General features: G+C 60.2%; 50 protein-coding genes, 1 tRNA gene and 1 pseudogene (2 of these 52 only partly in view). 31 read left to right on the top strand and 21 right to left on the bottom strand.

The features are described 5' to 3' along the window. The 3 genes and pseudogenes from QYQ93_RS23310 to QYQ93_RS28620 all read right to left on the bottom strand — a co-directional run. Positions 1-89 carry the 5' portion of a glycosyltransferase family 1 protein gene (locus QYQ93_RS23310; protein ID WP_338475562.1) on the bottom strand. Its footprint begins 1033 nt before the window's first position, so 89 of the gene's 1122 nt are visible here — the first part of the coding sequence; it begins with the start codon at positions 87-89; its stop codon lies off the left edge, out of view. Between the two features lie 479 nt (positions 90-568). After that, positions 569-1333 (bottom strand): methyl-accepting chemotaxis protein, encoded by a 765-nt coding sequence (locus tag QYQ93_RS28625; RefSeq protein WP_422394058.1) that lies wholly within the window; start codon positions 1331-1333, stop codon positions 569-571. A 93-nt stretch (positions 1334-1426) separates the two neighbouring features. Beyond that, positions 1427-2458, bottom strand: a pseudogene (locus QYQ93_RS28620) (HAMP domain-containing protein); the annotation flags it as partial. Between the two features lie 205 nt (positions 2459-2663). Here QYQ93_RS28620 and QYQ93_RS23300 point away from each other — a divergent pair. Further along, positions 2664-4142: a helicase HerA-like domain-containing protein gene (locus tag QYQ93_RS23300; RefSeq protein WP_217881918.1), complete on the top strand. Its 1479-nt coding sequence runs from the start codon at positions 2664-2666 to the stop codon at positions 4140-4142. Positions 4143-4146: 4 nt separating this feature from the next. Here the strand turns inward: QYQ93_RS23300 and QYQ93_RS23295 are convergent, their stop codons facing one another. Continuing rightward, positions 4147-4602, bottom strand: a complete 456-nt coding sequence (locus QYQ93_RS23295) for a DUF721 domain-containing protein (protein ID WP_043050018.1) — start codon at positions 4600-4602, stop codon at positions 4147-4149. Between the two features lie 305 nt (positions 4603-4907). On the opposite strand from QYQ93_RS23295, the gene secA reads away from it, so the two are divergent. The 3 genes from secA to QYQ93_RS23280 all read left to right on the top strand — a co-directional run bounded on the left by secA (position 4908) and on the right by QYQ93_RS23280 (position 10057). Next, the gene (secA, locus tag QYQ93_RS23290; RefSeq protein ID WP_043050017.1) at positions 4908-7643 is read left to right on the top strand and encodes a preprotein translocase subunit SecA; all 2736 of its coding nucleotides are present in this window, start codon (positions 4908-4910) and stop codon (positions 7641-7643) included. Positions 7644-7767: 124 nt separating this feature from the next. Continuing rightward, positions 7768-8985 (top strand): bifunctional glutamate N-acetyltransferase/amino-acid acetyltransferase ArgJ, encoded by a 1218-nt coding sequence (gene argJ, locus QYQ93_RS23285; protein ID WP_043050016.1) that lies wholly within the window; start codon positions 7768-7770, stop codon positions 8983-8985. 127 nt (positions 8986-9112) lie between these two features. Then, a complete protein-coding gene (locus QYQ93_RS23280) occupies positions 9113-10057 on the top strand; it encodes a Nudix family hydrolase (protein ID WP_338475560.1) in 945 nt (314 codons plus the stop codon). Positions 10058-10168: 111 nt separating this feature from the next. Here QYQ93_RS23280 and QYQ93_RS23275 read toward each other — a convergent pair whose 3' ends face one another. From QYQ93_RS23275 to QYQ93_RS23265, 3 genes are read right to left on the bottom strand one after another with little or no spacing between them, the layout of a single operon-like run. Then, on the bottom strand, positions 10169-10747 hold the full coding sequence (locus QYQ93_RS23275) for a cob(I)yrinic acid a,c-diamide adenosyltransferase (protein WP_043051426.1): 579 nt from the start codon (positions 10745-10747) through the stop codon (positions 10169-10171). A gap of 2 nt (positions 10748-10749) precedes the next feature. Continuing rightward, on the bottom strand, positions 10750-12786 hold the full coding sequence (locus tag QYQ93_RS23270) for a sensor histidine kinase (RefSeq protein WP_338475559.1): 2037 nt from the start codon (positions 12784-12786) through the stop codon (positions 10750-10752). A gap of 46 nt (positions 12787-12832) precedes the next feature. Beyond that, positions 12833-13750 (bottom strand): putative 2-dehydropantoate 2-reductase, encoded by a 918-nt coding sequence (locus QYQ93_RS23265; protein WP_338475558.1) that lies wholly within the window; start codon positions 13748-13750, stop codon positions 12833-12835. 122 nt (positions 13751-13872) lie between these two features. Between QYQ93_RS23265 and QYQ93_RS23260 the strand changes: the two genes are divergently transcribed. Both QYQ93_RS23260 and QYQ93_RS23255 read left to right on the top strand, forming a co-directional pair. Next, the gene (locus QYQ93_RS23260) at positions 13873-14358 is read left to right on the top strand and encodes a YajQ family cyclic di-GMP-binding protein (protein WP_003193880.1); all 486 of its coding nucleotides are present in this window, start codon (positions 13873-13875) and stop codon (positions 14356-14358) included. A gap of 137 nt (positions 14359-14495) precedes the next feature. After that, positions 14496-15338, top strand: a complete 843-nt coding sequence (locus tag QYQ93_RS23255) for a mechanosensitive ion channel family protein (RefSeq protein ID WP_338475557.1) — start codon at positions 14496-14498, stop codon at positions 15336-15338. A 181-nt stretch (positions 15339-15519) separates the two neighbouring features. Here QYQ93_RS23255 and QYQ93_RS23250 read toward each other — a convergent pair whose 3' ends face one another. Next, a complete protein-coding gene (locus QYQ93_RS23250; RefSeq protein WP_043051422.1) occupies positions 15520-16800 on the bottom strand; it encodes an OprD family porin in 1281 nt (426 codons plus the stop codon). Between the two features lie 744 nt (positions 16801-17544). On the opposite strand from QYQ93_RS23250, the gene QYQ93_RS23245 reads away from it, so the two are divergent. Then, positions 17545-17970 carry an HIT domain-containing protein gene (locus QYQ93_RS23245; protein WP_043051421.1) on the top strand — a complete coding sequence of 142 codons (426 nt, stop codon included), beginning with the start codon at positions 17545-17547 and terminating at the stop codon, positions 17968-17970. 3 nt (positions 17971-17973) lie between these two features. Continuing rightward, positions 17974-18180, top strand: a complete 207-nt coding sequence (locus QYQ93_RS23240) for a SlyX family protein (RefSeq protein WP_043051420.1) — start codon at positions 17974-17976, stop codon at positions 18178-18180. Between the two features lie 72 nt (positions 18181-18252). Here the strand turns inward: QYQ93_RS23240 and QYQ93_RS23235 are convergent, their stop codons facing one another. Continuing rightward, a complete protein-coding gene (locus QYQ93_RS23235; protein WP_005790922.1) occupies positions 18253-18855 on the bottom strand; it encodes a cold-shock protein in 603 nt (200 codons plus the stop codon). Positions 18856-19282: 427 nt separating this feature from the next. Here QYQ93_RS23235 and QYQ93_RS23230 point away from each other — a divergent pair, with 427 nt between their 5' ends. The 22 genes from QYQ93_RS23230 (at position 19283) to QYQ93_RS23125 (ending at position 38395) form a co-directional block, all read left to right on the top strand. Further along, the gene (locus tag QYQ93_RS23230; protein WP_003193874.1) at positions 19283-19756 is read left to right on the top strand and encodes a Dps family protein; all 474 of its coding nucleotides are present in this window, start codon (positions 19283-19285) and stop codon (positions 19754-19756) included. Between the two features lie 181 nt (positions 19757-19937). Then, the gene (locus QYQ93_RS23225; protein ID WP_043051419.1) at positions 19938-20288 is read left to right on the top strand and encodes a ribbon-helix-helix domain-containing protein; all 351 of its coding nucleotides are present in this window, start codon (positions 19938-19940) and stop codon (positions 20286-20288) included. 171 nt (positions 20289-20459) lie between these two features. Then, positions 20460-20681 carry an FmdB family zinc ribbon protein gene (locus tag QYQ93_RS23220; protein WP_003193872.1) on the top strand — a complete coding sequence of 74 codons (222 nt, stop codon included), beginning with the start codon at positions 20460-20462 and terminating at the stop codon, positions 20679-20681. 108 nt (positions 20682-20789) lie between these two features. Continuing rightward, a complete protein-coding gene (gene aspS, locus QYQ93_RS23215) occupies positions 20790-22565 on the top strand; it encodes an aspartate--tRNA ligase (RefSeq protein WP_043051418.1) in 1776 nt (591 codons plus the stop codon). Positions 22566-22700: 135 nt separating this feature from the next. Next, complete coding sequence (locus QYQ93_RS23210) at positions 22701-23447, top strand: YebC/PmpR family DNA-binding transcriptional regulator (protein WP_043051417.1); 747 nt, start codon at positions 22701-22703, stop codon at positions 23445-23447. Positions 23448-23618: 171 nt separating this feature from the next. Continuing rightward, positions 23619-24143 (top strand): crossover junction endodeoxyribonuclease RuvC, encoded by a 525-nt coding sequence (gene ruvC, locus QYQ93_RS23205; RefSeq protein ID WP_032862494.1) that lies wholly within the window; start codon positions 23619-23621, stop codon positions 24141-24143. A 68-nt stretch (positions 24144-24211) separates the two neighbouring features. Continuing rightward, the gene (ruvA, locus tag QYQ93_RS23200) at positions 24212-24823 is read left to right on the top strand and encodes a Holliday junction branch migration protein RuvA (RefSeq protein ID WP_003175802.1); all 612 of its coding nucleotides are present in this window, start codon (positions 24212-24214) and stop codon (positions 24821-24823) included. Next, positions 24824-25882: a Holliday junction branch migration DNA helicase RuvB gene (ruvB, locus tag QYQ93_RS23195; RefSeq protein WP_043051416.1), complete on the top strand. Its 1059-nt coding sequence runs from the start codon at positions 24824-24826 to the stop codon at positions 25880-25882. Positions 25883-26129: 247 nt separating this feature from the next. Then, positions 26130-26585 carry a tol-pal system-associated acyl-CoA thioesterase gene (ybgC, locus tag QYQ93_RS23190; RefSeq protein WP_043049114.1) on the top strand — a complete coding sequence of 152 codons (456 nt, stop codon included), beginning with the start codon at positions 26130-26132 and terminating at the stop codon, positions 26583-26585. A gap of 1 nt (position 26586) precedes the next feature. Beyond that, positions 26587-27282 (top strand): protein TolQ, encoded by a 696-nt coding sequence (tolQ, locus tag QYQ93_RS23185; protein WP_043049112.1) that lies wholly within the window; start codon positions 26587-26589, stop codon positions 27280-27282. Between the two features lie 23 nt (positions 27283-27305). Continuing rightward, positions 27306-27758, top strand: a complete 453-nt coding sequence (gene tolR / locus QYQ93_RS23180) for a protein TolR (protein WP_161793227.1) — start codon at positions 27306-27308, stop codon at positions 27756-27758. Further along, positions 27758-28831: a cell envelope integrity protein TolA gene (gene tolA / locus QYQ93_RS23175; RefSeq protein WP_005790902.1), complete on the top strand. Its 1074-nt coding sequence runs from the start codon at positions 27758-27760 to the stop codon at positions 28829-28831. The genes tolR and tolA overlap by 1 nt, the downstream gene beginning before the upstream one ends. Before the next feature lie 17 nt (positions 28832-28848). Continuing rightward, positions 28849-30129, top strand: a complete 1281-nt coding sequence (gene tolB, locus QYQ93_RS23170; RefSeq protein WP_032803700.1) for a Tol-Pal system beta propeller repeat protein TolB — start codon at positions 28849-28851, stop codon at positions 30127-30129. A gap of 55 nt (positions 30130-30184) precedes the next feature. Beyond that, a complete protein-coding gene (pal, locus tag QYQ93_RS23165; RefSeq protein WP_003193861.1) occupies positions 30185-30685 on the top strand; it encodes a peptidoglycan-associated lipoprotein Pal in 501 nt (166 codons plus the stop codon). Between the two features lie 6 nt (positions 30686-30691). Then, complete coding sequence (ybgF, locus tag QYQ93_RS23160; RefSeq protein ID WP_046069314.1) at positions 30692-31522, top strand: tol-pal system protein YbgF; 831 nt, start codon at positions 30692-30694, stop codon at positions 31520-31522. Between the two features lie 165 nt (positions 31523-31687). Beyond that, entirely contained in the window at positions 31688-32335 is a 648-nt protein-coding gene (gene queE / locus QYQ93_RS23155; RefSeq protein ID WP_043049108.1) for a 7-carboxy-7-deazaguanine synthase QueE, read from the top strand. Positions 32336-32458: 123 nt separating this feature from the next. Further along, positions 32459-32534: transfer RNA gene (locus QYQ93_RS23150), tRNA-Lys, on the top strand. 172 nt (positions 32535-32706) lie between these two features. After that, positions 32707-33033 (top strand): hypothetical protein, encoded by a 327-nt coding sequence (locus QYQ93_RS23145; protein ID WP_338475556.1) that lies wholly within the window; start codon positions 32707-32709, stop codon positions 33031-33033. A 178-nt stretch (positions 33034-33211) separates the two neighbouring features. After that, positions 33212-33946: a helix-turn-helix transcriptional regulator gene (locus QYQ93_RS23140; RefSeq protein WP_338475555.1), complete on the top strand. Its 735-nt coding sequence runs from the start codon at positions 33212-33214 to the stop codon at positions 33944-33946. Positions 33947-34228: 282 nt separating this feature from the next. Then, positions 34229-35710, top strand: a complete 1482-nt coding sequence (locus QYQ93_RS23135; protein ID WP_338475554.1) for a TolC family protein — start codon at positions 34229-34231, stop codon at positions 35708-35710. Further along, on the top strand, positions 35707-36858 hold the full coding sequence (locus QYQ93_RS23130; protein ID WP_338475553.1) for an HlyD family secretion protein: 1152 nt from the start codon (positions 35707-35709) through the stop codon (positions 36856-36858). Before QYQ93_RS23135 ends, QYQ93_RS23130 begins: the two co-directional genes overlap by 4 nt. Next, the gene (locus QYQ93_RS23125; RefSeq protein WP_338475552.1) at positions 36851-38395 is read left to right on the top strand and encodes an MDR family MFS transporter; all 1545 of its coding nucleotides are present in this window, start codon (positions 36851-36853) and stop codon (positions 38393-38395) included. Before QYQ93_RS23130 ends, QYQ93_RS23125 begins: the two co-directional genes overlap by 8 nt. Positions 38396-38532: 137 nt before the next feature. Here the strand turns inward: QYQ93_RS23125 and QYQ93_RS23120 are convergent, their stop codons facing one another. Then, the gene (locus QYQ93_RS23120; RefSeq protein WP_338475551.1) at positions 38533-43488 is read right to left on the bottom strand and encodes a hemagglutinin repeat-containing protein; all 4956 of its coding nucleotides are present in this window, start codon (positions 43486-43488) and stop codon (positions 38533-38535) included. Positions 43489-43625: 137 nt separating this feature from the next. Beyond that, positions 43626-45341, bottom strand: coding sequence for a ShlB/FhaC/HecB family hemolysin secretion/activation protein (locus tag QYQ93_RS23115; protein ID WP_338475550.1), 1716 nt, complete (start codon positions 45339-45341; stop codon positions 43626-43628). A gap of 492 nt (positions 45342-45833) precedes the next feature. Between QYQ93_RS23115 and nadA the strand changes: the two genes are divergently transcribed. Continuing rightward, complete coding sequence (nadA, locus tag QYQ93_RS23110; protein ID WP_338475549.1) at positions 45834-46892, top strand: quinolinate synthase NadA; 1059 nt, start codon at positions 45834-45836, stop codon at positions 46890-46892. 152 nt (positions 46893-47044) lie between these two features. Here the strand turns inward: nadA and QYQ93_RS23105 are convergent, their stop codons facing one another. The 10 genes from QYQ93_RS23105 to arcA form a co-directional block, all read right to left on the bottom strand. Beyond that, positions 47045-47533 carry an RDD family protein gene (locus tag QYQ93_RS23105; protein ID WP_043049095.1) on the bottom strand — a complete coding sequence of 163 codons (489 nt, stop codon included), beginning with the start codon at positions 47531-47533 and terminating at the stop codon, positions 47045-47047. Between the two features lie 95 nt (positions 47534-47628). After that, positions 47629-47841, bottom strand: a complete 213-nt coding sequence (locus tag QYQ93_RS23100) for a cold-shock protein (RefSeq protein WP_043049094.1) — start codon at positions 47839-47841, stop codon at positions 47629-47631. 392 nt (positions 47842-48233) lie between these two features. After that, on the bottom strand, positions 48234-49358 hold the full coding sequence (gcvT, locus tag QYQ93_RS23095) for a glycine cleavage system aminomethyltransferase GcvT (protein WP_338475548.1): 1125 nt from the start codon (positions 49356-49358) through the stop codon (positions 48234-48236). Between the two features lie 176 nt (positions 49359-49534). Beyond that, the gene (gene gcvP / locus QYQ93_RS23090; RefSeq protein ID WP_338475547.1) at positions 49535-52372 is read right to left on the bottom strand and encodes an aminomethyl-transferring glycine dehydrogenase; all 2838 of its coding nucleotides are present in this window, start codon (positions 52370-52372) and stop codon (positions 49535-49537) included. A gap of 10 nt (positions 52373-52382) precedes the next feature. After that, complete coding sequence (gene gcvH / locus QYQ93_RS23085) at positions 52383-52766, bottom strand: glycine cleavage system protein GcvH (RefSeq protein ID WP_043049089.1); 384 nt, start codon at positions 52764-52766, stop codon at positions 52383-52385. Positions 52767-53193: 427 nt separating this feature from the next. Then, positions 53194-54702 carry a sigma-54-dependent transcriptional regulator gene (locus QYQ93_RS23080; RefSeq protein WP_338475546.1) on the bottom strand — a complete coding sequence of 503 codons (1509 nt, stop codon included), beginning with the start codon at positions 54700-54702 and terminating at the stop codon, positions 53194-53196. Positions 54703-54911: 209 nt separating this feature from the next. Beyond that, positions 54912-55274, bottom strand: a complete 363-nt coding sequence (locus QYQ93_RS23075; RefSeq protein ID WP_043049087.1) for a DUF5064 family protein — start codon at positions 55272-55274, stop codon at positions 54912-54914. An 18-nt stretch (positions 55275-55292) separates the two neighbouring features. Beyond that, on the bottom strand, positions 55293-56222 hold the full coding sequence (gene arcC, locus QYQ93_RS23070; protein ID WP_043049085.1) for a carbamate kinase: 930 nt from the start codon (positions 56220-56222) through the stop codon (positions 55293-55295). 153 nt (positions 56223-56375) lie between these two features. Further along, positions 56376-57386 (bottom strand): ornithine carbamoyltransferase, encoded by a 1011-nt coding sequence (locus QYQ93_RS23065; protein ID WP_338475545.1) that lies wholly within the window; start codon positions 57384-57386, stop codon positions 56376-56378. A 12-nt stretch (positions 57387-57398) separates the two neighbouring features. Then, a protein-coding gene (gene arcA, locus QYQ93_RS23060; RefSeq protein WP_043049082.1) for an arginine deiminase crosses the window boundary here: on the bottom strand, positions 57399-57671 show its 3' portion. The gene runs 984 nt beyond the window's last position; 273 of the gene's 1257 nt are visible here — the last part of the coding sequence; the start codon falls outside the window, past its right edge — the gene reads right to left on this strand; it ends in the stop codon at positions 57399-57401.

Below are 57671 nucleotides of genomic sequence, written 5' to 3'. Positions count from 1 at the left end.
CGCCGGTGCTTGGCGTCGAGATAAGTGCGTACGCCGCCACTCGCCGGGGCGTAGAACATGGTTATGTCAGCGATATGCACGATAAACATCCCTCCGATCCATTGCTCTCATTAACGTGGACCTGAGACGCGCAGAGATGTTCGATTGGGATTGGTGCCGTGAGGTATGTTCAAGCTTGAAAATGCTGGCAAATGTGGGACGGGGGGGGGGCGACGATTCGACTACACAACTTCGGGTACGCCGCTGGACCCTGTGGGAGGGGGCTTGCTCCCGATGGCGGCCTGACAGGCGACCAGAACGGTGGGTCAGGCCGGGTACTTATCCGGTATTAGGAAACGGCTGCTTAAGGTGGCGGCTATCGCAGGAATAGATATGTACTCCGACAGGCCCAATCGGGAGCAAGCCCCCTCCCACAGGGTCCAGCGGCGTCCCCGGAATTGATACCTATGCCCCGGTGAGGGCCGGTCAGTCAGCAGATCTGTGGTTGAACCGCTCCCATCGAGGGCAAGTCGAATCGTCGCACCGCTTCCCACATTTTGACTGAGTACCGCCAGCCCCCCTCTGTCTATCAGATACGGAAGCTGCCCACCAATTGCTTCAAGCGTGAAGCTTGCCGTTCCAGGTCCGAGCAGGCGCGCAGCGTCGATTGCAGGTTTTCCACGCCTTCCTGGTTGAGGGTGTTGATCTCGGTGATGTCCATATTGATCGACTCCACTACCGAGGTCTGTTCTTCGGTGGCAGTGGCGACCGACTGGTTCATGCCGTCGATCTCGCCAATACGCTGGGTCACGCTGTTCAAGCGCTCGCCGGCCAGGTTGGCGATTTCCACGCTGTCCAGGCTGTGGCGTTGGCTTTCACTCATGGTGCTTACCGAATCCCGCGCGCCGACTTGCAGCTCCTCGATCATCTTCTGCACCTGTTGCGCCGACTCCTGGGTGCGGTGGGCCAGGTTGCGCACTTCATCGGCCACTACCGCAAAGCCGCGTCCGGCTTCTCCAGCGCGTGCCGCTTCGATGGCCGCGTTGAGCGCCAGCAGGTTGGTTTGCTGGGAAATGCTGGTGATCACTTCAAGAATCTGACCGATATTCACGGTCTTGCTATTAAGTGCTTCTATATTGCTGCTCGAGGCGCTGATCATGCTCGACAGCTGCGTCATCGCCTTGATATTGCGTTCAACCACCTGCTGGCCGTCTTCGGCCAAGTGCCGTGCATCGCTGGCCTGGTTGGAAGCTTGGGCGGCGTTGCGAGCGATCTCCTGGGCAGCGGCTCCCAGTTGATTGATGGCGGCGGCGACGCTGTTGGTGCGGTTGGCCTGTTCGTCGGAGTTGATCATCGACGAGTTGGAGGCGCTGACCACGCGCAGCGCCACTTCATTGACCTGCTCGGTGGCTGACGAGACTTCGCGAATCGAGGTGTGGATGCGCTCGACGAAACGGTTGAAGGCAGTGCCCAAGGTGCCGAACTCGTCGTTGTTCTGGATGACCAGGCGGCGGGTCAGGTCGCCCTCGCCGTCGGCGATGTCCTGCATGGCGCGGGTCATCAGGTGCAGCGGTTGCAACAAGACACGGATCAACATGCCCAGCAGGGCGATGATGATCACCACCGCAATGATCGTGGCGATCACGGCCGAGGTGCGAAATTCACTGAGCATGGCGAACGACTTGGCTTTATCCACCGACACACCCAGGTACCAGTTCACCGATGGCAGGCCTTTGATCGGGGTGAAGGTCACGATGTTGGTTTTGCCGTTGGCTTGTACTTCGCTGAAATCGCCGCTGATCTTCGGCGTGTCCTTTGGGTACACGTCAGCCAGGGTCTTCATCACCAGGGATTTGTCCGGGTGCACCAGCACTTTGCCGTCGGCGCTGACCAGGAAGGCATAGCCCATGCCGCCGAAGTCCAGCGCGCCAATGTTATCCACCAGGGTTTGCAGGCTGAGGTCGCCGCCTACCACGCCGATGCTCTGGCCGGCCTTGGCGCTGGGAGTGGCAACCGAGATGATCAGTTGACCGGTGGCCGCGTCGATATAGGGTTCGGTCAGGGTCGAGCCATTGCTGGTCTGGGCGCCCTTGTACCAGGGGCGAACACGCGGATCGAAGCCGTCGGGCATCTTTGTATCAGGGCGGATGGTGAAAGTGCCCTGGCTGTCGCCGACGTAGGTTGCCATGAATGAAGAGGTCAACGCTTTCTGTTCCAGCAGGCTGGCGACCACGGACGGTTCAGGGTTGATAGCAATATTTTGTGCTGCATTTTCCACCAGGGCGATACGCCCGGTGAGCCAGGTCTGGATATTGCCGGCGGTGACATCGCCCATTTCATGCAGGTAGTTATTGAGGTCGTCGCGAATCGCGTTGCGTTGCAGGTAGTCGTTGTAGAGGGTGAACAACGCGAAGGCGGCGATGACGATAAGGGAGGCTGCAAGCAGGATTTTGTGGCTGAAGCGCAGATTTTTATTCATGGCTTGTAGGGTCCGCTAAGGTCTTAATATCCGAGGCGCGTCCTGGACGGGAGGCGCAAAATGGCAGCGTCAAAAAAGGTGTGGTATTTCTGGTGATAGCTCCGTTGGTCCATATCGGAATTATCTGACCATTTTTTAGTCTTTGTCGGGCTTACATTTGTCTATATCGACCTCGCAGCACTAAAGATTAACCATAGGTGACGAAATGCCTGACTCCACTCAACTGCTTATCGGTGCCGGCCCAGACGGCCAGCCCATCGCCCAGTCCATGCGCCTGGCCAACCGTCATGGGTTGATCGCCGGCGCCACGGGCACCGGCAAGACCGTCACCTTGCAGCGCCTGGCCGAAGCCTTCAGTGATGCGGGTGTGGCGGTGTTCGCCGCCGACATCAAGGGCGACCTGTGCGGCCTGGGCGCCGCCGCCAACCCCCAGGGCAAGGTCGCCGAGCGGATTGCCGGCATGCCGTTCCTGAATTACACGGCCCAGGCGTACCCGGTCACCCTTTGGGATATCCATGGCCAGTCCGGCCACCCACTGCGCACCACCATCAGCGAAATGGGCCCGTTATTGCTCGGCAGTCTGCTGGAACTCACCGACAGCCAGCAATCGGCGCTCTACGCGGCATTCAAGGTGGCGGACCGCGAAGGCCTGTTGCTGCTGGACCTCAAGGACCTCAAGGCGCTCCTTAACCACCTGCGCTATCACCCGGAACTGCTTGGCGAAGACGCGGCATTGATGACCACGGGCTCCAGCCAGGCGTTGCTGCGGCGGCTTGCGGTGCTGGAACAGCAAGGCGCCGAAGCCTTGTTTGGCGAGCCAGCGCTGCAATTGGAGGATATTTTGCAGCCAGCCAGCGATGGCCGTGGGCGCATCCACCTGTTGGACGCCAGCCGCCTGGTGCATGAAGCGCCCAAGGTGTACGCGACCTTCCTGTTGTGGCTGCTGGCGGAGTTGTTCGAACAGTTGCCGGAGCGCGGCGATGCCGACAAACCCTTGCTGGCGCTGTTTTTCGACGAGGCCCATTTGTTGTTCGCCGACACGCCCAGAGCCCTGCAGGAGCGTCTGGAGCAAGTGGTGCGCTTGATCCGTTCCAAAGGTGTCGGCGTGTACTTCGTCACCCAATCGCCAGGCGACCTGCCCGATACGGTGCTGGCGCAACTGGGCTTACGTGTCCAGCACGGCTTGCGCGCCTTTACCGCAAAAGAACAGAAATCCCTGCGGGCGGTGGCGGATGGTTTTCGGCCCAACCCGGCGTTCGATAGTTTGTCGGTGCTGACAGAGTTGGGCACTGGTGAGGCGTTGGTGGGCACTTTGCAGGAAAAAGGCACGCCAGAAGTCGTCCAGCGCGTGCTGGTTGCCCCCCCGCAATCGCGGATCGGGCCGCTCAGCGAAGCCGAACGTGCGGCCTTGGTCGCCAGTTCGCCGCTGCTGGGTCGCTATGACAAGCCGGTTGATCGTGAGTCGGCCTATGAGGTGCTGATGGCGCGCAAGGAACTTGGGCCTACTGGCGAGACTGCACCGACCGCCGAAGAACCGAGCTTTACCGACAAGGCCGGCGCATTCCTCGGCACCACCGCAGGCAAGGCGTTGAAGTCAGCGATGCAGCAGGCCGCCAACCAGATGGGGCGCCAGTTGGTGCGTGGCTTGCTGGGCTCGCTGCTGGGCGGCAGCAAGCGCAAATAGCGATTCAGGGCTTGGGCCGGGCGTGGGCGGCAAGCCTCTCCAGGGCGGCGCGCAGGCCCGGGTCGCTGATCCCGTCGGCCGTTGCCTGCAGGGTTTCGGCCGCATTTACCGACAGGTCCAACGTGTGTCCCACCGTGCGCTGCGGCACGGCGGGCGGCTGTACCTTGAATTGAATGCGCGTCAAACCGGCAAATTCATCGAATACCATTAATTGCCGCTGCAAGCGTTTTTGCTGGTAGCGCAAACGGGTCGCCCAATGGCCGTCGGTCACAATTAGCAGCAGGTTGCCTTCTCGCCAGGACGCCACGTGGCAGTGTTCACGGGCGGCTGGTTGCAGTTGGCTTTCAAGCAGGCGTTGTAAATGGCCCAAGCGTCGCGCCTGGCCGAAGATGGCTTTCAACGGCTTGGCTTCGCGGAGCAACACGCCGGGAGCGCGGGCTGTAAGAGGGCGAAATGCCATGTCTGGACACCTTAAGTAACAGAGCGCTCATCTTAACAGAAAGCACCGATACGGCCCCAAGCCATGCTTCTGCAGGGCTTTTCCCATGAAATCAATAGGTAACTTCTTCACTTCATGGGTTGAAGTTCCAGCAAAAGCCCTTATTTTAAACAAGCCCTCTCACAGGCCCATGCCAGCATCGGGGAACAACGCCACTTTCCTCACCCACGTTTCAGGGTAGAATGCGCGTTCGCATGCGGCCGTGAGGGCTGCTCGGGCCACTGACGGTGCGCCCTCCATCCCTATGTGTGGAAGAACCTGCCGATATGTTTGCGCCTTTGTTAAAGAAACTTTTTGGAAGCAAGAATGAGCGCGAAGTCAAACGCATGCTCAAGACGGTGCAGCTGGTCAATGCCTTCGAAGAGCAGATGGTTGCCCTGTCGGACGAGCAATTGCGCGCCAAGACCGAAGAGTTCAAGGCCCGCATAGCCAAAGGTGAAACCCTCGACAAGCTGCTCCCCGAAGCCTTCGCGGTCGCCCGTGAAGCCGGTAAGCGTGTGATGGGCATGCGCCACTTCGACGTGCAGTTGATTGGCGGCATGACCTTGCATGAAGGCATGATTGCCGAAATGCGTACCGGTGAAGGCAAGACCCTGGTAGCCACCCTGGGTGTGTACCTCAACGCACTGTCCGGCAAGGGCGTGCACGTCGTGACGGTGAACGACTACCTGGCTCGCCGGGACGCCAACTGGATGCGCCCGCTGTATGAGTTCCTCGGCCTGACCGTCGGCGTGGTAACGCCGTTCCAGCCGCCGGAAGAAAAGCGCGCCGCCTATGCCGCCGACATCACCTACGGCACCAACAACGAATTCGGTTTCGACTACCTGCGCGACAACATGGCGTTCAGCATGGAAGAAAAATTCCAGCGCGAACTCAACTTTGCCGTGATCGACGAAGTCGACTCCATCCTCATCGACGAAGCCCGTACCCCGCTGATCATCTCCGGCCAGGCCGAAGACAGCTCGCGCCTGTACACCGAGATCAACAAGTTGATCCCGCGCCTGGAGCAGCACATCGAGGAAGTCGAAGGCGTGGTGACCAAAGAAGGCCACTTCACCATCGACGAGAAGACCCGCCAGGTCGAACTCAACGAAGCCGGTCACCAGTTCGTCGAAGAGATGCTGACCCAGATCGGCGAGCTGGCCGAAGGTGAAAGCCTGTACTCGGCGCACAACCTGGGCCTGTTGACCCACGTGTATGCCGGCCTGCGCGCCCACAAGCTGTTCCATCGCAACGTCGAATACATCGTCCAGGACGGCCAGGTCGTGCTGGTCGACGAGCACACCGGCCGTACCATGCCGGGCCGTCGCCTGTCCGAAGGCCTGCACCAGGCCATCGAGGCCAAGGAACACCTCAACATCCAGGCTGAAAGCCAGACGTTGGCGTCCACTACTTTCCAGAACTACTTCCGTCTGTACAACAAACTGTCCGGCATGACCGGTACGGCCGACACCGAAGCGTTCGAATTCCATCAAATCTACGGTCTGTCGGTGGTGGTCATCCCGCCGAACAAGCCGCTGGCCCGTAAAGACTACAACGACCTGGTGTTCCTGACCGCCGAAGAGAAATACGCGGCGATCATCAATGACATCAAGGATGGCATGGCCAAAGGCCGTCCGATCCTGGTGGGTACCGCCACCATCGAGACGTCCGAGCACGTGTCCAACCTGCTGAACAAGGAAGGCATCGAGCACAAGGTCCTCAACGCCAAGTTCCACGAGAAAGAAGCCGAGATCATCGCCCAGGCCGGTCGCCCAGGCGCGCTGACCATCGCCACCAACATGGCCGGTCGTGGTACCGACATCCTGTTGGGCGGTAACTGGGAAGTGGAAGTGGCCTCCCTCGATAACCCGACCCCCGAGCAGATCGCCCAGATCAAGGCTGACTGGCAGAAACGCCACCAGGCTGTGCTCGAATCCGGTGGCTTGCAGGTGATCGCGTCCGAGCGCCACGAATCGCGTCGTATCGACAACCAGCTGCGTGGCCGTGCCGGTCGCCAGGGTGACGCCGGTTCCAGCCGTTTCTACCTGTCGCTGGAAGACAGCCTGATGCGCATCTTCGCCTCGGACCGCGTGAAGAACTTCATGAAGGCCCTGGGCATGCAGTCCGGTGAAGCGATCGAGCACCGCATGGTGACCAACGCCATCGAGAAGGCCCAGCGCAAGGTCGAAGGCCGCAACTTCGACATTCGTAAGCAATTGCTCGAGTTCGATGACGTCAACAACGAACAGCGTAAAGTGATCTATCACATGCGTAACACGTTGCTGGCCGCCGACAATATTGGCGAGACCATCGCCGATTTCCGTCAGGACGTGCTCAACGCCACCGTCAGCGCCCACATCCCGCCACAGTCCCTGCCTGAGCAGTGGGATGTCGCCGGTTTGGAAGCGGCGTTGAAGAGCGATTTCGGGGTTGATCTGCCGGTCCAGCAATGGCTGGACGAAGACGATCACCTGTACGAAGAAACCCTGCGCGAAAAACTGATGGCCGAGCTGCTGGCCGCGTACAACGAAAAAGAAGAGCAGGCGAGTGCCGAAGCACTGCGCACCTTCGAGAAGCAAATCGTACTGCGCGTGCTGGACGACCTGTGGAAAGACCATCTGTCTACCATGGACCACCTGCGTCACGGCATCCACCTGCGTGGCTATGCCCAGAAGAACCCGAAGCAGGAGTACAAGCGCGAGTCGTTCACCTTGTTCTCCGAGCTGCTGGATTCGATCAAGCGCGATTCGATCCGCGTGCTGTCCCACGTTCAGGTGCGTCGCGAAGACCCGATCGAGGAAGAGGCACGCCTGCGTCAGGAAGCCGAGGCATTGGCTGCGCGCCTGCAGTTCCAGCATGACGAAGCACCGGGCCTGGAAGCGCCTGAGGCATTGGGCGAAGAGGTCGATGTGGCCCTTGCGCAAACCCCGGTGCGCAACGATCAGAAGCTGGGCCGCAACGAACTGTGCTGGTGCGGTTCGGGCAAGAAGTTCAAACACTGCCACGGCGAAATCAACTAAGATTTTCGCCTGACGCTGCAACACCCCGCGCCGCGACCGGCACTAGCCGTCGCGGCGTTTTGCCATTAATTCCCACCGTCGATCGCGACGGCACAGACATCACCTATTTTTGAGGAGCGCATTCATGGCTGTTGGTCTTGGTCCTTTGCCCACATTGCACCCGGTTGCCGGTTTTGAGCTCGGTATCGCCTCGGCCGGCATCAAGCGCCCGGGGCGCAAGGATGTGGTAGTGATGCGCTGTGCCGAAGGCTCGACCGTCGCCGGTGTGTTCACCCTCAATGCCTTCTGCGCTGCGCCGGTGATCCTGGCCAAGCAACGCGTGGCCGGTACGATCCGTTATCTGCTGACCAATACTGGCAATGCCAACGCCGGCACCGGCGAGCCTGGCCTGGTGGCCGCGGCGCGTACCTGCGCCAAGCTGGCCCAATTGACCGGCGTGGACGCCAGCCAGGTGCTGCCGTACTCCACCGGCGTGATCGGTGAGCCGCTGCCTGTGGAAAAAATCGAAGGCGCCCTGCAAGCCGCGCTGGATGACCTGTCTGTGGATAACTGGGCGGCTGCGGCCACTGGCATCATGACCACCGACACCTTGCCTAAAGGCGCAAGCCGTCAGTTTGTGCACGACGGCGTGACGGTCACCGTGACCGGCATCAGCAAGGGCGCGGGCATGATCCGCCCGAACATGGCCACCATGCTCGGCTATATCGCCACCGATGCCAAAGTCTCCCGCGACGTGCTGCAGAGCCTGATCCTGGACGCGGCCAACAAGTCGTTCAACCGCATCACCATCGATGGCGACACCTCGACCAACGACTGCTGCATGCTGATTGCTACCGGCCAGGCCGACCTGCCGCCCATCACGCAAGCCAGCGGCCCGCTGTTCGCGGCATTGAAGCAGGCGGTGTTTGAAGTGTGCATGGACGTGGCCCAGGCCATCGTGCGTGACGGCGAGGGCGCGACCAAGTTCGTGACGGTTGAAGTCAACGGCGGCGGCAACCATCAGGAATGCCTGGACGTGGGCTACACCGTGGCGCACTCGCCGCTGATCAAGACCGCGCTGTTTGCCTCGGATCCGAACTGGGGCCGTATCCTGGCGGCTGTCGGTCGTGCCGGCGTGCCGGACCTGGACGTGAGCAAGATCGACGTGTTCCTCGGCGACGTGTGCATCGCAAGCGGTGGTGCTCGCGCCGAAACCTACACCGAAGCCCAGGGTTCGGCGGTGATGCAGCAGGAAGAAATCACCATCCGCATCGAATTGGGGCGCGGCGCGTGCAGCGAAACCATCTGGACCACCGACCTGTCCCACGAGTACGTGAAGATCAATGCGGAATACCGTACCTGATGTAGGAGCAAGCTTGCTCGCGAAAAACTCAATGCCACCGCGTTTATCCAGGATGTGCGCGTTATCGTTGCCGTTCTTCGCGAGCAAGCTCGCTCCTACAAGGGCTATAACGAGAGGAAGCAGTGGCGTGAAACGAGTGCATGTAGCAGCAGCGGTGATCCGCGGTGTCGATGGCAGGATCCTGCTGGCGCGCCGTGCCGATACCCAGCATCAGGGCGGGCTCTGGGAGTTTCCCGGCGGCAAGGTGGAGGCCGATGAGTCGGTCGCCACGGCCTTGTCACGAGAACTGCAGGAAGAGCTGGGTATTCAGGTCACTACGGCGCGGCCGTTGATCAAGGTGCGGCATGATTACCCGGACAAGCAGGTGTTGCTGGACGTCTGGGAAGTCTCGGCCTTTACCGGCGAGCCCCATGGGGCCGAAGGGCAGCCGTTGGAATGGGTGACGCCACGGGACCTGGTCAACTATGAGTTCCCGGCGGCAAATGCGCCGATTGTTGCCGCTGCGCGCTTGCCCGCCGAGTACCTGATCACGCCGGGCGAGCTGGAAACCCCAACGCTGTTGCGCGGCATCCAGAAGGCCATTGCAGGGGGGATCAAGCTGGTTCAACTGCGTGCGCCCAACGGCTACGACCCTAAATACCGTGACCTGGCGGTGGATGCGGTTGGCCTGTGTGCCGGCAAGGCGCAATTGATGCTCAAGGGGCCGTTCGAGTGGCTGGGGGATTTCCCCGCCGCCGGCTGGCACATGACCTCGGCGCAATTGCGCAAATATGCGAGCAAGGGCCGCCCGCTGCCGAAGGACCGTTGGTTGGCGGCTTCTTGCCACAACGCTGAAGAGCTGGCGCTGGCAGAGATGATGGACGTGGATTTTGTCACCCTGTCGTCGGTGCAGCCGACCCAGACTCATCCGGATGCGCAGCCGTTGGGTTGGGAGCAGGCGGCGCAGTTGATTGCCGGGTTCAGTAAGCCGGTATTCCTGCTGGGCGGGGTTGGGCCTGCGCAACGGGAGCAGGCTTGGGAAGCTGGTGCGCAAGGTGTGGCAGGTATTCGGGCGTTCTGGCCGCAGCTCTGATGATCGTTCCCACGCTCTGCGTGGGAACGCCTCCTGTGACGCTCTGCGTCACGCTTTGGGACGCGGAGCGTCCCTTGATGCATTCCCACGCGGAGCGTGGGAACGATCTGGTCAGTGTGGCTTGGCAGCGGCCTGCCATAACACTTCAGCAACACCCTGGCGCTTGGCAATCACCCTGGCCGCCACAAACAACAGATCCGACAACCGATTGATATACGCCAATCCCACCCCCTCCAGCGGCTCCAGCGCATTCAGGTGCTGACACCGCCGCTCAGCACTGCGCGCCAGGCTGCGGCACACATGGGCTTGGGCGATCAGCGCCGAACCACCGGGCAGGATGAAGTTCTCCAGCGGCCCCACTTCTTCGTTCCAGCGATCAATCGCCGCTTCCAGCCGATCCACCTCCGCCGCGTTCAGCGCCTTGTACACCGGCATCGCCAGCTCACCGCCCAGATCGAACAGACGATGCTGGCACGGCGTGAGCACTTCAATCACATCATTTAACGCCGGGTGCTTGCCGCTTTGCTCTTCCAGGCTGGCCAGCAACAGGCCCAACTGGCTGTTCAGCGTATCCACCTCGCCGATCGCTTCCACACGCGGGTGGTCCTTGGGCACGCGGCGGCCGTCACCGAGGCCGGTTTCGCCCTTGTCGCCGGTACGGGTGTAGATCTTCGACAGGCGAAAGCCCATGGTCAGTGCTCCAGTTGGGTGAGTTCTGTGGGGGACAATTGGCTGCCGGCCAGGGGCAGGCGCAAGGTAAAGCAGGTGCCTTGGCCCGGGGTGGAATGCACTTCCATCTGGCCCTTGTGGTTGTTGGTGATGATGAAATACGACACCGACAACCCAAGCCCGGTGCCCTGGCCGATTTCCTTGGTGGTGAAGAACGGTTCGAAGGTGCGCTTGCGCACGTTTTCGCTCATGCCGATGCCGTTGTCTTCCACCTGTATTTCTGCCCACGGCGGGTTGAGGCGGGTGCGCAGGATAATACGCCCCGGCTCGCTGTCGTCTTCGCGCAAGTGAATGGCTTGGGCGGCGTTCTTCAGCAGGTTGAGCAGCACTTGCTCCAGCTCGTTGGCGGTGCCGGGCACAGGGCCCAATTGCGGGTCGAACTGACGGATGATCGCCTGGCCCTTGAAGTCGAAGCCGATGGTCAGGTCGAAATCGTTGCCGGCGATTTCCACGGCCTGGTCGATCAAGGCCGGCAAGTCGCAGGGGGCCATCTGGCGGTTACTGCGGCGGCTGAAACTGAGCATATGGGTAACGATTTTCGCCGCCCGCGCCCCGGCCTGCTGAATACCGTCGAGCAACTGCGGCACTTCGCGGCCTTGCAGGTAACGATTGACCGTGTCCAGCTCGATGCCCACCTGCTCGGCGTACTCCAGGTTCTTGGGCAGCTCCGGGGACAGGCGGCGACGGATGTTCTGCACGTTATGCAGGATCGCGCCCAGTGGGTTGTTGATTTCGTGGGCCATGCCGGCGGCCAGGCCACCCACCGAGAGCATTTTTTCCGACTGCACCATCATTTCTTCCAGGGACAGGCGCTGGGTGATGTCGTCGATTCGGATCACCACGCCACGCCCGGCGCCGCCCATCAACGGGTAGAACGTCAGGGCGTAATGCTTGGGTTCATCGTCCTTGACCCAGGTGACCCGCTCGATCCGTTCAACGGTGTGTTGCTCCACCGTGGCCTTGATTTGCGGCAGGTACGGTTTGAGCGGCTGGAAGGCAAGGAAGATCGGCTGGTTCAGGGCTTCATCCAGGCGCGTGCCGGAAAGGGCGGTGGCTTCCTGGTTCCACTGGGTGACGTAGAGCTGTTCATCCAGGGCGATCAGCGCCGAGGGCATCGAGTCGATAATGCTGTTGAGGTAGTTCTGGAAGCCCGTGAGCTTTTTCTCGATCTTGCTGCGCACCTGGACTTCCAGTTCCAGCTTGCGGTTGGTATGCCGGGTCTCTTCGGCCAGCCCCTGGGCCTGGTCGTAAGCGGCCTGGGAATCGTCACGCGCACGCTTGAGCTGCTGCTCGCGGGCTTCGATACGCGACAACATGGTGTTGAAGGCTTCGGCCAGGCTGCCGATCTCGTCATGGTTGCCACGCCCGGCGCGCAGGGCGTAGTTCTCTTCACGGGTGACCTGCCGCGACAGTTCTTCCAGCTCATGAATGGGCCGTGTGATCAGGCGTTTGATTTGCCGGGCAATGACCAGCCACAACAACACACTGAAAATCAGGATGCCCAGGCTTGCGGTCAGCGTGCCGGTATAGAAGGCCACCGGTAGCTCACTGCTGGCCACCAGCAGTAAATGCCCGGAAGGCTGGGTGCCGCGGGGCAGGGTAATGACCTGGTTGCTGCGAAATTCGGTCAGGCGCCAGGCCTCGATATGCCGGTAATTGTCCGGCAGGTGCAGGCGGTCGCCGTGCTGCATCTGCGCCAGACGGTTGCCTTCACCGTCGTAGAGAGCGGCGGCGCGCAGGGGTGAGTAGCTGGTCAGTTCATTGAGCAGCGCCTCGGCCTTTGCCGGGGATTCGAGCGCCTCGGCGGCGAGCGATGGGTTGGACACCAGTCGTCCAATGGCCTGCAATGCCTGAGGCGCCATGCTTTCCTGGGAGATCCAGTAGGCGGCGCTGATAAACGTGAGGTTGGCCACCAGCAACACCGTGGTCAATAGCACCAGCAGTGCCACCAGCAATTTCTGCCCTACCGGTAGATTTTCAAGACGCTGGCGCAGTGGCATCAGGGGTTTCCCAGGTGATAGACAGGTAGGCAGGGTAGCGCGTGCCTCAGTCGCTGGCCAATCCGCGTGCCAGCAAATGTTCGACCAGCCGCGCTTGCAGCTGTTGCAGATGGGGCAATACCAACTGGTGGCGAGCGGCGGCCTGGCAGGCGTAGCCCAGCAGGTAGCTGATTTCGGTACGCCGGGCGTTGGCGACATCCTGGTACATGGACGAGTAATTGGCGGCGGTGGCCTGGATCACACGCTGTACTTCGTTGTGCAGGTCCTGTGCGGCGGCGGGCTGGCCACAGCACTCCAGCAACTCGGCCAATTCAGCGCACAAGGTTGCCACTTCACACTCGTGGTCTTGCAAGCCGCCGTTGCGGCATTGGTAAAGCACGGTCAATGGGTTGATGGCGCAATTGAGCGCCAGCTTGCGCCACAGCCGCGTGAGGATATCGGTGGCCCATTCGTGGGGAATGCTCGCAGCTTGCAGGTCGTCCAACCATAGCGGTGGGGTGGGATGGTTGGCGTCGCCCAGCCAGGTGTAGCCATGGCCGGCAAACACTACCCGCCAATCGCCATCGCGAAATGCGCCTTCGGTGCTGGACGCGTAAATGCAGCGGGCCGATGGCACTTGTGCAGCCACGGCGTCCTGGCTGCCGAGACCGTTCTGCAGCAGGATCAGCTCAGCATCCGGCGCCAGTCGAGGTTGCAACTGGGCGATAGCGGGTTGGGCGTCGTAGGCTTTGCATGCCACCAGCAGGCGATGAATCGGCTCCGGGCTTTCGGCTGTTTCGCCAATCACCGCATAGGTGTGTTCCACACCGTGCTCAACCAGGGTCAGGCCCTGGCCGGCTCGATAGCTGGCCAGGCGCGCCTCATTACGCAGGATCAGCTTGACCGGCACGCCGGCACGCGCCAGCCGCGTGGCCCAGAGGGTGCCAAGGCTGCCAGCGCCGAGAATATGCCAGGGGGTCGACATCAGTTTGTGCTCCGTAGGGTCGCTCACAGTGAACGGGGCGAAAGAACCGCTATAATGCCTCGGCATTTTAGCTCGGCGCGCTCCATCTTTACTGAGCCCGCCCCTTATATTGGAGAAATCACATGCCTTCGTTCGACGTGGTATCTGAACTGGACAAACACGAAGTCACCAACGCCGTCGAGAACGCCGTCAAGGAACTGGACCGTCGCTATGACTTGAAAGGCAAGGGCAGCTTCGAGTTCAAGGAAAAGGAACTGACCGTCAACCTGACCGCTGAAGCCGATTTCCAGCTCGAAGCGATGATCGAGATCCTCAAGCTGGCTCTGGTCAAGCGCAAGATCGACGTGCAGTGCCTTGAAGTCAAGGACGCCTACGCCTCCGGCAAGCTGATGAAGCAGGAAGCCGTGCTCAAGGAAGGCATCGACAAAGAGCTGGCGAAGAAGATCGTCGCTCATATCAAGGATGCCAAGCTGAAAGTCCAGGCCGCCATCCAGGGCGAGCAGGTGCGTGTCACCGGCAAGAAGCGCGACGACCTGCAAGAGGCCATCGCGGCCCTGCGCGCCAAGACCTTCGACATGCCGCTGCAGTTCAATAACTTCCGCGACTGATGGCACTTTGGGGAACCTGTGGGTTTTTTTGACGTCCCACGCCCCAGACTCAGCGCCTACAATTGAGCCCTACGGGGCTCAATTGCGTTTTCAGGCAGTCAATCAAGCCGCATATCCGCAAAGACAGGAGAAGCTACATGGATTTAAACGCAGAAGTGGATCATTTGATCAAGACCTCCCAGTCCTGGATCCCGATGATCATGGAATACGGCAGCCGTGTATTGCTGGCCATGCTGACCCTGGCCATCGGCTGGTGGCTGATCAACAAACTGACCCATCGCGTGGGCCGCTTGCTGGCGGTACGCAACGCTGACCTGGCGCTGCAGCACTTCATTACCAGCCTGGCGAACATCGTGCTCAAAGTCATGCTGGTGGTCAGCGTGGCCTCGATGATCGGTGTGGAAACCACCTCGTTCGTCGCCGCTATCGGCGCCGCGACCCTGGCCATCGGCCTGGCATTGCAAGGCAGCCTGGCCAACTTCGCCGGTGGCGTGCTGATCCTGCTGTTCCGCCCGTTCCGCATTGGCGACTGGATCGAAGCCCAAGGCACCTCCGGCACCGTTGACAGCATCCAGATTTTCCACACCGTGCTGCGTACCGGCGACAACAAGACGGTGATCCTGCCCAACGGCACCCTGTCCAACGGCATCATCACCAACACCAACCGCCAGCCAACCCGCAAGGTGGTGTTTGATGTCGGTGTGGATTACGAGGCAGACCTGCAAAAAGCTCGCGAAGTGCTGCTGGAACTGGCCAAGGACCCACGGGTGCTGGCTGATCCTGCACCGGTGGCGGTGGTTTCGACCTTGGGCGACAGCTCCATTACGGTTTCCCTGCGCTGCTGGACCAGTACCCCGGATTATTGGGACGTGATGTTCATGTTTAATGAACTGGCGCGTGATCGTTTGAAAGCAGCGGGGATTGATATTCCGTTTCCGCAGCGGGTTATTCGTGTGATGCAGGAAAGTGCGGCTAAATAACTTGGTTTGAGGCTGTCAAACTTGGCCGATAGGTCAGCTTCGGTAAACTAGTTACTTAGCTTGCTAGTTTTTTTTTGATTGAAACAAAACTGCAATAAAAAAGCCGCTCCTTGTTTAAACAGGGAGCGGCTTTTTTGTTCAAGGCCGAAGCCTTAAGCCATCGTTGTAATTAAACAGGCGATTACAAGATGTTCAGCGGGTAGTTCGCGATCAGGCGCAGTTCGTCGATAGAAGGCGAGCCGTAGTAAACGCCATCACCGGAGCGGTAGGTCGCTTGGCGCAGACGCAGGCTGAGGTCTTTAGCCGGGCCGCTCTGAATCACGTACTTGGCTTCGATGTCGCGTTCCCACTCTTTACCGTTGCTGGTAGTGCCGGTGTTGGCACCGCTACCGGTGATGTAGCGAGTCATGAAGCTCAGGCCAGGAATGCCGAAGGTCGCCATGTTGATGTCGTAACGCGCCTGGTAGGACTTCTCGCCTTCGGCGTTGAAGTCGGAACGGGCAACGGAGTTGGCCAGGAATACCGTGCCGCCGCCGTCTACGCCGTAGCCGTAGTCGCCGTCACCGGTAACCTTCTGGGCTGCCAGGGTGAAGGTGTGAGCGCCGATGGTGTACGCGCCCTGCAAGCTGAAGGCGCGGTTGTCGAGCTTGGTCACGCCATCCTTCTCTGCGCGTTGCAGGCCTGCGCCATCGCTTTTGGTGTCGTAGATGTTGAAGTCCAGCGCGAAGGACTGATCATCGCTCAGCGCGTGGGTCCAGTTCAGGTTGCTGTAGTACTTGCGGAAGTAATCTTCGGTTTTCGCGTAGTACAGGCTACCGGTGAATTCCGGAGTGAACGCGTAGACGCCGCCGACAAAGTCGGTTTTCGTCAGGCCCAGGCTGTCGTGGTAGGTCTGTGCCTGCGCGACGCTGGAGGTGAAGTGACCGCCCTCAAGCTTGAGGCCCTTGATTTCGTTGCTGGTGATCGAGATACCTTGTGGCAGCTCCGGCAACAGACGGCTGTCGTCGGAAGCGAACACTGGCGCGGTGGTGTACTGGTCACCGACTTTCAACACAGTATTGGAGATGCGGAACTTAACCGCGCCGCCGCCCTTGGAGTAATCGTCCTGCGAACGACCGTCGGAACCGGTGGGGAACAGACCCGTGCCAGCGCGACCCTTGCCGCTGTCGAGCTTGAGGCCCATCAGGCCGATCACGTCCACACCGACACCAATGGTGCCTTGGGTGAAGCCCGATTCGTACAGGGCGTTGAAGCCCAGGCCGGTTTCTTCTGCACGGCTCTTCGAACCCGGGCCCGACGGGTTGTTACGGAAGTCGCGGCTGAAGTACAGGGCGCGAGTATTGATAGTGAACGTACTGTCTTCAACAAAGCCCTTGGAATCGTCCTGGGCGGACGCCATTGCGAACTGCGAGGTGCCTGCTGAAACAGCCAGGGCGATCATGCTCCACTTCATCACGCGCATCGTGATTTGCTCCTTTGGTTTTAGGAAGAGTACTGCCGTCCCACCTGTATTTTTATCTGGGCGGCTCTTTCTTTATTTGTGTCGGCGCAAAGTTATATCACGCAGACTCTAATGACGATACTTACCCATCTTTCCTTTCAGCTTCTTTACGAGGCTGTCGTAAATCGCTAGATCCATGTCGCAAATTCACAGCCCAAATGTAACCGGGCTGACAACTTCAATGCTCTTTTCCTACATCTTTCAAAGTTTGAAAGCTTCCTTGATGCGCATTGAACCGCCGCTGGTTTTTATCGCGAAACACCTGCTTCCAAACGGGTGCCGTTGCCGACGATATGAGGGTGAATGCAACAAGCGTGCTCAAACTGGTAGCCGAATGTCATTTTTTCGTGAAAAGCGTGAAGGGAGTGTAAAAACCGCATAAACACGGGGCTTTTAGACCCTTAGGTTCGAGCTTGGCGCCGGGGTGTTACACCTATGCGTTCATTGACAAAAGCGTTCGCCTGGGGAAAACGTTACCGGTCCACCCCGTCAGTGGGTACTTGGCGGATCCCTTTGAGGCACAAGCGGGTCATTTTGGTGCGTGCCGCCGAGGCCCGACGTAGCGTGTTCGACTGTGCGCCTGCCTCGAAAGGGTGCGTAGTTTTTATCCGATTGCTTCAAGGCTTGTGCCCATTCGCCGTGAACGCGTGGGCATTCGAAGGTATGCTGGGCGCCTGAAACTGACCTGCCGAACGGAGTGCCCACGTGTTCGCCCTAGATCAACGCCTGCAACAAGATACCTTGGCCATGGGGGACTTCCCGCTGTGTCGCCTGCTGCTGTCCAATGACTCGAACTACCCCTGGTTCATCCTGGTACCGCGCATCGACGGTATCAGCGAAGTGTTTCAACTGGATGTCGCAGATCAACAAACCTTGTGGCAAGAGACGACGGCCCTGGCGCAGTTGCTTAATGAAGGGCTGGCCGCCGATAAGATGAACATCGGCGCGCTGGGCAACGTGGTCAGCCAGTTGCATGTGCACGTGATCGTGCGTAAACGCGATGACGCCGCCTGGCCGGCTCCAGTGTGGGGCAAACATCCCGCCCAACCTTATAACCACGAGCAAGTGTCGGCGATCCGCGCCCGTTTGCGTGAGCTATTGCCCGCCGACTTCATCTTTACCCAGGACTGAACCATGGACCTGCAAGATCGCGTCACCGACCTGGAAAGCCGCCTGGCCTTTCAGGACGACACTATCGAGACCCTCAATGACATCCTGGTCACCCAGCAGCGGGCGGTCGAGCGCCTGCAATTACAGATGAAGGCCCTGCTCAAGCGCCAGGAAGAAATGGGCGGGCAGTTCGAGTCGTCCGAAGAAGAAGCGCCGCCGCCGCACTATTGAACGGGCAGACAATAAAAAACCGCGATCCAGGCAGCGCTGGAGCGCGGTTTTTTTTGCTGCGAAAGCTTAGGATCAGCGACGCGGCAGGGCAGCGATGACATCTTCGGCTTGCAGGCCCTTGTCACGGTTCATCACCGAGAACTCCACGCGCTGGCCTTCGACCAGGACGCGGTGGCCTTCGCCACGGATAGCCCGGAAGTGGACGAAGATATCATCGCCCGAGTCGCGGGAAATGAAGCCGAAGCCTTTGGAGGTGTTGAACCACTTGACGGTCCCGGTATCCCGATTGGTCATGTCGTAGTTTTGCGAGGCGGCCGCTGGGGACGAACGGTAGAAGCTGATGGCCAGGTGAAGAACGATGGCAACCACAGCAATCACCAGGCTGAGCAGGATAGCCGGATGGCCACCGACTTCAGGCATGGGCGCCAGGAGGGTGAGGGTTTGTACGACAACAGTCAGCACCAGCAGCGCACTGACCAGGTTTTGCAGTTGATGACGCGTGCCTTTGTTCCAGTAAGGGATTACCGGTGCGAGCGTCAGGTTAAGAAGGCCGAACAAGGCCAGGTACAGAGCGTCGTGTTGTTGCAGGTAGGGCAGGCTTTCAGGCTGCAGGCTCGGGATAAAGGACAGCAGCAAAGCTGCAACGCCCGTTAGCAGGTGGACGATTTTCAACATTTTGATTAACTCACGTTAAGACGGATCACAAGGAAGAGCTGACTGGCACGGTTCGCTTCTGAACAATGGGAGGCGTTGAGCACGTGCGCGGGTATCAGCCTATGTGGCGTGCCGCAGAAATAAACGGCAGCCACACGGCGTCTATTTAACAGCAAAGGCCGTGCCTACTCAAATCAAGCATTTCGGGGTGTTGCGCCGGGCACGGCATTTCTGCGGCAAACGCTTGTCCTAGACAGGTGCAGGTTTTTTTAATGGCTTGCAGAGACTCTTCCTACGGGGAGAAAGGCTTGCCAGTTCACATCTGCAGGCGGGGCAGGGTCGATTTGCCGCATGCAGCCTGGGTGTGTCGGGCTGCACGAGGCTCGCTCTCTTGCTAGAGTGGTCCTGCACCTGATCAATGAATGCTCGTCAATTGAAGGGGAAAAACATGGCAATCGATATTGGTATCAGTGAAGAAGACCGTAAATCCATCGTCGACGGACTCTCGCGGCTGCTGTCCGATACCTATGTTCTTTATCTGAAGACCCACAACTTCCACTGGAACGTCACGGGCCCCATGTTTCGTACGCTGCACCTGATGTTCGAGGAGCAGTACAACGAACTGGCGCTGGCAGTGGACTCCATCGCCGAGCGCATCCGGGCCCTGGGTTTCCCGGCACCTGGCGCCTATTCGATCTACGCCCGCCTGTCTTCGATCAAGGAAGAAGAGGGCGTGCCGAGCGCCGAAGAGATGATCAAGCAGTTGGTGGCCGGTCAGGAAGCGGTCACGCGTACCGCCCGTGGCATCTTCCCATTGCTCGACAAGGTCAGTGATGAGCCGACGGCGGACCTGCTGACCCAGCGTATGCAGGTTCACGAGAAAACCGCGTGGATGCTGCGTTCCCTGCTCGAAAACCAGTAACTGTCGAACCCGGGCGGCGCCTTTTGGGCGCTGCCTGCTTGTTTCCCTGCGCTTCCTGGCGTTGTCCTACGACTAACAACTCCCCGTCTTCTGGCTGCTCCGCGCGTCCTGCGGTTTTATAGACCCATCGCCCAATGGGAGAAACCCATTGGCTGCTGTTTGGCAATGGAGTGTCAGGTGTATGTCACGTGGAGTAGGTAAGGGAGTGATGGAAACCTGTGGTTTTCACAAGATAAAGGTCGACCCCTTTGATAAGGGGTTTGATATGGGGATGGCCAAGCCATTGTCCCGTTCGGTCAGGCTCAACGGGTTTTCTACCTGTCTGCGGCTTGAACAGATTTATTGGAATATCCTGACGGAGATCGCCAGGATCAATACCTGCTCAGTCAGCGCCTTGTTGTCCTATGTCGATCGGGAAGTGCATCTGCGCTACGGAGGAGTGAAGAACTTCAGTGGGTTGGTGAGGGTGGTGTGCGTGGTTCATGTACTCAAAGGCCGCGCCGCCGCGTCTGCGGACACGCTTGTGCAATAGCCCGCTGGCTTCGGGGCCGGCCCTTCAACCTCGCGGGCCGGCCCTGGGGCAGAAAGCCGGCTGCGCTGCCTCGATTTACCAGATATAATCCCGCGCTTTGCTGCGCATGCCGGGCTTTAATGCACAGGGCAGGGCGTGGCGCTGTAACGTTCTGATCGCCGAGACATCCCCATGCCCATGTACGACTATCAATGCGCTTCCTGTGGTCACCAGTTGGAAGCCATTCAGAAGATCAGCGCAGCGCCGCTGGTCGATTGCCCTGCCTGCCAGGCACCTGAGTTGAAGAAGATGTTGTCCATGCCGGGCTTCCGCCTGAGCGGCAGTGGCTGGTACGAGACCGATTTCAAGACCGGCGCCAAGAAGAACCTGGCGGGCGGCGACAAAGCAGACTGAGTTGAACTCTACGCGCAGGCTCCTGCATTATCCGTCCCCTGCTTTAATGTACGGTGACGAGGCAAGCCTGCCACCGAAATTCGAATTACGAGAAGTGAAACCACGACCATGATGCGCAGCCACTATTGCGGCCAACTGAACGAGACCCTGGAAGGTCAGGAAATCACCCTTTGCGGATGGGTTCACCGTCGCCGCGACCACGGCGGGGTAATCTTCCTCGATATCCGTGATCGTGATGGTCTGGCCCAGGTGGTGTTTGACCCGGACCGCGCCGAGAGCTTCGCCGCCGCCGACCGTGTGCGCAGCGAATATGTAGTGAAGATCACCGGCAAGGTGCGCCTGCGTCCGGCCGGTGCCGTGAACAAGAACATGGCCTCCGGCGGCATCGAGGTGCTGGGCTATGAGCTGGAAGTGCTGAACGAATCGGAAACCCCGCCGTTCCCGCTCAACGAATACTCCGATGTGGGCGAAGAAACCCGCCTGCGCTACCGCTTCCTGGACCTGCGTCGTCCGGAAATGGCCGAGAAGCTGCGCCTGCGTTCGCGCATGACCACCAGCATCCGCCGTTTCCTGGATGAGAACGGCTTCCTCGACGTCGAGACGCCGATCCTCACCCGGGCTACCCCGGAAGGTGCACGTGACTACCTGGTGCCCAGCCGTACCCACGCGGGCAGCTTCTTTGCCTTGCCGCAATCGCCGCAGTTGTTCAAGCAACTGCTGATGGTCGCCGGCTTCGACCGTTACTACCAGATCGCCAAGTGCTTCCGTGACGAAGACCTGCGCGCCGACCGCCAGCCTGAATTCACCCAGATCGACATCGAGACCAGTTTCCTCGATGAAAAAGAGATCATGGGCCTGACCGAACAGATGATCCGCAACCTGTTCAAGGAAGTGCTGAACCTGGAGTTCGGCGAATTCCCGCACATGACCTTCGAAGAGGCCATGCGCCGCTACGGTTCCGACAAGCCAGACCTGCGTAACCCGCTGGAACTGGTGGATGTGGCCGACCAGCTCAAGGACGTCGACTTCAAGGTGTTCAGCGGCCCGGCCAACGACCCCAAATGCCGCATCGCCGCCCTGCGCGTGCCTGGCGGCGCGAGCATGCCGCGCAAGCAGATCGACGACTACACCAAGTTCGTCGGCATCTACGGTGCCAAGGGCCTGGCGTACATCAAGGTCAACGAGCGCGCCAATGGCGTTGACGGCCTGCAATCGCCGATCGTGAAAAACATCCCTGAAGCCAACCTGAACACGATCCTTGATCGCGTCGGTGCGGTCGATGGCGACATCGTGTTCTTCGGTGCCGACAAGGCCAAGATCGTCAGCGAAGCCCTGGGCGCGCTGCGCATCAAGCTCGGTCACGACCTGAACCTGCTGACCTGCGAATGGGCCCCGATGTGGGTCGTTGACTTCCCGATGTTCGAAGAGAACGACGACGGCAGCTTCAGCGCCTTGCACCACCCGTTCACCGCGCCGAAGTGCTCCCCGCAGGAGCTGGAAGCCAACCCGGCAGGCGCGCTGTCCCGTGCCTACGACATGGTGTTGAACGGTACCGAGCTGGGTGGCGGTTCGATCCGTATCCACCGCAAAGAGATGCAACAAGCGGTGTTCCGCCTGCTGGGCATCAACGAAGCGGAACAGGAAGAGAAGTTCGGCTTCCTGCTCGACGCCCTGAAATACGGCGCACCGCCCCACGGTGGTTTGGCGTTCGGCCTGGACCGTCTGGTGATGCTGATGACCGGCGCCCAGTCGATCCGCGAAGTGATTGCCTTCCCGAAAACCCAGAGCGCTGCGGACGTCATGACCCAGGCGCCGGGTGTGGTGGATGCCAAGGCACTGCGCGAGCTGCACATTCGCCTGCGCGAGGCGCCTAAGGCTGAGTAAGGCTGCGGCGTGAAAGCGCAATAAGGTTGTACGCAGTCAAAAAGGCGCATCTTCGGATGCGCCTTTGCGTTTAAAAGAAGGAAATCCTGCCTGGTGCGGGATTGATAAGGTTTCTAGAGAATTCGGAGTTGTGTTATGGCTGGCCATTCCAAGTGGGCGAACATCAAGCACCGCAAAGAGCGTCAGGATGCCAAGAAGGGCAAGATCTTCACCAAGTGGATTCGCGAACTGACCGTCGCTGCCCGCCAGGGCGGCGGTGACCCGGGTTCCAACCCGCGTCTGCGCCTGGCTTTGGATAAAGCGCTTGGCGCCAACATGAGTCGCGACATCATCGACCGTGCCGTCGCCCGTGGCGCCGGCGCCGCCGATACCGACGACATGGTCGAGCTGACCTACGAAGGCTACGGCCCGGGCGGCGTGGCGGTGATGGTCGAGTGCATGACCGACAACCGCAACCGGACCGCCGCAGCTGTGCGCCATGCATTCAGCAAGTGCGGTGGTAACCTCGGCACGGATGGTTCGGTCGCGTACCTGTTCGAACGCAAAGGGCAGATCACCTTCGCCCCCGGCACCGATGAAGACGCACTGATGGAAGCCGCAATGGAAGCGGACGCCGACGACGTGGTCACCAACGAAGACGGCTCTATCGACGTGTTTACCTCGTTCGCCAGCTTCTACGCCGTGCGTAATGCCCTGGAGGCCGCTGGTTTCAACGGCACCGATGCAGAAATCGTGATGCTGCCGACCACCAGTGCCGAACTGGATCTGGAGGGCGCGCAGAAGGTGTTGAAAATGCTGGATATGCTTGAAGACCTGGATGATGTGCAGAATGTCTACTCGAATGCCGACATCCCGGAATCGGTGGCTGAACAGCTAGGCTGAAGAACGATGTAGATCCCAATGTGGAAGGGGCTTGTGTGGGAGGGGGCTTGCCCCCGATGGCGGTAGTTCAGTCGATTTATAAGTAACTGACCCACCGCTATCGGGAGCAAGCCCCCTCCCACATTGGATTCTCGCTGTATCGAAAAAAGTATTATTTATTCCGCAGGCGTTATGACTTTAATCCTAGGGATCGACCCCGGTTCACGCATCACCGGTTTTGGCGTGGTGCAGCACACCCCGCGCGGCTGTATCTATGTGGCCTCGGGTTGCATCCGTACCGGGGCCGGTGAGTTGGCCGAACGGCTGCAGATCGTCTATCGCGGCGTACGTGAAGTCATCCAGACTTACGGCCCCGTTACCATGGGCATCGAAAAGGTGTTCATGGCCAAGAACGCCGACTCTGCGTTGAAACTCGGCCAGGCCCGTGGCGCCGCTATCGTGGCGGGGGCCGAGGAGGGCATGGAGATCGCCGAATACACCGCGACCCAGGTCAAGCAGGCCGTCGTTGGCACTGGTGCAGCGAACAAGGAGCAGGTGCAGATGATGGTCATGCACATGCTCAAGCTCACGTCAAAGCCGCAGATCGACGCCTCCGATGCCCTGGCCATCGCCATTTGCCATGCGCACACCCGCTCCAGCCTGTTGCCTCACGGCCTGGGCACCGCACGTAGTCGTGGCGGGCGGCTACGTCTCTGATAGCATCAGTGCATTCGTTATTTGCGGTCAGGCCCTGACCTGACCCTCAAGCCTTAAGGATCTGAACCGTGATTGGACGCTTGCGCGGCACCCTGGCTGAGAAACAGCCGCCGCACCTGATTCTGGATGTGAATGGATTGGGTTATGAGCTGGAAGTGCCCATGACCACCTTGTATCGCCTGCCGTCGGTCGGCGAGCCGATAACCTTGCACACGCATTTAGTGGTGCGTGAAGACGCGCAACTGCTCTATGGTTTCATCGGCAAGCGCGACCGCGATTTCTTCCGCGAGTTGATCCGTCTCAATGGTGTGGGGCCGAAACTGGCCCTGGCGTTGATGTCGAGCCTGGAAGTGGATGAGCTGGTACGTGCCGTTTCCGCCCAGGACACTTCGGCCCTGACCAAGGTGCCGGGCGTGGGCAAGAAAACCGCCGAGCGCCTGTTGGTGGAGCTCAAGGATCGCTTCAAGGCCTGGGAGGTGGTGCCGAGCATGTTCGCCCTGGTGCCGAACCAGCCGGATATGCCGGCGGGTCAGGTCGCCAGCGCCGAAAGCGATGCGGTCAGTGCGCTGATCTCCCTGGGCTACAAGCCCCAGGAGGCGAGCAAGGCGGTATCGGCCATCAAAGACAAGAACCTGAGCAGCGAAGACATGATCCGCCGAGCCCTGAAGGGAATGATTTAAGTGATTGAAGCTGATCGTCTGATCGCGGCCACCGGCCCGCGTGACCGTGAAGAAGTCCAGGACCGGGCCATCCGCCCCCTGAGCCTGGCCGAGTATATCGGCCAGCCTACCGTGCGCGAGCAGATGGAGCTGTTCATCCAGGCTGCGCGCGGGCGCAGTGAGTCCCTGGACCACACCTTGATCTTCGGCCCGCCAGGGTTGGGCAAGACCACCCTGGCCAATATCATCGCCCAGGAAATGGGCGTGTCGATCAAGTCTACCTCCGGCCCGGTGCTGGAGCGTCCTGGCGACCTGGCGGCGTTGTTGACCAATCTTGAACCCCACGATGTGTTGTTTATCGACGAGATCCATCGGTTGTCGCCGATTGTCGAGGAAGTGCTGTACCCGGCGATGGAGGACTTCCAGCTCGACATCATGATCGGCGAAGGCCCGGCGGCCCGTTCGATCAAGCTCGACCTGCCACCGTTCACCCTGGTCGGGGCGACCACCCGCGCGGGCATGCTGACCAACCCGCTGCGAGACCGTTTTGGCATTGTTCAACGTCTAGAGTTCTATAGCACTGCCGACCTTGCGACCATCGTCAGCCGTTCGGCGAGCATCCTGGGCTTGCCCCTGGACCCGGAAGGCGCATTTGAAATCGCCCGCCGCGCCCGCGGTACGCCACGGATTGCCAACCGCTTGCTGCGCCGGGTGCGCGACTTCGCCGAAGTGCGTGCCAAGGGCCACATCACCAAGGCGGTGGCGGACCTGGCATTGAACCTGCTGGACGTGGATGAACATGGTTTCGATCACCAGGACCGGCGCCTGCTCTTGACCATGATCGAGAAGTTCGACGGTGGCCCGGTTGGCGTGGACAGCCTGGCCGCGGCCATCAGCGAGGAGCGCCATACCATTGAGGATGTGCTGGAGCCATATCTGATCCAGCAGGGCTACATCATGCGTACACCGCGGGGCAGGGTGGTCACGCGCCATGCTTACCTGCACTTCGGGTTAAATATTCCGTCACGATTGGGGGAGATGCCTGCTGTAGACGAATTCCTCGATGCAGGGGACGATTAAAAAATGTAGGAGCGAGCTTGCTCGCGAAAAACGGCAACGATAACGCGTGCTTCCTGAGTAAACGCGGCGCCTAAGGGTTTTTCGCGAGCAAGCTCGCTCCTACAGGGTATTTGCCACGTGGGGTGATTTATCTGAAGTTTGTGCTGTCCCAGTGTCTGGTGTCGTCATTCAGGCAGTGGAAATGTTTTCAGGTATTGAAAAAACAGTTGCCCAGCCAATTGGCAACCTGAGGAGTAAGCACTAGAGTATGCGCGCGCAAAACGGGGATCAGTCGTTCGCACATCGCTGTCGCGTTTATTACGAGGACACCGATGCCGGCGGCATCGTGTATTACGTCAACTACCTCAAGTTCATGGAGCGGGCTCGCACCGAGCGGCTACGGGAGCTGGGCTTTGCCCAATCCCAGCTTGCAGGGGAGGACCTGTTATTCGTCGTGCATTCCAGCGAGGCGCGTTACCACGCGCCGGCGCGACTGGACGACGAGTTGCTGGTCAGCGCTGAAGTCATCGAATTGAACCGTGCCAGCCTGCGCTTCAAGCAGCAGGTCAGGCGGGCCACGGATGCAACGCTGCTCTGCGAGGGGCAGTTCCTGGTGGCGTGTGTGCGCACCAACAGCTTGAAACCTCGGGCCATTCCCGAAACTCTACGTGCGGCCTTTGCTGCCGTGAGCGGCGCGGGTCAACAATCAAAGCAGGAGATTTAGCGTGGAACCTACCGTCGTCGACCATTCCTCCATGTGGAGCCTGGTCAGCAATGCCAGTGTCGTGGTTCAACTGGTCATGCTGACCCTGGTAGCCGCATCGGTTACCTCTTGGGTCATGATTTTTCAGCGCAGCAACATGCTGCGCGCCGGTCGACGTGCCCTGGAGAGCTTTGAAGAGCGCTTCTGGTCGGGTATCGACCTGTCCAAGCTGTATCGCCAGGCCGGCAGCAACCCGGACCCGGATTCGGGCGTCGAGCAGATCTTCCGCGCCGGCTTCAAGGAATTCTCGCGCCTGCGCCAGCAGCCTGGGGTTGACCCGGAAGCCGTGATGGAAGGTGTGGCCCGGGCCATGCGCGTGGCCATCTCCCGTGAGGAAGAAAAGCTCGAGCAAGGCCTGCCGTACCTCGCCACCGTAGGTTCCGTCAGCCCTTACATCGGCCTGTTCGGTACCGTGTGGGGGATCATGAACTCCTTCCGCGGCCTGGCCCAGGCCCAGCAAGCCACACTGGCCACCGTGGCCCCGGGTATTGCCGAAGCCCTGATCGCCACCGCGATCGGCCTGTTTGCCGCGATCCCCGCAGTAATCGCCTACAACCGTTTTGCTGCAACCAGCGAAACCTTGATCGGCCGTTACTACACCTTCGCCGATGAATTCCAGGCGATCCTGCACCGTAAAGTGCACACCAGCGAAGAATAAGCAGGTAATTCCCAATGGCTTTAATCGCTCGAGCTCGCAAAAAGCGCAAGCCGGTCGCCGAGATGAACGTAGTGCCCTACATCGACGTGATGCTGGTGCTGCTGGTGATCTTCATGGTGACCGCGCCGATGCTCAACCAGGGCGTGAAGGTTGATCTGCCCAAGGTTTCCAGTGAAGCCTTGCCGCAAGACAACAACACTCAGGTCCTGACCATTTCGATCAAGGCTGACAAGACCTACTACTGGAACCTTGGCAGCGAAGTCGACACCCAGAAGCAGCAGGACAAGGCCCTGACCTTGCCGGCGATGACCGATGCGGTGACCAAGATCATTCGCTCCGGCAACGAAGGCGGCAAGCACACCCAGGTGTTCATCCGCGGCGACAAATCGGTCGACTACGGTTCCGTCATGGGCGCCATGGGCGGACTGCAGAAGGCCGGCGTCGGTAACGTTGGCTTGATTACCGAGGCGCCCTGATGCAGCAACAGCGAGAGCCGTCCGCCTCGGAAAGCTACTTCTGGCCTGGCGTGTGGGCAATTGCCCTGCACGTCCTGGTGTTCGGCATGCTGTTCGTCAGCTTTGCCATGACCCCGGACCTGCCGCCAGCCAAGCCGATCGTGCAGGCGACCCTGTATCAGCTGAAATCGAAGAGCCAGGCCACCACCCAGACCAATCAGAAGATTGCGGGTGAGGCCCAGAAGTCGGCTGCGCGCCAGACTGAAGTCGAGCAGATGGAACAGAAGAAGGTCGAGCAGGAAGCGGTGAAGGCTGCTGCGGAACAAAAGAAAGAAGAGGCGGCTCAAAAGGCCGAGGAATCGAAAAAGGCTGACGAAGCCAAGAAAGCCGACGAGGCGAAAAAGGCTGATGAAGCCAAGAAAGCCGAGAAAGCTGCCGAAGCGAAAAAGGCCGAAGAGAAACAACTGGCTGATATAGCCAAGAAGAAATCTGAAGAAGAAGCCAAGAAGGCTGCCGAAGAAGAGGCCAAGAAAAAGGCTGCTGAAGAAGCCAAGAAAAAGATAGTCGAAGACGCGAAGAAGAAAGCCGCCGAAGACGCCAAGAAAAAAGCTGAAGCAGACGAGGCGAAAAAGAAAGTCGCCGACGAAGCGAAGAAGAAAGCTGCCGCCGACGCCTCCAAGAAGAAGGCCCAGGAAGCAGCGCGCAAATCCGCCGAAGAGAAAAAGGCCCAGGCCCTGGCAGATTTGCTTTCCGACACGCCGCAACGTCAGCAAGCCTTGGCCGATGAGCGTGGTGATGAAGTCGCGGGCAGTTTCGACGACCTGATTCGGGCGCGGGCAGCGGAAGGCTGGACACGACCACCTTCGGCACGCAAAGGCATGACAGTAGTATTGCAGATCGGCATGTTGCCGGACGGTACGGTGACCTCGGTCAGCGTGGCCAAGTCCAGTGGTGACGGTACGTTCGACAGTTCAGCGGTTGCCGCGGTCAAGAATATTGGCCGGTTGACCGAGATGCAGGGAATGAAACCAAGTGACTTCGCTCCCTATCGTTCATTCAAGATGACATTCACACCTGAGGATCTAGCCTTGTGAGAAACCTTCTTCGAGGAATGCTTGTCGTTATTTGCTGTATGGCAGGGATAGCGGCGGCGGATGAAAAGAACATCCTGGTAACCAGCGGCAGCGATCGGGCCACTCCGATTGCAGTTGTACCCTTCGGTTGGCAGGGCGGCAGCGTGCTGCCGGACGACATGGCGCAGATCGTCAGCGACGACCTGCGTAACTCCGGTTACTACGCGCCGATTCCCAAAGGCAACATGATCAGCCAGCCCAACCAGGCCAGCGAAGTTGTGTTCCGTGACTGGAAAGCCGTGGGCGCGCAGTACGTGATGGTCGGCAACATCACGCCGGCCGGTGGTCGCCTGCAGATCCAGTACACCTTGTTCAACGTGGCCACCGAGCAGCAGGTCCTGACCGGCAGCGTATCGGGTACCGCAGAGCAACTGCGCGACATGGCCCACTACATCTCGGACCAGTCGTTTGAAAAACTCACCGGTATCAAAGGGGCGTTCTCGACGCGCCTGCTGTATGTGACGGCTGAGCGTTTCTCGGTGGACAACACCCGCTATACCCTGCAACGTTCGGACTACGACGGTGCACGTGCAGTGACCTTGCTGCAGTCCCGTGAGCCTATCCTGTCGCCGCGCTTTGCGCCGGACGGCAAGCGTATTGCCTATGTATCGTTCGAACAGCGCCGTCCGCGTATCTTCGTCCAGCACATTGATACAGGTCGCCGTGAGCAGATCACCAACTTTGAAGGCCTCAACGGTGCACCGGCCTGGTCCCCGGATGGTTCGCGCCTGGCTTTCGTACTGTCCAAGGACGGCAACCCGGATATCTACGTGATGAACATGGCCTCGCGCCAACTGAGTCGCGTAACCAGCGGCCCGGGTATCAACACCGAGCCGTTCTGGGGTAAGGATGGTTCCACCATTTATTTCACCTCCGACCGTGGCGGCAAGCCACAGGTCTACAAGGCAAATGTGAACGGCGGCGGTGCGGAACGAGTGACCTTTATCGGTAACTACAACGCCAACCCTAAGCTTTCGGCCGATGAAAAGACGTTGGTGATGATTCACCGTCAGGATGGTTTCACTAATTTCCGGGTTGCGGCCCAGGATTTGCAGCGTGGAACGGTAAAAATCCTTACAGACACCAACCTAGATGAGTCAGCCACTGTTGCGCCCAACGGCACCATGGTAATCTACGCCACCCGCCAGCAGGGCCGGGGAGTCTTGATGCTCGTGTCCATTAACGGACGCGTAAGGCTCCCGCTTCCTACCGCACAAGGCGAAGTCAGAGAACCATCCTGGTCCCCTTACCTGAACTGACGCGGCGCTACAAAAAGAAGTACTTAACACACTGGGGTTCATTAGGAGTTTCACGATGGAAATGCTGAAGTTTGGTAAGTTTGCTGCTCTGGCTCTGGCTCTGTCCGTAGCCGTTGGTTGCTCCTCTAAAGGCGGCGACAACGCCGGTGAAGGCGCTGCTGTTGATCCAAACGCTGGTTACGGCGCTAACACTGGTGCAGTTGACGGCTCCCTGAGCGAAGAAGCTGCTCTGCGCGCTATCACCACCTTCTACTTCGAATACGACAGTTCGGACCTGAAGCCAGAAGCCATGCGCGCTCTGGACGTTCACGCCAAGGACCTGAAAGCTAACGGCGCTCGCGTTGTTCTGGAAGGTAACACTGACGCCCGTGGTACTCGTGAGTACAACATGGCACTGGGCGAGCGTCGTGCGAAAGCCGTTCAGCGCTACCTGGTACTGCAAGGTGTTGCTCCAGGCCAACTGGAACTGGTTTCCTACGGTAAAGAGCGTCCAGTTGCAACTGGCAACGACGAGCAGTCGTGGGCTCAGAACCGTCGCGTCGAACTGCGTAAGTAATTCGTCATGCGAACGTGCCGTCGTGCTCTAACTGTATTGGCTCTCAGCCTCGCGCCGCTTGCGGTGTGGGCTGCGGTTCCTGTAACGGATAGCAACTCAGGCTATAACAATAGCGGGAGCAGTTATCCGCCAGCGGGTTATGGCACGAACGGCGCCTATGCTGGGGGAGCGGCTACGTCCGCTCCCTCGGCACAGGGCGAGCTGTTCAACCAACTGCAACGCATGCAGGATCAATTGTCGCAGCAACAAGGCGCCATTGAAGTGCTGCAGAATCAGGTGAACCAGCTCAAGCAAGAAGGCCTGGAGCGATACCAGGATCTTGATCGTCGTATTGGAGCCGGTGTTGCACCTGCCGCTACTCCTGATAATTCTTCTACCGGTGGCGCGCCAAGCGCTGCCGCCGGTGGCGCAGCAGCAGGGGCCGCCGCGGCTGCCCCTGCCGCCAGCAGCGAACCGGGTGATCCGGCGAAGGAAAAACTGTATTACGATGCAGCCTTCGACCTGATCAAAGCCAAGGATTTCGATAAGGCCAGCCAGGCCTTTACCGCATTCCTGCGCAAGTACCCCAACAGCCAGTACGCGGGCAATGCCCAGTACTGGTTGGGCGAGGTCAACCTGGCAAAGGGCGATTTGCAGGGGGCAGGCCAGGCTTTCGCCAAGGTCAGCCAGTTGTACCCCAAGCACGCCAAGGTGCCGGACTCGCTGTACAAGCTTGCTGACGTAGAACGCCGCCTGGGTCATACCGACAAGGTCAAAGGCATTCTGCAACAGGTGGTTGCCCAATATCCGGGGACGTCCGCCGCCCAGTTGGCCCAGCGGGATCTGCAGCGCTTGTAAGCGCATCTTTCCCGTTGAGAAGAAACCCGCGCCTGGCGCGGGTTTTTTCGTTAGAATCCACGCCCTTTTATGAAATACGCTTCCTGGGGTTGGCGCGTTGGCGCAATCCCTTGAAGTGCCTGACGGAGGCGGACAGCCTGTTTAGCTGTTACGCCCGTGGCGACTATGCAAGACACATTACGTATTACCGAAGTTTTTTACTCGTTGCAGGGTGAAACGCGCACTGCTGGCCTGCCTACCGTATTCGTACGGTTGACCGGCTGCCCATTGCGTTGCCAATACTGCGACAGCGCCTACGCCTTCAGCGGCGGCACCGTGCGCACCCTCGACGACATCCTGGAACAGGTTGCCGGCTACCGGCCGCGCTACGTCTGCGTGACGGGCGGTGAGCCATTGGCGCAACCCAATGCCATTCCTTTGCTCAAGCGGCTGTGTGACGCGGGTTACGAGGTCTCACTGGAAACCAGCGGCGCTCTGGACATCTCTGCGGTCGACCCGCGTGTCAGCCGAGTGGTCGACCTCAAGACCCCCGACTCCAAGGAAGCCCACCGCAACCGCTATGAGAACATCGACTTGCTGACAGCCAATGATCAGGTCAAGTTCGTCATCTGTTCCCGCGACGATTATGACTGGGCCAGCTCCAAGCTGATCCAATACGGCCTGGAGCGTCGCGCGGGCGAGGTGCTGTTCTCGCCCAGCCACCACGACCTCAACGCTCGCGACCTGGCTGACTGGGTCGTGGCCGACAACCTGCCGGTGCGCCTGCAATTGCAGCTGCATAAGTACCTGTGGAACGACGAGCCGGGACGTTGATCAGGCGGCTGCGAGAGGCGTTCTACCGACCGAATTACCGTTCAAATGCGTTTTTTCTGATTTATTTCAAATAAGGTGTTGAATAATCCTTAGAAATCAGTATTATACGCGCCACCACACAGCGGGTCGTTAGCTCAGTTGGTAGAGCAGTTGGCTTTTAACCAATTGGTCGTAGGTTCGAATCCCACACGACCCACCATTTTTGGCGGTTTAGAAAATCCGGAAGGCCCACGTAAGTGAGGATTTCCGGGTTTTTTTTTGCCTGGAATTTGGCCTGTCCACACCGACGCGGCGCAGCCGCGATCAGATGCTGATTGTCGTTCAAGAACAGCCCTTCAATCTGATGTTCCTATCTGGACTGACCAACCGGGATGCAGCCGGCGGCGAAAACCGACGCAGTGGGTAAAGCCGCCACCGGCAACGCTGACTTCAATGTCAACGGGCGCGTGGTCAGCGCCGGCCAGCGCTACATCAACGGCATCATCAACGATGACCAACTGTTCCGCTACCTGATGGACAACGCCATCTCCTACAAGGACTCGCCCAACCTGCAACTGGAAAAAGGGGGGTGGATTTATTTGATCAGGACGGGACATTGCCACTGGAGTAACGCGCACTTTTTTCTACCTGACATTTCAGATTTTTTGATTTTTTCGGCGCGTTTTTCCAGGTTGCCGCCCCAAATACGCAATTCATGACCCTCTGCCTTTGTTTAGTATTGGATCCACTGACATCGAAGCCCTGCGGCTGTCTCGCCCCGTCGGTCTGTTTCAAAAAAGGAAAAGCGCATGATGTTCAAGGACACTTCCAACCATTCCCGAGATAGCTCGCTCGCTTGCCTTAAGACGGTCGCGAACGCCGCGATGGCCTGCTGAAATGAACGCGCCTACCCCACTAGCCGCACTCGCCGCTAACTATGAACACGGCCACATCGTGGCGCCCCATCGACATGACGAGGGTCAGCTCGTCTATGCCATCAACGGTGTGATGCTGGTGTCGGTGGAGGCGACGGCCTGGGTGGTGCCTTCCGGGCATGCATTGTGGGTGCCGTCGGGGAGGGAGCATCAGATCCGCATGACCGGTGAGGTGCGTATGCGCACCTTGTTGATCTCGCCGGGGGCGCATCGTGGCTTGACGTTGGAGTGCGAGGTCATCAGGGTTTCGCCGCTGTTGCGTGAGCTGATCGTCGCTGCGGGGGATAAGCTCGACAGTAAGCCGGCGTTGTTGCGCCACGCGCAGATTGTCGAGTTGATTTTCTCGGAGCTCGACCGGGCACAACGGGTGCTGGCGCATGTGCCGATCCCGGATGAGCCGAGGCTCAAGTCGTTGTGTGCGGGCTTTATCGACAACCCTTCCCAGGAGTCGACACTGGAGAGTTGGGCGCTGCAGCTCAATATGAGTTCGCGCACCCTGGCGCGGCTGTTCCAGAAAGAGTTGGGCATGAGTTATGGCGAATGGCGCAAGCGCACGCGGCTTTTGCTCAGCATGCAGCGCCTGGCCTGTGGTGTGTCGATCCTGGAAGTGGCGCTGGAACATGGCTATCAGAGCCCGAGTGCGTTTACTGCGATGTTCAAGCGCACCATGGGTTACACCCCGAGTAACTGTCGATGAGTGTGATTTGACTTGGCGACAGGCTTCCCTGTCAGCCTCGGTCCAAATGTGGGAGGGGGCTTGCCCTAATGCCCCTGTAGGAGCGAGCTTGCTCGCGAGAAACCCATAGGCGCCGCGTTTACTTAGGAAACACGCGTTATCGTTGACGTTTTTCGCGAGCAAGCTCGCTCCTACAGACCCGCACCTTGTCCCAATCAAAACGATGGTTGTCCGGAACTCGGGAGATTCGCACCTCGTTGCGCTCTTACCCTGGGTCTCTACTTGGCCTTCTGGATTTCTTCGATGGGTTCGCCTTCTTTTCCCTCATGGCATGGCCGTCTTGCGCTGCTGGGCATTGCGCTGGCGTTGTCGGCGGGTTGTTCGTCCTGGGTTGCCCATGCGCCCGCACAGCCACATCCGCAGCGCATTAATGCCCTGAGCCACTTGCCGCAAGATGTATCGGCCCAGGCATTACCCGAGCGCTGGTGGCAGTTGTACAACGATCCACAGCTCGATGCGCTGGTGCAGCAGGCATTGCTGCACAACCGTGACCTGGCGGCAGCCCAGGCCCATGTGCAGGCGATGCTGGCCGGGATCACGCAGGCCGATGCCGAGCGTTGGCCGGCCACCCAGGCGTCACTGGGGGCGGCTTATGGCAAGACCGCCGATGATCAGACCCTGGCCAAGGCCACCGATAGCCATGCACCGTCGGAATGGGCGTTCAACCCCGGCATGGAATTGGCGTATCAAGTGGATGTGTGGGGCCAGGTTCAGCGCACGATCGAACGAGCTCAGGTGCAAGCCGCGGCGGCGCAGGACGCCGAAGACCTGTTGCGCATCACGGTCGTGGCGCAAACCACCCGCGCCTATGTGAATGCTTGCGCCCTCGGTGCACGTGCCAAGGTCCAGCGTCATTCGTTGGACGTGGTCGGGCGCAGCCTGGCGTTGATCGATCGCCAGCGCCAGGCCGGTGTGGTGACGGACCTTGAATACACGCGCATGCAAGCCCTGCAGGGCGAAACCTTGGCCTTGCTGCCGATGCTCGAGGCGCGTCGGCAAGCAGCGCTGTACGAGCTGGCGATGCTCACCGGCGTCGCCGACCTTGAGCAAGACGCTGGCGCTGCGACCTGTGAAGTGGTGCCGCAACTCAATGCCGAACTGCCGGTGGGCGATGGCTGGCAATTATTGGCGCGCCGCCCCGATATCCGTCAGGCCGAGCGAGCGTTGCAGGCGGCTACGCTGCAAGTGGATATCGTCCAGGCCGACCTGTACCCCAAGGTCACCTTCGGCGCTTCAGTGTCTTCCTCAGCCAACAAATTCCATGAGCTGGGCGATAGCAGCGCGGTGATGTTCGGCATTGGTCCGCTGATCACCTGGCAGATCCCCAATTGGCGCGCCAACCGCGCACGGGTCAAGCAGGCGCGGGCGCTTGAGCAGGTGGAGGTGGCGCAGTTCGAGGCCAGCGTACTCAAGGCTCTCAAGGAGGTGCGCCAGGCCCTGGCGTTATACGACGGCGAGCGCCAGCGTCACGCGGCCTTGAGCCAGGCACTGGACAGCAGCCGCCACGCCTACAGGTTGGCCCAATTCAACTACGACGCCGGGTCTATCGATTTTCTGGACGTGCTGGACAGCGAGCGTGAACTGATCCGCTTGCAGGCCAATCGCGCCGACGCCGACGGCCAGTTGCTGCAACGCCAGATCAGCCTGTTTCGGGCGCTTGGCGGTGGTTGGCAGCCTTCAGCTCCCATCCACGCTTCCCCCACTTTTTCCGGTACCCAGCCATGAATATCGCCGTTGATGAAAAAACTGCTGTCCAGGATGAATCGGCGCATACGCGCAAGCAACGTCGCAAACGGCACCTGATCCTGCTGGGCGGCGCGGCGCTGTTGATCGCAACGGTGGTGTTCGGCGTGTACTGGATGACGGTCGGCCGGTATCTGGAACAGACCGATGATGCCTATGTGCGTGCCGACTGGATTCCCATCAGCCCCAAGGTCTCCGGGTATGTGGCCGAGGTCTTGGTGGAGGACGACCAGTCCGTCAAGGCCGGGGATGTGCTGGTGCGCATCGAGGACCGTGACTACCAGGCACGCTTGGAACAGGCCCGTGCACAATTGGCCGAAACCCAGGCCTCGGTGGCGGCGCAAGAGGCCAACCTGCGCGTCACCGACAGCCTGATCGCCCAGCAACAGGCCGGCGTTGCCCAGGCTCAGGCCCACGCCCGCAGCGTGGCCGCCGAGTTGCACCGCGCACACCTCGACCAGCGCCGCTACGAAGGGTTGGTGCGCGAACACGCCGCCAGTGCCCAGCGCCTGGAAACGGCGGCCGCCAGCTACACCCAGGCCAGCGCCGCGGTGGAAATTGCCAAGGCCATGCAACGTCAACAGGAAACCCGGCTGACCGTTGCCATCAGTCGCCGCCAATTGGCCCAAGCCTCGCTCCAACAACAGATAGCCCGACGCAGCCAAGCCCAGGCGCAGTTGAACCTGGCGACCCATGCCCAGGAAGACACCTTGATCCGCTCGCCCATCGACGGGGTAGTGGGGCAGCGCAAAGTGCGCACCCGCCAATACGTCGCGCCAGGCTTGCCGCTGCTGGCGGTGGTGCCCTTGCAGCAGGCCTACGTGGTGGCCAACTACAAGGAAACCCAGTTGCGCGACATGCGCGCCGGCCAACCCGTGGACATCAGCATCGACAGTTATTCAGGACGCAAGCTCAAGGGCCACGTGGTGAGTTACTCGCCAGGTTCGGGGGCGGTGTTCGCATTGTTGCCGTCGGACAACGCCACCGGCAACTTCACCAAGATCGTGCAGCGCTTCCCGGTGAAGATTGTCATCGATGAGCATGATCAAGACGGGCCTATCCTGCCGGGTATGTCGGTGGTCACCACGGTCGATACCCGGCCAGCCAACCAGGGCGTTGCACATGACTGAAACCGCTGAAAAGAGCGTCTCCTTTCGCGCCTGGGTGGCGGTGATCGGTGGGCTGTTCGGCTGTTTCATGGCCGGCATGAACGTGCACGTAACCAGCGCCGCATTGCCGGAAATCGAAGGCTCCCTGGGGGCGACCTTTGAGGAAGGCTCGTGGATCTCCACCGCCTACCTGGTCGCGGAGATCGTGATGATCCCGCTGACCGCCTGGCTGGTGCAGGTGTTCTCCCTGCGCCGGGTGATGCTGGTGGGTTCGTTTGTATTCCTGGTGGCGTCCATCGCCTGCTCCTGGGCGCCCAACCTGCAAGTGATGATCATCATTCGGGTGATCCAGGGCGCGGCCGGCGCGGTGCTGATCCCCTTGTCATTCCAGTTGATCATCACCGAGCTGCCGCCGAGCAAGATTGCCATGGGCATGGCCTTGTTCGCCCTGTCCAACAGCGTTGCCCAGGCGGCCGGGCCGTCCATCGGCGGGTGGCTGACCGATGCCTATTCCTGGCGCTGGATTTTCTACCTGCAACTGGTCCCGGGCATTCTGTTGCTGCTGGCGGTGGCGTGGTCCATCGAAGCCAAGCCCATGCAGTTGAGCCTGCTCAAGCGCGGCGACTGGGGCGGCATCCTGGCCATGATCGTCGGCCTGGGTGGCTTGCAGATCGTGCTGGAAGAAGGCGGGCGCAAGGATTGGTTCGGCTCCGATTTCATTGTGTGGATGTCACTGGTCGCAGGCGTTGCCCTGGTTTATTTCGTGCTGTCGCAGCTGTATGGCAGCCGCTCCTTCATCAACCTGCGCCTGCTCAAGAGCTACAACTTCGGCGTGGCCAGTGCGGCAATGTTCATTTTCGGCGGGGCGACCTTCGGCCTGGTGTTTCTGGTGCCCAATTACCTGTCCCAGCTGCAGGGTTACAACGCCCGCGAGATCGGCATCAGCCTGATCGCCTACGGCATGGTGCAACTGGTGCTGGCGCCGTTAATGCCACGCCTGATGAAGTGGCTCAACCCGAAACTGATGGTTGCCAGCGGCTTTTTCATCATGGCGCTGGGGTGTTATCTGGGGGCGCATCTGGATGTGGATAGCGCTGCCAACGTGATCATTCCTTCCACGGTGGTGCGCGGTATCGGACAGCCACTGATCATGGTGGCGCTGTCGGTGCTGGCGGTATCCGGCTTGCCCAAGGATGAAGCCGGTTCCGCCTCTGCCTTGTTCTCCATGCTGCGTAACCTGGGTGGTGCCGTGGGCACTGCGGGGTTGACGCAGATTGTCGCCATGCGCGAACGCTTTCACTCCGAGCGGGTCGGGGAGTCGATCACCTTGTTTTCGCCGTCCTTGCAGGAGCGTCTGCGCGTCAGCATGGCCGACAGCGAAGCGTTTATTTTCAATCAATTGCTACCCGCCCAGCAGCAGGTTCTTGAGGGGCTGATCCGTACCGTGCGGCGCGAGGCGTACCTGATGGCTTACAGCGACGCGTTCTACGTCTCCTGTGTTGCGTTGGTGCTGTGTGGCTTGGCGGCCCTTGCCTTGCGGCAACAAGCCAGGAATTAGCTCTACAAATGTGGGAGGGGGCTTGCTCCCGATAGCGGTGGGTCAGATACAGATAAGCTGACTGACACACTGCTATCGGGAGCAAGCCCCCTCCCACATTTGGATCTGTTTCGTTTAGTAAATCGGGTGCTTAACCTTTAGTTGATGCCTTGATCAATCCCCGCCTGCAAGACCTGGCCCTGACTGTGCCCACCCGCTCGCAGTGGCCCCAGGTTGAAGGCTTGATCCTTGCGCGTGGCGTCATCCTGTTTCTGGGTCAATTCATCCTTGGCTCCCAGTGCGAGATTGACCGGTGATTTGGAGACGTTCAGCCCGACATCGGCACGGTAGTCGCTGCCGGCCAATGCCGTAGCGGTGACTTTGGAACCGCCCAGCTCGACCTTGCCATGTTCGGCGCCGATCCGCGCACCCGTGAGGCGCGTATCACCGCTCACCTGCAGATTGACGCCCTGGCTTGCGCGAATGCCTGACGCCTGGGTGACGCTGTCCTTGACCACATGGCTGACATCCAGATACAGGGTCGGGGTGTAGTTGGTGTTGCCACTCTTGTCACCGAACAACACGCTTTCGGCGGTATTGGCTACCGAGCTGCCGGTGGTGTTCTTGCCGCTGACGACGTAGCTGTCGCTGTTTTTCGGCCAGACCTTTTCCTTGAAACCCGACAGGCGCGTGCCCAGGGCCTCCTTCTTGTCCGCCAGGTAAGCCTTGGCCTTGTCCACGCGGGTGGCGAAAGCGCCACGGGGCTCGGGGTTCACATCGTAACTGGCGCTGCGGGTGAATTTTTCTTCCAAGCGCTCCTTGGCGTTGACGACGCCGTTGACCACTTTGTCCTTGGCCGAAGCCAGGTGCCCGGTGCTTTTGTCGACGACGTTCTCCAGCTTGTCGCGATGCTTGTCGAACGCACCTTCGGCCTTGGCTTGCACCTTGTCCTTGAGCGGGCCGGCGGCAGTGGCGAGTTTATCCACCACGCCTGGCTGGTTTTTCTCCACATCCAGCCTGGCATCGACATTGACCTGGGTACTATTGACCTGGTCCTTGCGACTCTCAACGACAAGATCACCGCCAACTTTTCCACTCACCTGCTCGGCCTTGATGCGTGCCCCGGCCAGATGGGTGTCGCCGGCACTGTTGATGACCACGCTGCCGGCCTTGATCAGGCTGTCATGCTGGGTGGTACTTTGCAGGTGATCCACATCGACCTTGGCCCGCGCATTGATGCCGCGCTGGGTCTTGGGTGTTTCGTGCTCCCCGGCGTCGGCCAAGGTGGTCTTGCCAACGCTGCCACCCGCGCCCAGGGTCACACCCCAGTTGTCATGGGCCTGGGTCGATTGTGCTGACTCTTGCAGAATGCCGCCGTTCTGCGCATCGAGGTTGACGCTGGCCGCGCTGACCTGAGTTCCCTGCAAGTGCAGGGCATCGGCCGCCTCGGCACCACCGGCGAGGCTGACCTTGCCGTTGCTGTGCAACTGCCCGACGACTACGCCCTGGTCATTTTCCGCCACTTTGCCGATGTTGAAATTGGCGCTGAGGCTGCCGGTCTTGCTGCTGCTGTCGGCGCTGCTGGTCTTGCCAGCGCCAATGGTCAGGCCGCCGCCCAGATTACTGCCGCTACTGACGTGGCGGTTGGTGGCGGCTTGCAGGTCCAGCTTGCCCCCGGCATTGAGGTGGATATCGCCGGTCTTGGCGGTGCTGGAGCCGATTTGCGTGCCCTGCAGGGTCATGTTGCCACCGCTGCTGAGCTGGATCGGCCCGCTGCCCTGTATCGTCGTGACGCGGGCCTGGCTGTCCTGAGTGTCCAGGCGTTTGTTGTCCAGTTGCACACCGGCACCGAGGTTCATGTTCGTGCCGTTGGCGCCTGGTGCCGTGCCGACGGTCAATGAACCGTTGCCGCGCAAGGTGCTGCTGGTTGTGCTCTGGCTGTCATTGGCCTGGTTGAGCGTCAACTCGCCACCGGTCTTGAGGTTGACGCCGGCCTGGCCGCCGTTGAACTGGCTGCCTTCATAGCGTGCGTCGCCCTTGGCCTCGATGCTCACGCCCTGGGTGCCGGCATAGCTGCCGACCACCGCCGTGCTGCTGATTTCACGCACATCGCTGCTGCCGCCCAAGCCGCTGCCGCGGACATTCAGGTCTTCACCGGTGGTGGTGTAGATCCGCACACCCGCCTTGGCGTCCACGCCTTGCTCGCTGCTGTCGTGGGTATTGGCGGCGGCCGTGGCGACATGTTCGCCGGCCTTGATCGTCAGCCCGCCATCGGTGGCCCGGTATTGAGTGCCTGCATCCTGCAGTTTTCCAGCGGTATCGACCTGCACCGTGGCGCCACTGAACTGGCTGACCACCGCCGTGCTGTGCTGCTGTGTGCGGGTTTTGTGGGTGTGTCCGACTTCCACGTCCAGCCCGACATTCGGTTGTTCGAACGCGTCCAGCAAACCAGGCTGATGGAACTTGACCTGGGCCACGCCTTCGACGGCTTTTTCGATCGGGCGAGTAATGCCTTTGTACTCCACATTGGCGCCGACATCGGCGGTCCAGCCGTTTTCCTTATGGGTACCGGCCTCGGTGGCATGGGCTGCCTGATTGTCGATCCGGCCCGCGTTGACCTGCAACTCGGTGCCGGCCTTGACCTGTGAGCCCTGGCTGGTAAGGGTGTCGCCGACGTTGATGGTCAGCTTGCCGGTCGCTGCCACGGTGCTGGTTTGCGCGGTGGTTTTACTGTTGGTGTCCTGGCTGCTCTGATGGCTGAATTGCGCGCCACTGCCAGCCCGATCAAGGCCGCCGGTGTAGTAGAAACTCCCGCCGGCGGTGGTCTTGTCGATGGCTTGGGTGCTGCTGTCGTCGGCCGCCAACAGCGCGAGGCTTTGACCGCTCAGGCTTGCATCGCCCTGGGTCGCCTTGAGGTCGGAACCCTTGATGCTCACATCGCCGCCAGCGCTGACTACCACACTGCCTCCTTTAAGGCTGGAAGCCTGCTGCCGGGTGGTGTCGGTCTTGCGGGTTTGCTGCTGGTCTTCATAGCTCACCCCTGCACGGTATTGACGGCTGCCGTCGGCGGTTTCCCTGGCATAGCCGTCGAAGCCACGGGTGTGCGTGCTGGTGGTGTCGTGGGTGGTGTTCTCGGCCGCAGCCACCTTGATATCACCCTTGGCCTGTGCCTGCAGTTCGTCGCCAGCAGACACCTGGGAACCAGTGACGGTGATGTCTTGGGCGCTTTGCAGCTTGAGGTTGCTGTCTGAGCGCAGGTGGCTGGCGACTATGGTGCTGTCCTTGAGGTTCTTGCGGCTTTCGTCCTTGGAGATGCCGAAGAACTTGCTGTCGTTGCTGTAGCGGTTGTCGTGGGAGGTGTCCTGTACGCCGTCGATCACCAGCGAGCCCTTGTCGCTGATGACGCTGGCCTGCTTGCCGCCACGGGCCTGGCTACCGCTGATGCGTACGTCGTCGGCCTTGACGATCAGCTTGCCGTCGGCGTTGACCTTGCTGCCGGTGTTCAGGGTTTTGCCTTGGTTACCGTCGCCTTTCTTACCGAAGAAGCTGCCACCGGTCAGGTCGCCGGAGTAGGCGTTATCGCTGCTGCTTTGGGTGCGGCTGGCGCTGGCGATTTCGACTTGGCCGCCGGTCAACTGGATATCACCCGGGGTTTTCAGCTCGGCACCCTGCAGTTGCAGTGTCTGCTTGCTGGTCAACGCCAATGTATTGCCAGACTTGAGGCTGCTGGTGATGCTGCGTTGTTCGCTGCTGGATTTTTCCCAGTTGGCTTTCCACAAATGCTTGCGGTGGTTGCCCTGGTCGCGGGTTTCATGGGTTTCGGTGGCGGCGTTTACCAGCAGGTCGGCACCGCTGTTGATGCGCAAGGCGCTGCCCGCTTCTACGTGGCTGGCTTTGATCTCGGTGTTGGCGCCGGAGGACAGCGCGGCGTCCTGTTGCGCGACAACCTTGTTGCCGTGCTGGCGCGAGTCCTTGTCGGTGGTGGTGCGGTCATAGGTTTCGTAGGTGAACAGGAAGTTGCTGTTGTCCCACTGTTCACGTTTTTCCTGGAGTTTGCGGCTTTCCAGGCTGCTGAGGGTCAGGTTGCGGCTGGCGGCGAGTTTGACGTTGCGCCCGCTGACGTCGGTGGCCGCCAGGTTCAAGTCCCTGGCACTGTGCAAGTCGACATCGCCCTGGCGGCTCTGCACACCGGCGCGGGTGGCGTCGAGGCTGTTGGCGTGGACCTGGCCGCTGATATCGAGGTCACCGGCCGAGCTGATTTTCACGCCGTCACGGCCGTCCACCTGCACGCCGCCCACGCGCACACCGGCACCTTCGGCGGTGCTGATGATATTGATACGCCCGGCCTGCATCGCCCCGAACAGGCGTGCGTCGATACGCTGGTCCTGGGTCTTGCTGGCCGGGTCTACCTGGCTGACTTGCCCGCTGGCGAAGTCGACCTGGTTGCGCCCGACCGTGAGGTTCAATTGATCATGGGCACTGATGCTGCCGTCGCTGTCGATACGTGGCGCGATCAGGTTGATGGAGCCTTCGCGGTTGTGCAGGCCCTGGCCTTGCACCGTCAGTTGGCCGGTGGCATCCCGGGTGCTCAAGGCTTGCAGTTTGCCGTTGTCGAGTTCAGGACGGCCGACCACCAGGTTGGCATTCGGGGTGTTGATGAAACTGCCGCCATTCACCGAAATGCCGTTGGGGTTGGCCAGCACATAGTCGGCGGCCTGGCCGAAGATCTCCTGGGCGCCGTTGAGGGCCGAGGCGTTGCGACTGATCACTTCGTTGAGGATCACGCTCGCCGCCTGGCCCTGGAACTGCGGGTTGGCCGCCAGTTGCCCGGCGAGCTTGGAAACGTCGGCCTGCAATGCGTTGTTCAGCACCAGGCCCTGGCGGTCGACGTTGTAGTCGAGAAACTGGTTATGGGACAGGCCGCCTGCGTTCGGCGCGACGATGTTGACGATGGGCACACCGCCCTGGTTTTGCAGCTGCGGCGTGCCACCAGGCCCTTCGGCCACGGTCACGCCTGCGGCGAGCACAAGCTGGGGCAGCAGGAACAGGCTGGCAATGGTCCAGCGCAGTTTGCCCTGGGGCGAAAGGTGGAAGCTGTGGGGAATAGTCGGCATAAATGATCTCGCTCTGTGTTGGCTGATCCACGACGTGCGTTGTTCGTTGCAACGCTGCTGTGGTGGTCAGGTACGGCGGTTGTCTCAGGCTAAAAAAACAGCGGTGTTCTCATATTTGCAGGCTCATATTTGCGCGCTCAGATCTGCAAGCTCAGGCGTGTCAGCCAGACCTCCGGCTCCTGGCGAAAACCTGTGGGGGTGTTGAGGTTGCGTTGGTAATCGAAGTCGAGCTGCACGTTCTTCCAGCTCAGGTTGAGCCCCGCGCTGGCGCCGCTCAGGCGTTGGCTTTGGGCGCCGTGTTCGCGCTTGACCCAACCGTTGTCCAGGCCCAGGCGCGGGGTGATCTTCACCGGCAAGTCGCTGTTCAGCGGCAGGCGCAACGTGTTGCGCCACACTGCGCCAATCGCGCCCGAGCTGCTGTTGTCGCGGTAGCCGCGCACGGCCGAGTCGTCGGTGACCAGCAACTGTTCGATGGCAGGCAGCGCGTCCGGGCTGTATTGCACCGACAGCTGGCTCTGCCACTGCCACGGTTGCGCTGACCATTGGCCGTTACGCCATTGGCTGAGGTTGGCGCGGTACTTGTGAAACTGCGCCTTGGGCCGGTTTTTGTGCATCTGGTCGGCATCGCGATCGGCGCCGAACCAGGTCAGGCCCTGGGCGTAATTGAGGTCCAGGTTCCACACCGCGCTGTTGAGCCAGAACAGGTTCAGGCCGGCCTCGGCCACCGTCAGTGTGGGGCTCTGGATGTCCAGGTGAGCCTTCTGTAGGTAACTGTCGACGTCCTTGTAGGCCAGTTGCAGGTTGGCACTCAGTTGATGGCCCTGGTCGCGCCACAGCACCCGGTCGCTGCGCAGGCTGACCTGATCGGTGCGGCCGCTGTTGTAGAGCGTCGTGCGGCTGAGTTTGAACGGCGAGCGGTATTCGGCATGGCTGGCGAACAGGCTGTAGGTCCAATAGCCGTAGGGGATCGAATAGAACAGGCTGTGGCTGCGGCTGTAGCGCGGCCCATGGTTTAGCGTGTCGCTGAAACTCAGGTTGAGCGAATCGCCCAATTGCAGCGGGCTGTCCAGGCTCAGGCTGAGGGCATTGCGATCACGCCCGGTGCCGGCGCTGCCGAGATTATCCAGCCCAAGCCCCAGGGCCCAACGTGAGGCACTGCTGCGCGAGCGCAGGATGATGCGCGAGGCGCCCGCTTGGCTGCCTGGGGCGATGTCGGCGGTGAGGTCGACCGAGCGCAGGCGGTTGAGCTGGTCCAGGCCCTGTTCCAGGTCGCGCAGGTTCAGCGGTTTGCCGAGCATCCCGGGAAACGCTGCGCCTAACGATACGGGCAGGCTCTGGTCGGCCAGTTCGATGGCTTCCAGGTAGCCTTCCTCGACGTGAATATCCAGCGGCTGCCCGGCGCTCGGCGCACTGATCAGGTAGGGACGGCTGGCGATATACCCGGCCTCGACATACAGGCGCGTGATCTCGGCCAACAGTCGGTTGATCTGGGTGACGCCCATGCAGGGTGCAACGTAGGGCTCGATGTGTTTGTCCAGCTCGGTGCGGTTGAACAAGGTGGCCCCGGCCAGGCGGATACCGCGCAAAGGCCAGCAGCGTTCATCCTTGGCGATGTCTTTGGGCGCCGCCGGTGTGACCGAAGGCGTCCCGAAACGGCCGCGTTGCATCTGGCGCTGGCGCTGCTCCAGTTGTAATTGCTGCAGGTCGCGCTGCTGTTGCTGCTGCAAGCGAAGGGCTTCCTGGCCTGGCTGCGGCGCTTGGGCGGCAGCCACCGGCAGCGCGCTCAGGCAAAGCAGGATGATGCCCAGTTTTTGAATACGACAGCAGTGTCCGGTTGTGGGCTGAATTGGCACTCGACATCCTTAATGTAGAAACACACATGATCTATGCCTCCTGAGCCAAACCGTGAACTCAGGGGAGTTGCCACACTGGAGTCATCATTAAACGGTTCGTTACATGAGCGGGGGATTTATTGCACAAAACGTGAGGAGTACCACGTTATTTAGGGAAAAAACGCACAAAATCAGTGCGTGCTGGGTCAGTGGTAACCCGAAACGCCAATATTTTAGGGGTGTGGTTGGCGTCGGAGGGGAATAGGGTTTTTTTGATTGTTGCAGTTAATGCGCTTAATCATTGCGTTTATAGCAGGCAGCGGTGCGCCCGGCAGTCGCGTCCCGACACACCAGATTAGGCTTTTGAATCCATTCGATATTCTGTAGCCTTGCGCAGCTTCAGCTTTACCCGTGCTTGATGAACAAAAACACTTCGTCCGGCGGCGCCCGAAGGGCTCCAGAGCCGGTGGTACACTCGACTTTCGCGCTACTGCGCTTGCAGGTCTTGCGAACATGACGCACATTTCCGAACGCCTACTGGTTCAAGCCCACCTCGACGCCAAGCAGCCCAAGGTGCTCAGCGCCGCGCAAGAGGCGAGCCTGCGCGCCGCCATCGCCGCCGAGCTCAAGGCTCAGGATGCTGTGCTGGTTGCCCACTTCTATTGCGACCCGGTAATCCAGGCCCTGGCCGAAGAAACCGGTGGCTGTGTTTCCGACTCCCTGGAAATGGCGCGCTTCGGCGCCGCCCACCCGGCCAAGACCGTGCTGGTGGCCGGTGTGCGGTTCATGGGCGAGACCGCCAAGATTCTCACCCCTGAAAAACGCATCCTCATGCCGACCCTGGAAGCCACCTGCTCCCTGGACCTGGGTTGCCCGGCGGATGAGTTCTCTGCATTCTGCGACCAGCATCCCGAGCGCACCGTGGTGGTGTACGCCAACACCTCGGCGGCGGTCAAAGCCCGTGCCGATTGGGTGGTCACCTCAAGCTGCGCACTTGAGATCGTCGAAAGCCTGATGGACAACGGCGAGACCATCATCTGGGGCCCGGACAAACACCTGGGCACCTACATCCAGCGCCAGACCGGTGCCGACATGCTGCTGTGGGACGGTGCCTGCATCGTCCATGAAGAGTTCAAGTCCAAGCAGTTGGAAGACATGAAGGCGCTGTACCCGGACGCGGCGATCCTGGTGCACCCGGAATCGCCGACCTCGGTGATCGAGCTGGCGGATGCCGTAGGCTCGACGAGTCAACTGATTGCTGCAGCGCAGCGCCTGCCGAACAAGACCTTTATCGTGGCAACTGATCGCGGCATCTTCTACAAGATGCAGCAGCTGTGCCCGGACAAGATTTTCATTGAAGCGCCTACCGCCGGCAACGGCGCGGCATGCCGCAGTTGCGCGCACTGCCCGTGGATGGCGATGAACACGCTGGAGCGCACGTTGCAGTGTCTGCGTGAGGGCAGTAACGAGATCTTCGTCGAACCGTCAGTGATTCCACAGGCGGTGCGGCCGCTCAAGCGCATGTTGGATTTCACCCAGGCCGCACGCCTCAAGCTGGCAGGTAACGCATAGCCCAGGTGTGAACACTTTCCAAATGTGGGAGGGGCGGTGCGACGATTCGACTTGCTCCCGATAGCGGTGGATCAGTCAAGATATCTGGTGACTGTCACACCGCCATCGGGAGCATGCCCCCTCCCACATTTTGATCTTCACTTGGCAGGTGGTTACTTCTTTTGCTTGGGGATCCGCACCAGCTGCGTATCCGAATAGATGTCATGCCAGCTGCGCTTCTGTTTATCGAACAACGACCAGATAAACCCCAGCCCCGCGCATAACCACGACGCAATCGACACCACAAAACGCAACAACGCCTGCCACAAGCTGATGCGCGAACCGTCGGCATTTTGCACGCGTACGCCCCACACCTGCATGCCCAGGGTTTGCCCGGAATGGGTCCAGAACTTGGCGAAGAACCCAAACAGCACAAACAACAGGATTGTCGAAAGCAACGGGTCACCATCCAGCGCGCCGGATTCGGTGAGGGTGCGCATTTTCGCTTCGCCCACAAAGGCGATCCACACCAGCTTGTAAATAAAGGCGGTGACGATCAGCAGCGCTGTGCACAACAGAAAATCGTAGAACATCGCTGCCAGGCGACGGCCCAGGCCAACGGCGGGGAATTGGCCTTGGGGGCTTAGCAGGTGCTTCGACATGGCAGGGCTCTCAGGAAGAAAAGCAGCATTTTACGGACAAACGCCCATAAAAAAGCCCCTGATGTCATATCAGGGGCTTTTTGTCGCAGGAAGGATCAGGCTTCTGGTTCTACTTCGTCAGCCTGCATACCTTTCTGGCCTTGTGCCGGAACGAAAGTTACTTTCTGGCCTTCTTTCAAGCTCTTGAAGCCGCTGCCTTTAATGGCGCGGAAATGCACGAACAGATCCGGGCCGCTTTCAGGAGTGATAAAACCAAAGCCTTTTTCGTCGTTAAACCACTTGACGGTACCGCTCTGACGTTCAGCCATTTTCTTCTTTCCTTTGACGCTAAAAATTAATGACAGCCCCTTTCACATGAAAGAGTACTGGGCTGGGTTGCAGGAAAGTAAGAGACGTCGAACGGGTTGTAGCAAAACTTTTAGCTACTGCCCAGGTCCAGGTTCCAAGCGACCCATGCAAACACAGTGAAGGAACTCTACGCCAACTAATATGAAAAAAACAAGCCCTGCGCAGGGCCCTGTTTTTGCTCGGGCACATGACACTTTGTTGAACGTAGTAGATGCGAGTTATTCGATAGAGTTATTCACTTGTTATAGGAGACTTCCTATAGAAAAGACTATCGCGTATGCACTGTTTTATGGCGGCTGCGTTACAGTTTAGTGCGCGTAAGCGCAGCCGCGTTACTTATGGAAACATTTAATCAACCGCGATAGTAACGCTGTGGCACGAATGGCATTTTACTTACACGTAATGGCACCTTTTTCCCACGCACCAGTGCAGAGACTTCGCTATCCAGTGCAGTAAAGCCGCTGTCCAGGTAACCCATGGCCAGCGGACCGCCCAGGGTTGGACCAAAGCCACCGCTGCATACGCTGCCGATCAGGGTGCCTTGTTCGTCGACGATCTCGGCACCTTCACGCACCGGGGTGCGTTCCTGGGGCAGCAAGCCTACGCGCTTGCGGCTCACGCCGGCTTGTTGCTGGGTGAAGATGCGGTCGGCACCCGGGAAACCGCCGGCACGTGGGCCATCGGCACGCCGAGCCTTGGAGATTGCCCACAACAGGCTGGCTTCGATTGGCGTGGTGTCGGTGTTCATGTCATGGCCATAGAGGCACAGGCCGGCTTCCAGGCGCAGGGAGTCGCGGGCGCCCAGGCCGATGGCCTGTACTTCGGTTTCGGCCAGCAGGCTGCGGGCCAGGCTTTCTGCGTTAGCTGCCGGGACGGAGATTTCAAAGCCGTCTTCGCCGGTATAGCCGGAGCGGCTGACGTAGCAGTCCACACCCAGCAGGCGCAGGGTGGCAAATTGCATGAAGGTCATCTGGGTGACCTCTGGCGCCAGACGCGCCAGTACCTTCACCGCTGCCGGGCCTTGCAGGGCCAGCAGGGCGCGCTCTTCGAACAGCGGCTCGAGGGTGCATTGGTCGCCGATATGTTTGCGCAGATGCGCCAGGTCCTGGTCCTTGCAGGCGGCGTTGACCACCAGGAACAGTTCGTCGTTGCCCAGATTGGCGACCATCAGGTCGTCGAGGATGCCGCCTTGCTCGTTGGTGAACATCGCGTAGCGCTGCATGCCCACCGGCAGGTCGATGATATCGACCGGTACCAGGGTTTCCAGGGCCTTGGCGGCATTGGCGCCGGTCAGGCGGATCTGGCCCATGTGGGACACGTCGAACAACCCGGCCTGTTCACGGGTGTGCAGGTGTTCCTTCATCACGCCCAGCGGGTACTGCACTGGCATGTCGTAGCCGGCGAAGGGCACCATGCGCGCGCCCAGCTCAAGGTGCAGGGCGTGCAATGGGGTTTTCAACAGGGTTTCGGTGGACATATTCAGCTCCTGAAAAACGTGCTGGCGCGCGGTTAGGCGTCAGCACTCGATAATGTTGTCAAAAATGTGGGAGCGGGCTTGCGCGCGAAAACGGGCTGTCAGTTGATGCACCTGTAACTGATACACCGCTTTCGCGAGCAAGCCCGCTCCCACCTTTGATCGAGTTGACCTTCAGGTTATGCGTAGCTCTCGATCGACGGACATGCGCAGACGAGGTTGCGATCGCCAAACACGTTGTCGACCCGGCCAACCGGTGGCCAGTACTTGCCTTCGATCAGCGAGGCGACCGGGTACACCGCTTGTTCACGGCTGTAGGGGTGTGACCACTCGCCGACCAATTCTGCGGCGGTGTGTGGTGCGTTTTTCAACGGGTTGTCGTCCTTGTCCAGCGTGCCGTTTTCCACCGCGCGGATCTCTTCGCGGATGGCGATCATGGCGTCGCAGAAACGGTCCAGTTCTTCCTTGGATTCACTTTCGGTCGGCTCGATCATCAAGGTGCCTGCCACCGGGAACGACATGGTCGGCGCATGGAAACCGAAGTCGATCAGGCGCTTGGCCACGTCATCCACGCTGATGCCACTGCTGTCTTTCAACGGGCGCAGGTCGAGGATGCATTCATGGGCCACCAGACCGTTGCTGCCGGTGTAGAGCACGGGGTAGTGCTCTTCCAGGCGACGGGAAATGTAGTTGGCATTCAGGATCGCCAACTGCGAGGCGCGCTTGAGGCCGGCGCCGCCCATCATGCTGATGTACATCCAGGTGATCGGCAGAATGCTCGCGCTGCCAAACGGTGCGGCACACACCGCGCCTTCCTTGCGTTCCATGGCTGCGTGGCCCGGCAGGAATGGCGTGAGGTGCGACTTGACGCCAATCGGGCCAACGCCTGGGCCGCCACCGCCGTGGGGGATGCAGAAGGTCTTGTGCAGGTTCAGGTGGGACACGTCGCCGCCGAACTTGCCCGGTGCGCACAGGCCAACCATGGCATTCATGTTGGCGCCGTCGATGTACACCTGGCCGCCGTTGTCGTGGATGATCGCGCAGATTTCGCGGATGCCTTCCTCGAACACGCCGTGGGTGGACGGGTAGGTGATCATCAGCGCGGCGAGGTGCTCGCGGTGCTCGATGGCCTTGGCGCGCAGGTCTTCGATATCTACGTTGCCACGCGCATCGCAGGCGGTCACCACCACGCGCATGCCGGCCATGTTGGCGGTGGCCGGGTTGGTGCCGTGGGCCGACGATGGGATCAGGCAGATGTCGCGACGTGCTTCACCACGGCTCTGGTGATAGGCGCGGATGGCCAAGAGGCCCGCGTATTCACCTTGGGAACCGGCGTTTGGCTGCAGGGAGATCGCATCGTAGCCGGTGGCCGCGCAGAGCATGGCCTCCAGTTCGGTGGTCAGTTGCTGATAGCCGGCGCTTTGCTCAGCCGGGGCGAAGGGGTGCAGGGCACCGAACTCGGCCCAGGTCACCGGGATCATTTCGCTGGCGGCGTTGAGCTTCATGGTGCACGAGCCCAGCGGGATCATGGTGCGGTCCAGGGCCAGGTCCTTGTCGGCCAGCTTGCGCAGGTAGCGCATCAGCTCGGTTTCGGAGTGATAGCGATTGAATACCGGGTGGCTGAGGATCGGTGACTGGCGCAGCAAGGCGGCAGGCAGTGCGCTGTCGGTGGCGGCGAAGGCGGGCAGGGCCTTCCCGTCGGCGAAGATCGCCCACAATGTCTGGATATCGGCCTGGGTGGTGGTTTCGTCGACCGACAGGCCAACACGTTCGGCGTCGACTACACGAAGATTGATGCGCTGGGCGTGGGCCTTGTCATGCAAGGCTTTGGTGTTGGCGCCGGTGTTGAGTGTGATCGTGTCGAAGAAGTTTTTCTGCTCGACCTTCAGGCCCAGGGCGGTCAAACCCTTGGCCAGGATCGCGGTCAGCTGGTGAATGCGCTGGGCGATCTGGGTCAGCCCCTTGGGACCGTGGTACACGGCGTACATGCTGGCGATGTTGGCCAGCAGCACTTGGGCGGTGCAGATGTTGCTGGTGGCTTTCTCGCGACGGATATGTTGTTCGCGGGTCTGCATGGCCAGGCGCAGGGCCGGCTTGCCGAAGCGGTCGACGGAAACACCGACCAGGCGCCCCGGCATATCGCGCTTGAACGCATCCTTGGTGGAGAAGTACGCCGCGTGCGGGCCACCAAAGCCTAGCGGCACGCCGAAGCGTTGCGCACTGCCAATGGCGACGTCGGCACCGAACTCACCCGGCGGGGTCAGCAGGCTCAGGGCCAGCAGGTCGGCGGCCACGGCCACCAGGGCGTTGGCGGTATGGAAGCGCTCGGTCAGCTCGCGGTAATCAAATACATCGCCGTTGCTGGCCGGGTATTGCAGCAGGGCGCCGAAGAACGGGCTGACGTCGGTCAGTTCGCGCTCATCGCCGACCACCACGTCGATGCCCAGCGGTTCGGCACGGGTGCGCAGTACGTCGAGGGTTTGCGGGTGGCTGTGCACCGAGGCGAAGAAGGCATTGCTGCCCTTGTTTTTACTCAGGCGCTTGCAGAAGGTCATGGCTTCGGCGGCGGCGGTGGCTTCATCGAGCAGGGACGCGTTGGCGATTGGCAGTCCGGTGAGGTCGCTGATCAGCGTCTGGAAGTTCAGCAGGGCCTCCAGGCGGCCCTGGGAAATCTCGGGTTGATACGGCGTGTAAGCGGTGTACCAGGCCGGGTTTTCCAGCAGGTTACGCAGGATCGGCGACGGCGTATGGCAGTTGTAGTAGCCCTGGCCGATGTAGGTCTTGAACAGTTGGTTCTGGCCGGCGATGGCCTTGATCCTGGCCAGGGCCTCGGCTTCGCTCAAGCCGTCTTCCAGGCCGAGCACGCTGGTGCCCTTGATGCTTTCCGGGATCACGCTGGCACTGAGGGCTTCGAGGGAATCAAAGCCCAGGCTGGCGAGCATCTGCTGCTCATCTGCCTGGCGCGGGCCGATGTGGCGGGCGATGAATTCGTTGGCGGTGGTCAAATTGATACTCATGGCGCGCTCCTCAGGCTTCTGCGTTGGCTTTGATCAGGCGGTCGTATGCATCCTGATCCAACAGCTTAGCCACTGCCTCGGCGTCGGTCGGTTTAAAGCGGAAGAACCAGCCTTCACCCATCGGGTCTTCGTTGACCAGTTCCGGGCTGTCACTGAGCTTGTCGTTCACTTCCAGCACTTCACCGTCCAACGGCATATACACGCCGCTGGCGGCTTTTACCGATTCCACGGTGGAGGCTTCAGCGCCCTTGTCGTAAGCCTGCAACTCCGGCAGTTGCACGAAAACCACATCACCCAGCGCGTTCTGCGCAAAAGCGGTGATGCCCACGGTGACGCTGCCATCGGCTTCGGCGCGCAGCCATTCGTGATCTTCAGTGAAACGCAACTCGCTCATGGAAACTCCTCAGGGCCAGAATCGTCTGGTGGACGGGATTGGAATAATGGGGAGTTGCTTAGCAATATTGCGGCCAAGGTTTTTAACCCTTTATAAATCAACAGGTTAATAAAATAGGTTGTGACGTTAGTGCATTTGGCTGTAGCGATTTCGCTACAGTCGAGTGCTTTAAAAAAAGCCTATGTGGATCAAAGCCTTGCATGGCGCGCAAAAAACAGGGTTGTAGCGATATCGTTACGCTGTAGCGCTTTCAGTACATGCAATGTCGTTCTCAGACCAAAACTTGGAATACATTCAAAACTGTGGGAGGGGGCTTGCTCCCGATAGCGGTGTATCAGTCAAACATTTATGGCTGACACACTGCTATCGGGAGCAAGCCCCCTCCCACATTGTCTGTATTCCACATTTAGATCCCGTACCCTTGCAATCAGGGCTTGTTGGGAATGCCGTACTTGCGCAGGCGATGGGCAATCGCCGTGTGGGAAGTCTGCAACCGGCTGGCCAGTTGGCGGGTCGAGGGGTAGCTGGTGTAGAGCTTTTCCAGCAGGTCGCGCTCAAAGTCTTCCACGGCCTGTTCCAGGCTGTCGACTTCGCCATCGTTCTGGCGTGCCACGGAGGTGCCGGCGATGTCCAGGTCGCCGATGTCCACCAGGCTGCTTTCGCAGATAGCAGCGGCGCGGAAGATCACGTTTTGCAGTTGCCGCACGTTGCCCGGCCAGCGATTGTCCAGCAGTGCCGGATAAGTGCCGGGCGCCAGGCGGCAGACCGGGCGCTGGATCTGCGCGCAGGCCTGCTGCATGAAGTAGCGGGCCAGCAGCAGGATGTCCTGGCCGCGTGCGCGCAGGGGCGGTACTTCGACGTTGAGGACGTTGAGGCGGTAAAACAGGTCTTCGCGGAAGGTGCCTTCGCTGACCATCTTTTCCAGATCGCGGTGGGTGGCGCTGAGGATGCGCACATTGACCTTCACTTCGCGGTCACCGCCCACACGGCGAAAGCTGCCGTCATTGAGAAAGCGCAGCAACTTGGCTTGCAGGTACGGCGACATCTCGCCGATCTCATCCAGAAATACCGTGCCCTGGTTGGCCAGTTCCATCAGCCCCGGCTTGCCGCCGCGCTGGGCGCCGGTAAAGGCGCCCGGGGCGTAACCGAACAACTCGCTCTCAGCGAGGTTTTCCGGGAGTGCCGCGCAGTTCAAGGCCAAAAACGGCGCACTGTGGCGTGCGCTGGTGGCGTGACAGGCGCGGGCCACCAGCTCCTTGCCGGTGCCGGTTTCGCCCTGGATCAGCAGCGGTGCATCCAACGCCGCCACCCGTTGCGCTCGCGCCTTGAGGGTGCGGATGGCCGGGGATTCGCCCAGCAGCGCATCAAAACCTTCGGCATGGTCGTGGTGCAGTGCCGACAGTTGCTCGCCGATGCGATTGGGCTGGTAGAGGGTGAGCAGGGCACCTGCGTCAGTGATTGGCGTGGCATCCAGCAACAGGGTCTGGCCGTTGACGCTGATCTCGCGCAACGGCAGGCGAAAACCATGTTCCAGCAAAGTGTCCAGCAGCGTTGGGTCATTGAACAGCTCGGCAATGCTTTCCCCGGCCGGCTCGCGTCCGTACAGCGCGATCAACGCCGGGTTGGCCAGCAGGATCTTGCCCGCGCTGTCCAAGGCCAGCACCGGGTCGGTCATGGCTGCCAGCAGGGCGTCGAGTTGCAGGTGACGGCGTTGGCCCGGCAGGATGTCGACCACCTTTACCGCTTGCACGCCGTGCACGCTGAACAACGCGTCGCGCAACTCTTCGAGCACCTCGGCGCTGAGAGTCGGCGCATCGATATAGACGTTGGGCGGCACCATCTCCACCGCATCCAGGTTGAGATTGCGCCCACCGAGCAAGGCCAGGACTTCCTGGGTGATGCCGACGCGGTCGATGAAGCTGACGTGGATACGCATGGGGCGATTGGTAATTCTGGAGAGCAGAGGCGGCAAGTATGCCTTGGAGCGGGGCGTAGGTGAAATCTGACAAATGATGGAGATCAAAATGTGGGAGGGGGCTTGCCCCCGATTGCGGTGGATCAGCAAATAAATCTGTTGCTGACACACAGCCATCGGGAGCAAGCCCCCTCCCTCATTTTGAACTGCACTGTGTCAGTGCAGGCGTGTTATTCCAGGTGTTCGGGCTTGACTGGATCACCTGATTTCACATCCAACTGATGCCGCACATCCTCGAACATCAGGTCGTACTGCTTGTGCATCGACCCATTCAACACCGCGACTTTCGGCATGCCGTATTTCTGCGCAATGTTCATCGCATGCCGCGCAAAGTCGAAGGCCTGGTCCTTGGGCAGGAAGAACTCTTCCTTGAGGTCCTTGCCCTGCACCGAACCGTGCAGCTTGAAGAGCATTCCCTTGCCTTCCTTTGGGTCCTGGCTGACTTCATAGTCGATGCACAGGTTGTAGCTGTAGTCGTCTTTGTTAAGCGCGTGGCGTTCAACGTGCAAGTGACCGGGTTCAAAGGTAGCCATAGGCGTATCTCCTCTACTTCACAGATAAGTGATGCCAGGTTTTGCCGTGCTGATGCGGGTGCCGGCGCTGCCCTGGACAATGGCTTCGATGTCCGAGAGTGAACCGATCACCGCGGTTTTGCCAGTCTGGCGGGCGAACTCGCAGGCCGCTTGCACCTTGGGCCCCATGGAGCCGGCGGCGAAGCCGAGTTTTTCCATGTCGTCCGGGTGGGCCTGGCCGATGGCCTTCTGGGTTGGCTTGCCGAAATCGATAAAGGCGGCGTTGACGTCGGTGGCAATCACCAGCAGATCGGCGTCCAGTTGCGCGGCCAGCAGCGACGAACACAGGTCTTTGTCGATCACTGCTTCAATGCCCTTGAGCTTGCCGTCTTCGCCATACATCGTCGGGATGCCGCCGCCGCCGGCGCAGATCACGATGGCGTTTTTTTCCAGCAGCCACTTGATCGGGCGAATCTCAAAGATGCGTTTGGGCCGCGGGCTGGCGACCACACGGCGATATTTGTCGCCGTCGGGGGCGATGGCCCAGCCTTTTTCGGCGGCGAGTTTTTCTGCCTCGGCCTTGGAATACACCGGGCCGATGGGTTTGGTCGGGTTCTGGAACGCCGGGTCCTTGGCATCGACTTCAACCTGGGTGAGCAGGGTGGCAAACGGTACTTCGAAGTCCAGCAGGTTGCCCAGTTCCTGTTCGATGATATAGCCGATCATGCCTTCGGTCTCGGCGCCCAGCACGTCCAGCGGGTAGGGCGAGACGCTGGTGTAGGCCGCCGCCTGCAACGACAGCAGGCCCACTTGCGGGCCATTGCCGTGGGCGATCACCAGCTCATTGCCGGCGTGGATCTTGGCGATCTGTTCGGTGGCGATGCGGATATTGGCGCGTTGGTTGTCTGCGGTCATGGGTTCACCACGGCGCAGGAGGGCGTTGCCGCCCAGGGCTACGACGATGCGCATAATGCAATCCTTCTAGGGTGTGAGCACAGAGCCCAATGTGGGAGGGGGCTTGCTCCCGATGGCGGCGGGACAGTCAATTTATCTATAGCTGAGCCACCGCTATCGGGAGCAAGCCCCCTCCCACATTTTTGAACCCTGTTCCGACAGTGAGAGTTAGATATCCGCCAGTGCCGACACCAGAATGGCCTTGATGGTATGCATGCGGTTTTCCGCCTGCTCAAAGGCAATGTTGGCGGGTGACTCGAACACTTCCTCGGTTACCTCCACACCGTTGGCCAGGTGCGGATACCGCGCTGCGATGTCCTTGCCAACCTTGGTTTCACTGTTATGGAACGCCGGCAGGCAGTGCATGAATTTCACCCGGGGGTTGCCCGAGGCTTTCATCATCTTGGCGTTGACCTGGTAGGGCAGCAGTTGCTCGATACGCTCGTCCCAGGCTTCCACTGGCTCGCCCATCGACACCCAGATATCGGTGTGGATAAAGTCCACGCCCTTGACCGCTTCGGCAGGGTCTTCGGTAATGGTGATGCGTGCGCCGCTTTCCTCGGCAAACGCTTGGCATTGCTTGATGAAATCGTCGTGCGGCCACAGCGCTTTCGGCGCGCCGATGCGCACGTTCATGCCGAGCTTGGCGCCGATCATCAGCAACGAGTTACCCATGTTGTAGCGTGCGTCACCGAGGTAGGCGTAGCTGATGTCATGCAGCGGCTTGTCGCTGTGTTCGCGCATGGTCAGGGTGTCGGCGATCATTTGGGTCGGGTGGAATTCGGCAGTGAGGCCGTTGAACACTGGCACACCGGCGAACTTGGCCAGCTCTTCGACGATTTCCTGTTCGAAGCCACGGTACTCGATGGCATCGAACATCCGGCCCAGGACGCGGGCGGTGTCTTTCATGCTTTCTTTGTGGCCGATCTGCGACGACACCGGGTCTATATAGGTGACGTGGGCGCCCTGGTCATGGGCCGCGACTTCGAAGGCGCAGCGGGTGCGCGTCGAGGTTTTTTCGAAGATCAACGCGATGTTCTTGCCTTGCAGGTGCGGACGCTCGGTGCCGGTGTATTTGGCGCGCTTGAGGTCGCGGGACAGGTCCAGCAGGTAGTTCAGCTCACGAGTGGTGTGGTGCATCAGCGACAGCAGGCTGCGGTTGCGCATATTGAAAGCCATGATGGAATCTCCTTAATAGTCGATAGGGTCGCGGATGATCGGGCAGGTCATGCAGTGGCCGCCGCCACGGCCACGGCCCAGCTCACCGGCGCTGATGGTGATGACTTCCACACCGGCCTTGCGCAGCAGGGTATTGGTGTAGGTGTTGCGGTCGTAGCCGATCACCACGCCGGGTTCCACTGCCACTACGTTGTTGCCGTCATCCCACTGCTCGCGTTCGGCGGCGAAGCTGTTGCCGCCGGTCTCGACCACGCGCAGGGCCTTGAGGTTGAGGGCTGCGGCGAC

Source organism: Pseudomonas khavaziana (genome assembly GCF_036704165.1).
In the GTDB taxonomy this organism is placed as follows: Bacteria; Pseudomonadota; Gammaproteobacteria; order Pseudomonadales; family Pseudomonadaceae; genus Aquipseudomonas; species Aquipseudomonas khavaziana.
This window is presented reverse-complemented; position numbering and strand designations above follow the sequence as displayed.

What these genes read in the sequence shown, in the direction of transcription:
- QYQ93_RS28625 (WP_422394058.1), bottom strand. Translation starts at nt 1,333, where the DNA reads ATGATCAACTCCGACGAACAGGCCAACCGCACCAACAGCGTCGCCGCC.
- QYQ93_RS23300 (WP_217881918.1), top strand. Translation starts at nt 2,664, where the DNA reads ATGCCTGACTCCACTCAACTGCTTATCGGTGCCGGCCCAGACGGCCAG.
- QYQ93_RS23295 (WP_043050018.1), bottom strand. Translation starts at nt 4,602, where the DNA reads ATGGCATTTCGCCCTCTTACAGCCCGCGCTCCCGGCGTGTTGCTCCGC.
- secA (WP_043050017.1), top strand. Translation starts at nt 4,908, where the DNA reads ATGTTTGCGCCTTTGTTAAAGAAACTTTTTGGAAGCAAGAATGAGCGC.
- argJ (WP_043050016.1), top strand. Translation starts at nt 7,768, where the DNA reads ATGGCTGTTGGTCTTGGTCCTTTGCCCACATTGCACCCGGTTGCCGGT.
- QYQ93_RS23275 (WP_043051426.1), bottom strand. Translation starts at nt 10,747, where the DNA reads ATGGGCTTTCGCCTGTCGAAGATCTACACCCGTACCGGCGACAAGGGC.
- QYQ93_RS23270 (WP_338475559.1), bottom strand. Translation starts at nt 12,786, where the DNA reads ATGCCACTGCGCCAGCGTCTTGAAAATCTACCGGTAGGGCAGAAATTG.
- QYQ93_RS23265 (WP_338475558.1), bottom strand. Translation starts at nt 13,750, where the DNA reads ATGTCGACCCCCTGGCATATTCTCGGCGCTGGCAGCCTTGGCACCCTC.
- QYQ93_RS23260 (WP_003193880.1), top strand. Translation starts at nt 13,873, where the DNA reads ATGCCTTCGTTCGACGTGGTATCTGAACTGGACAAACACGAAGTCACC.
- QYQ93_RS23255 (WP_338475557.1), top strand. Translation starts at nt 14,496, where the DNA reads ATGGATTTAAACGCAGAAGTGGATCATTTGATCAAGACCTCCCAGTCC.
- QYQ93_RS23250 (WP_043051422.1), bottom strand. Translation starts at nt 16,800, where the DNA reads ATGCGCGTGATGAAGTGGAGCATGATCGCCCTGGCTGTTTCAGCAGGC.
- QYQ93_RS23240 (WP_043051420.1), top strand. Translation starts at nt 17,974, where the DNA reads ATGGACCTGCAAGATCGCGTCACCGACCTGGAAAGCCGCCTGGCCTTT.
- QYQ93_RS23235 (WP_005790922.1), bottom strand. Translation starts at nt 18,855, where the DNA reads ATGTTGAAAATCGTCCACCTGCTAACGGGCGTTGCAGCTTTGCTGCTG.
- QYQ93_RS23230 (WP_003193874.1), top strand. Translation starts at nt 19,283, where the DNA reads ATGGCAATCGATATTGGTATCAGTGAAGAAGACCGTAAATCCATCGTC.
- QYQ93_RS23225 (WP_043051419.1), top strand. Translation starts at nt 19,938, where the DNA reads ATGTCACGTGGAGTAGGTAAGGGAGTGATGGAAACCTGTGGTTTTCAC.
- QYQ93_RS23220 (WP_003193872.1), top strand. Translation starts at nt 20,460, where the DNA reads ATGCCCATGTACGACTATCAATGCGCTTCCTGTGGTCACCAGTTGGAA.
- aspS (WP_043051418.1), top strand. Translation starts at nt 20,790, where the DNA reads ATGATGCGCAGCCACTATTGCGGCCAACTGAACGAGACCCTGGAAGGT.
- QYQ93_RS23210 (WP_043051417.1), top strand. Translation starts at nt 22,701, where the DNA reads ATGGCTGGCCATTCCAAGTGGGCGAACATCAAGCACCGCAAAGAGCGT.
- ruvC (WP_032862494.1), top strand. Translation starts at nt 23,619, where the DNA reads ATGACTTTAATCCTAGGGATCGACCCCGGTTCACGCATCACCGGTTTT.
- ybgC (WP_043049114.1), top strand. Translation starts at nt 26,130, where the DNA reads ATGCGCGCGCAAAACGGGGATCAGTCGTTCGCACATCGCTGTCGCGTT.
- tolA (WP_005790902.1), top strand. Translation starts at nt 27,758, where the DNA reads ATGCAGCAACAGCGAGAGCCGTCCGCCTCGGAAAGCTACTTCTGGCCT.
- tolB (WP_032803700.1), top strand. Translation starts at nt 28,849, where the DNA reads ATGCTTGTCGTTATTTGCTGTATGGCAGGGATAGCGGCGGCGGATGAA.
- pal (WP_003193861.1), top strand. Translation starts at nt 30,185, where the DNA reads ATGGAAATGCTGAAGTTTGGTAAGTTTGCTGCTCTGGCTCTGGCTCTG.
- ybgF (WP_046069314.1), top strand. Translation starts at nt 30,692, where the DNA reads ATGCGAACGTGCCGTCGTGCTCTAACTGTATTGGCTCTCAGCCTCGCG.
- queE (WP_043049108.1), top strand. Translation starts at nt 31,688, where the DNA reads ATGCAAGACACATTACGTATTACCGAAGTTTTTTACTCGTTGCAGGGT.
- QYQ93_RS23145 (WP_338475556.1), top strand. Translation starts at nt 32,707, where the DNA reads ATGCAGCCGGCGGCGAAAACCGACGCAGTGGGTAAAGCCGCCACCGGC.
- QYQ93_RS23140 (WP_338475555.1), top strand. Translation starts at nt 33,212, where the DNA reads ATGAACGCGCCTACCCCACTAGCCGCACTCGCCGCTAACTATGAACAC.
- QYQ93_RS23135 (WP_338475554.1), top strand. Translation starts at nt 34,229, where the DNA reads ATGGGTTCGCCTTCTTTTCCCTCATGGCATGGCCGTCTTGCGCTGCTG.
- QYQ93_RS23130 (WP_338475553.1), top strand. Translation starts at nt 35,707, where the DNA reads ATGAATATCGCCGTTGATGAAAAAACTGCTGTCCAGGATGAATCGGCG.
- QYQ93_RS23125 (WP_338475552.1), top strand. Translation starts at nt 36,851, where the DNA reads ATGACTGAAACCGCTGAAAAGAGCGTCTCCTTTCGCGCCTGGGTGGCG.
- QYQ93_RS23120 (WP_338475551.1), bottom strand. Translation starts at nt 43,488, where the DNA reads ATGCCGACTATTCCCCACAGCTTCCACCTTTCGCCCCAGGGCAAACTG.
- nadA (WP_338475549.1), top strand. Translation starts at nt 45,834, where the DNA reads ATGACGCACATTTCCGAACGCCTACTGGTTCAAGCCCACCTCGACGCC.
- QYQ93_RS23105 (WP_043049095.1), bottom strand. Translation starts at nt 47,533, where the DNA reads ATGTCGAAGCACCTGCTAAGCCCCCAAGGCCAATTCCCCGCCGTTGGC.
- QYQ93_RS23100 (WP_043049094.1), bottom strand. Translation starts at nt 47,841, where the DNA reads ATGGCTGAACGTCAGAGCGGTACCGTCAAGTGGTTTAACGACGAAAAA.
- gcvT (WP_338475548.1), bottom strand. Translation starts at nt 49,358, where the DNA reads ATGTCCACCGAAACCCTGTTGAAAACCCCATTGCACGCCCTGCACCTT.
- gcvP (WP_338475547.1), bottom strand. Translation starts at nt 52,372, where the DNA reads ATGAGTATCAATTTGACCACCGCCAACGAATTCATCGCCCGCCACATC.
- gcvH (WP_043049089.1), bottom strand. Translation starts at nt 52,766, where the DNA reads ATGAGCGAGTTGCGTTTCACTGAAGATCACGAATGGCTGCGCGCCGAA.
- QYQ93_RS23080 (WP_338475546.1), bottom strand. Translation starts at nt 54,702, where the DNA reads ATGCGTATCCACGTCAGCTTCATCGACCGCGTCGGCATCACCCAGGAA.
- QYQ93_RS23075 (WP_043049087.1), bottom strand. Translation starts at nt 55,274, where the DNA reads ATGGCTACCTTTGAACCCGGTCACTTGCACGTTGAACGCCACGCGCTT.
- arcC (WP_043049085.1), bottom strand. Translation starts at nt 56,222, where the DNA reads ATGCGCATCGTCGTAGCCCTGGGCGGCAACGCCCTCCTGCGCCGTGGT.
- QYQ93_RS23065 (WP_338475545.1), bottom strand. Translation starts at nt 57,386, where the DNA reads ATGGCTTTCAATATGCGCAACCGCAGCCTGCTGTCGCTGATGCACCAC.